The organism is uncultured Cetobacterium sp. (genome assembly GCF_947038635.1).
Taxonomy (GTDB): Bacteria; Fusobacteriota; Fusobacteriia; order Fusobacteriales; family Fusobacteriaceae; genus Cetobacterium_A.
In genome coordinates this window covers 1-57,671 of sequence record NZ_CAMQXC010000002.1, presented here as the reverse complement: position 1 = coordinate 57,671, position 57,671 = coordinate 1, and the positions used below count along the sequence as shown (strand labels likewise).

Sequence of the window (57,671 nt, the reverse complement as noted above, 5' to 3'; positions counted from 1 at the left end):
TGTCGGTGCTGCTGTTGTTGGTGGAATCATTGCTAATAATAATCATAACAATAATTACAATAATAATTATAATAATGACTATTATAGACCTGTTCCACAGCCATACTATGGTTATTAATATATATTAGCCCCCGAGAGTTCGGACTTTATATAAAGTCTGGGCTCTTTTCTTTTTTATATACACTTTTCCTCTTTTAAAATACTAACCTATGGTATTGAAAATAGAATATTTACTTATTTTTTCACAAGGGATATTATAAAAAGAAAAACAACTACTTACTTGGGGGAGATTTTATGAAAAAACCAAATCTTTTATTTATCTTTGCAGATCAATGGAGAAGAGAAGCAGTAGGCTTTATGAAAAAAGAACCTGTTATAACTCCTAACTTTGATGCTTTTTCTAATGAAGCAGCAATATTTGAAAAAGCTTACAGTAGCTGTCCTCTTTGTTCACCGAATAGAGCTACTATTTTAACAGGTAAAAATCCTATATCTCATGGAGTTATTACAAACTGTAAACCTGGTCTCGAGAATATATTTTTAAAGGAAAACGAAGTTACAATTGGGGATATTTTAAAAACTAATAGATATAAAACTGGATATATTGGCAAATGGCATTTAGATGAACCTGAAAAAAAAGATGATACTCTTCCTCTTTCAGGAGCTAAGGATTGGGATGCTTTTACACCACCTGGTCCTAAAAGACATGGTTTTGACTTTTGGTACTCTTATGGTGCTGATGATAACCACCTTTCTCCTCACTACTGGATGGACTCTCCTGAGATGATCAATATTAACAATTGGTCTGTTGAACATGAAACAGATATAGCTTTAGATTTTATCGATAAAAATAAAGAGGATAACTTTGCTCTTTTCCTATCTTGGAATCCACCTCATACACCTCTTGATCTAATTCCACAAAAATATGTGGATATGTATAAAGATGTTAAAGTTGAAAAAAGAGAAAATGTTATTTTAGAAGATATAGTTGATCATCCAAAAACTATAACTCCATTCTCTTTAGATGAAGCTGGTTATTTAGAATCTGTAAAAAAATATTATGCTGCTATAACAGGTATAGATGAACACTTTGGAAAGATAGTTGACTACCTTAAGATGAATAATCTATTTGAAAATACTATAATTATAGTAACTTCAGATCATGGAGAGATGTTATGCTCTCATGGACTTTGGAGTAAACATGTTTGGTTTGAAGAAGCTGTTTCTGTGCCATTTATGCTCTCTCATGGAGATAGATATAAAGATAGAAAAATAACTACACCTCTTTCAGGCTCTGATATAGCTCCTACAATACTATCTCTTTTAGATTTAAGTATTCCTAAAGAGATGGAAGGCGTTGATCTCTCTCCTACTTTAAAAGGTGAAAAAGTAGATAATATTGCTATCTCTGCATGTTATACTGGAAACCCTAAAGTTTTAAACTCTCTTAAAGAAAGAGGATTAGATACTTTAGCTTACGGATGGAGAGCTGCAATTGATGAGAAATATACCTACGTATATTTTAATGATTACTCTGGAAATGGTATTCCTAAAGAGTTTTTATATGATAATACTAAAGATGAGTATCAATTAAATCCCATTCCTTTAAATGATAAAACTAAGTATCTAAAGGAGCACTTAATAACATGGGGAGAAAAACATAACGATCCTTTTATTAAAATAACTGTTTAAATGAAAAAGAAGTATGGCTCATTAAAATGCCATACTTCTTTATTTTATGATATCTTCTTTAATATAATATTTACTACCTCTCCATTTTTAGAGGTAATACTTAATCTTGTAAAATCTCCATCTATTTCAGATTTTACTTTTGAGCTATCTTCAGTAGTATATTTTCCATTTAAAACAACTAAAGTTGTATGCTCTTTTCCTATATTTCCAATCCAAGGTCTTGAGTATATACTTCTCTCAATCATAACTCCATTCTCATCATACTGCTCCTTATCTCTCCCTTCATATAATCTTAAATCTGGGTCAACAAAGCTCATTTGAATTTCTTTATCCCTCTCTTGAAGAAGAATCATTGAAGGAGTATCTACTGATTCAATAAATCCATTGTTTTGTACTTTTCCACTTTCAAATAGTGCATACCCTATCATATTACTTTTTAAATCTTTAACAATATGGCTATTATTATCTTGATTTAAAACCTCATATTTAGGGTTCTTTTTGAATTTTTCTTGTTTCTGTTCATCGCCTTTTATTAAAATACTATAGTGATATTTTCCATTTTTAGGTGCTTTCCCATGATTTATATAAGCTAACTCATAGTTATTCTCTGTTCTTTCACCACTATTTTGATCCCTTGATTCCTGTTTTCCTTTTTTTAGAACTATATCTCCCTCTACAACTTTATACATATTGTTTTGAGAATCTATTATTGTATCTTCATTTTGTGTATAACTATTTTTCATATTCTGTCCTAGATAGTTTTGAAATAGTGTTGTATGAGTTTCATTTTTACTATCACTGTTTTCAATTCCACTTCCAAGTAAAACAGCTCTATTATCAAAGAAAAACAGTGATTTTCTAGCTTTATGGGTTCCATCATATTTTGGATGCTCGTGAAGCTTCATTGCAAACATGCCATTACCATTTAAAGAGTTTCCTCCTGAGTAAGTTTCATCTGAAAGCAACATCTCCTCTACTCCACTTTTAGTATCTACTTGTGAAATATTAGATTTTAATTTTTCAAAAGGTACATCTATCGCTGTAGTTCCTGGAAAGTGTTTCCAGTCCCATCCCTCTTGTACGTATCCACTCTCTTTTAATGAACTCTCTAAAATTTGAAAAGCTCCGTAACTCATATATCTACCATAAAGATTATTTTTTATATACGTCTCATTCCCCACTAAATACCTACTATAGCCCTTTACTCCTGCTAACCACTCATCTCTTCTATGAAGTTGTAGAGATCCCATATTCATTGTCCACGACCCTTTTGGAGCAGTCTCCTCTTTTAACCCCATACCTTTAAATTTTTCTACGCTTTTCCCTTGAGGTGAAAGTCTTAAGTAAGCTTCTGCCAGCTCTTTATCTACACCATTTTCTCCACTTAAAGCCATTAATCTAAAACTTTCTGCATCTATTTTAAATTTTCCATTGGGATGTCTTCCTGTTAAAGATAAAAGATAATTGTACTTGTTAGAATATAACCTTGTTGTTAATACTGCATCTTTTACTATTTTAAACTGTTTCCCTGTAACTGCATAAGGAGTTCCATTTAGATAGTATATTATAGGAACTAAACCTTCAAAAGCTCCCTTTGCATAAGCTGGATAGTTTTGCATATGATGAAAGACTGTACCATCATATTTAAATCCTCCTAAAACTCCTGGAGAATAGTTTATAGAGTTCATTAAATAACTCTGTAATTGATACAACTCTCTTCCCTCTTTCTCTTGGTTTTCATTTAGAAGTATAGCTGTTAACATACCTGGTAACATTGTATTTAATACGTCTATATTTATTCTTAAATTTTCTTTAGGTGTATATATCATTCCCATAGCACTATACCAAGTTACCATCTCTTTAGCTTTATTTACTGTTCCTAACTTAATTAGAGGCTCTTTCATTAAAAAGATTGCTTCATAAATCTCTCTCATTTGATATCCTAAATGATGGATTGTTCCCTGAGAACTTCCCTTTGTCCAACCTTGATCATACATATATTCTAAACTTTCGTTAAACAGTTTAGCTATTGTATCTTTTTCCTGTTTATTATCTGCAGAATTGTACATGTACGCTAACTCTCTTAAGTAGATTCCAAACTCTTTTGTTGCAATATATTTTATTCTATCTTTTTCTTCAGGTCTTAAATCTTTATATATAACTAATCTTTGAATAAACTCTAAGTTTATTTTTTTATATTCTGAAAATTCCTCTGTTTTTTCAGTTATAAGCTCAGGTGTTACTTGAACTTTTTTTAACAGTTTCTCTCTGTATCTTTTTTCAACTTTTTCTATTCCCTCTATATCTTTTTTACTTAAAACTATATTTTTCTGATTTCTATCTATTTGATTATAGTTTTTATATAGTGCCATCCAGTGAGCATTTGCTGCTGTATCTGCCTCTAAATTAATAAAATCTACCTGCTCATCTCTAGCGTTGTGTCTTGGATCTATCAATACTGATGGTATAATTTGATCTATTAATATCTCTCCACCTTCATTAGGAGCTACAAAAGTTATCTCATTCATTCCTTCGATAGGTTCACCTTTCATATCTCTATCATATTGAACCCACATAGTTCTCCAACCTTTAAAATTCATTTTTATTGGAAACCAACATTTTACTACTCCATCTTTTTTAAACTGCACTAGTAGTTCTCCATCAATTGGATTTTCATTATATATCCACATACTATAACTACTTCTAGCCTTCTCTTGTTCTCCTGTTTTAAAAACCGTGTACCCTACATCACCTAAAATATTTAAAGTTTCTCCCTTTTTAAACTTCCATTTTAAAGAACTTTCTCCATCTTTATACTTCTCTTTGGTAATTGATATTGAATCTTTTATATTTGTTTCTACATTTTTAGGTATTTCATTTTCAAATTGATATACTTTTAGATCTTTTGCGTATAAAACTCCTGTTAACATAATCGCTCCTAATACAATTTTTTTCATTTTACTCCCCCTCTTACCAATATATAAACTCTATAAAAAAACTAGGTAATTCTACCTAGTTTCTTTATGTTTTTATTTAACACTATTGTAGTGGTTGTAGCCTTGTTGTACTATCTCTTTTGCTCTTTCTATACCATTTTGTTGAATTCTATTTATATAAGTATCCCAATCAGTATCTATATCTGAAACACCTAAAATCCATTTTTGCATATATTCCTCTGTTGTTTGATTTACAAGTGACATTATTTTATCTAACTCTTTTATATCCTTAGGACTATACTTTAATATAGGTAAAGGTCTCTTTGTATTTCCATCCTTCATATACATCTCAAAACCTTGTTTAGCTATATCATTTGAGTATTGAAACTCATATTCTGCATCTTGCTGAACCCCCGGTCCTGAAACTTGAGCTCCAACCTCTTGTAAAACTTTTAAAGGTCCTTTTCCCTCTGGATTATTTAATACATAATCTGTAAACACTGGTTTTCCATCTACCATAGTATAATGTTTTCCCTCAATACCAAAGTTCCAAGTTCTTCTTCCTTCTTCAGAGAACCACCAATCCATAAATTTAATAGCTTGCTCTGGATTCTTTGAAGCTGCTGAAATTCCCCAACCAATCTCTGGAGTTGTATTTCTTCCCACTGTTACACTTTTTACTCCATCTTTTATCTCTATTGGTTCCATTGGATAAAATTCAAATCCTGGTATCTGTCCTGCTGATAAACTGTTATAACTTGCTGTACTTCCAAACCAATCTAAAGTCATTCCACCCATATTTGTTGGTAATACTGCATCTCTTGCTCCCCAACCCCTAGTGAAAACCTCTTTATCAATAAGTCCTTTTTTATACCAGTCTGCTGCTAATTTCATAGCATCTTTAAAGTTTGGATCTAAAGTTGCAAAAGATACCTGGTCATTTTCTACATAGAATGTTTTGTATGGTCTTGCACCAAAAATACCTGTTAAGTTATTTAGTGCTGCTTGAATATTTCCACGTACAAAGATTCCAATCTCATCTTTTCTTCCATTTCCATTAGCATCCTGCTCTTTAAATATTGTCAAAACATTTTCAGTTTCTTCCAATGTTTTAGGAACTGGCAACCCAAACTTTTTTAACCAATCTGTTCTTATAAAAAGTCCAGATGACACACTTAGTTTATCTAAATCATAGTATGTTGGAATTGCATATATTTTTCCATCTAAAGAATACATATCTTTTTTATATAATGGATTCTCCTCTATAAACTTTTTTATATTTGGTGCGTGTTTATCTATTAAATCGTTTAAAGGAATCATTCCTCCATCGCTACCTAACTTCTCTAAATCTGGAACTCTATAAGCTATAATATCTGAGAAATCATTAGAAGCTAGCATAAGATTGTAAGCTTGCGTAGAATCTGTATTATTTTTAGATGCATATGATTTTACTTTTACTCCTGTTGCCTCTTCAGCTTTTTTATAAACTTCCCAATCACTACTTAAAGGCATCCCATTAAAAACTAGGAACACTGAAAGATTTTTATCTTTTCCTTTTGTTGCTCCCGTATTTTTAGACTCTTCATCTTTTGAGCATCCATTAAACATAAGCGCTGATAAAAGTAACGCTCCCATTGCTATTTTTCTCTTCATTATAACTTTCTCCCCTTATTTATTATCTAACTAACCATCCACCATCTATAGCTAGAATATGTCCATTTACATAATCTGCTGCCTTTGATGATAAGAATATTGCTCCCCCTACAAGGTCTGATGTTTGTCCCCATCTTCCTGCTGGTATTCTTCCTAATATCTCTGCATTTCTCTTTTCATCAGCTCTAATTGGTGCTGTATTTGCTGTTTCTATATATCCTGGTGCTATTGCGTTTACTTGGATATTATCCACTGCTAACTCATTTGCAAAAGCTTTTGTAAGTCCAGCTACTCCATGCTTACTTGCTGTATATGATGGAACAAATTTTCCACCTTGGAATGATAACATTGAAGCTATGTTTATTATCTTTCCTCCACCTTGCTTTTTCATTTCAAATGCTGCAGTCTTACTTAAATAGTATATTGAAGATAGATTTAAGTCAATAACTTGTTGCCAATCAGCGTTACTTCCCTCTAAAATTGGTGATCTTTTTATTGTTCCAGCATTGTTTACTAAAATATCTACTCTTCCAAAAGCCTCTATACATTTGCTAACAGCTTCCATAGCTACTTCCTCTTTTGATAGATCTCCAGTTGCATAAGCTACCTTTCTTCCTAATGCTTCAACCTCTTTTATAACATTTTCCATATTGTCATCATTATATGTGAATATAAATAGATCTGCTCCTGCTTTTGCAAGTCCCATTGCAAGTGCATTTCCTATTCCTACGTTTCCTCCAGTTACCATTGCAACTTTTCCATCTAAATTAAACATGTTTAACATATTTCCTCCCAATTATCTCAACTGATCCATAGCTACATGGTCCATATCAGTAAATGTTTGATTCTCTCCAGCCATTCCCCAAATAAATGTGTAATTTTTAGTTCCTACACCTGAATGAATTGACCAAGATGGTGATATTACCGCTTGCTCATTTGCCATTACAATATGACGAGTCTCTTGAGGTTGCCCCATTAAATGGAATACTCTTGTGTTCTCATCCATATTGAAATAGAAGTAAACTTCCATTCTTCTTTCATGTGTATGTGTTGGCATAGTGTTCCACATATTATTTGGGTCTAATACAGTCATTCCCATTAAAAGTTGACATGATTTACAAACTGCAGGGTGAACATATTGAAATATAGTTCTTTTGTTTGAATTCTCTAAATCTCCTAAATGAACTGCATTAGCATTAGCTATATCTATTTTTACTGTAGGGTAAGCTACATGGGCAGGAGCACTGTTAACATAATATTTTGCTGGATTTTCTGCAGAATCAGATATAAATGTAATCTCTTTTACTCCCATTCCAACATATAATCCATCTTTTGGAGCCATTTTATATTCTACTCCATCAAGAACTATTTTACCTGATCCACCTATATTTATAAGTCCAAGTTCTCTTCTCTCTAAGAAAAACTCAGATCCTAACTCTTTACATCCCTCTAATTTTACTTCTGTTTCAACTGGCATAACTCCTCCAGCTATAACTCTATCTACATGAGAGTACATTAAGTTTACTTCATCAGCAACAAATACTGTTTCCATTAAATAGTGCTTTCTTAACTCCTCTGTTGTGTAGTGCTTTGAATCCTCTGGGTGATTTGCATATCTTGTATCTAATCTCATAGTAAAACTCCTCCTAAATATTATGAACTTTTATTTTTAACTTTCTTTTGTTATCTACTCTTTTACCGCTCCTAAAGTAACTCCTTTTCTAAAGAACTTTTGGATAAACGGATATATAATCATTATTGGAACTATTGATAAAACTATTACAGCATATATTATTGATTGTGGTGATGTTAAACTTTCTGGTGTAATAATCTGTGCTGCTTCTCCAGCCATATTTTTTTCTACAATTAACTTCTTTAAGAAAACTTGTAGTGGTACTTTAGAATCATCAGTTAATAAAACCATTGTCCAGAAATATCCATTCCATCTTGAGATAGCATAGAACAATGATACTGTTGTTAATGCTGAAGTTGATAGAGGTAGATATATTTTTGTCATAATCTGCCACTGAGTTGCTCCATCTATTCTAGCTGATTCCTCTAATGATTTTGGTACAGCTTCAAAGAAACTCTTTAAAATTATTACATTAAATGTATTTACCGCAAATCCTACAATTACAGATGTATAACTATTAATAAGACCTAAGTCTCTAAAGTTTAAATATCTAGGAATCATTCCTGGGTCAAACCACATTGTTACAACAACCATTAACGTTAAAATCTTTCTAAATTTTAACTCTGGTTTTGATAAAACGTAGGCTCCAGTTATTGTGAAGAACATACTTACAGCAGTTCCTACAACTGTTATAAAGATACTATTTGCATAAGCTAACCATATTCCATCTAAATTCATAGCTGCTTTAAATGATGCCATACTAATCCCTTTAGGTAGGAGATACATCTCTCCTATCTCTAAAAGGTATGGTTTTGTTACTGATGCTGAAAATACATATATAATTGGGTATATAAACATTATTCCAAATATTGCCAGTAGGGAATAATTGATAAAATCAAATATTTTTTCATCTTTTGATCTTTTAATTTTACTCATAAATCTCTCCTTTCAAATTTTTTAACAGTCAATACTTTTTACCAAAGTCCTGATGATGTTATCTTTTTACTCCATCTATTTGCTAAGTAAACTAGGATAAATCCAATAACTGCATTAAATAATCCTACTGCAGTTGCTAGACCAAAGTCTTGCATTAACATACCTGTTCTATAAACATAAGTGCTTATAACATCTGATGTTGAGTATGTTGCTGGTTGATAAAGTAATAAAACTGTTTCAAATGCAACGTTTAGCATACTTCCAACTTTTAGTACTAACATTATAACTATCGTTGGAATAATTGATGGGAAAGTTATGAATCTAAGTTGTTGGAATTTTGTAGCTCCATCTATCTTTGCTGCTTCATACAGTGACTCATCAACTGCTGTTAAAGCTGCTAAATAGATAACTGCATTAAATCCTGTACTTTTCCACATATTCATACCTGTAAATATTCCTCTAAAGTACTCTGGCTTTGATAGGAAGTATATCTTCTCAAATCCAAATCTTTCTAAAATATGGTTTATTACACCGCTACTTGGAGAAAGAATATTTATAGTTATTCCTGCTGTTACAACTATTGCTATAAAGTATGGTAAAAACGAAACTGTTTGAACGAAAGATTTAAAAAATCTATTTTTTACCTCATTTAGCATAAGAGCTAAAATTATGGCAAATGGAAACTCAAACACTAAACTATATATATTTAAAAATATTGTATTTTTTAGAGTTGTATAAAAGTATGGGCTTGTTAAAAACTCTGTAAAGTTTGTCAGTCCTACCCATTCACTTCCTGATATTCCCCTAAATAGATTGTAATCTTTAAAAGCGATTATAAGACCATACATTGGTTTATATGCAAATATCATATACCAAAGTATAAATGGAAGAAAAATCAGATATAATGACATTTGATCTTTTACGTTTCCTCTTTTTAATCCAGTCATTATTTTTTTTATGAGACCTACTTTTTCTGATTCTGCTCTTTCATCTAATTCTAAAATATTTTCTTTCATACTAACCCTCCTTACTTATCTGCGTTTTGTAAGGTGATTATAGTTTAAAATTTTTAAAGTGTAAATCATCATTTTAGGATATACCTTTTTCTATATATCATTTTTCTACTTTTAAATCAATAAAAGTACACTTTATTCTTTATTAGTTACTAGAACTGATAAATCTATCATATGCCTTCTGATTTATATCTATTGCCTCTTGTAGCCCAATTTCATTCAATCTTTTTAAAAATTCGTCATATGTTTTATTAAAATCTACAGCTCCTAAAATCCATTTTTGATTCATCTCTTTTACAGCCATATTAAGTTGTGAATTTATTTTTTGTATTTTTCTATTCTCCTCTTTTGTATATTTTAAAGTTGGCATTGGATCCACAATATATCCATTTTGCATATACATCTCTGCCCACTCTGAAGCTTTTGGATTTCCCCAAGCCTTTTCGTACTCATAATCTTGTAATGCTCCTATTCTAAATTGTATACCTTTATCTCTTAAAACTTGTAAAGGTGTCTTCCCATCAGCTTTCATAACTGTATCTGTAAATTTCTTTTTACCATTTTCCTCTTTAACAAAAGTATCATTTTCTATTCCCCAGTTAGATAACTCATATCCTTTTTCAGAGAACCAGTAATCAAAATATTTTATAGCTGCAACAGGATCTTTACACGTCGCACTTATTCCCCAACCACCTAAATAAGTTGTTCTAGCATCTGGAGCATAACTTTTCCCTTTATACTCTGGCGGTGCTATTGCAATAAATTCAAAATCTTTTACTTTATCTTTTAACTCTTTGTCTTCATTATATGAAGCTGTACTAGCAAACCAATCAAAAGTAACTCCTCCTAAATCATTTCTTAACATATAGTCTCTTGCTTGGAAACCTCTTGTGAATATTTCAGGGTCTATTAACCCCTCTTTATACCATTTTATAACTTGAGGCATAGCCTCTTTAAATCTCTCTGTTGTTGGACCAAATTTCACTTTTCCATTTTCATCTACATAAAATCCTATCTCTGCTCCGAACATACCTACTAACTCTTTATCAGCAAATTCCACTGACCTTTCAAAATATGGAATCTCATCAGCTTTTCCATTTCCATTTGGATCTTTTGTTCTAAAAGCTACCATAACTTCATATAGTTCATCCATTGTTTTTGGTGTTTTTAATCCTAACTTATCTAACCAATCCTTTCTTATAAATACCCCTTGAGCAGCTCTCATATTGTACCAATCATAATAATCTGGAATAAAATAGATATTTCCATCTGCTGCTACAGCATCCATCTTATATCTTGGATATTTCTCAAAAAATGCCTTTATATTTGGAGCATGTTTATTTATTAAATCATTTAATGGTACTATTCCTCCATCCATTCCTAAACTCTCTAGTTTTTCAGGGTAAGCTAAAGAGATAATATCTGGAAGATTTCCAGATGAAACAGCTAGATTAAAAGCTTGTATCTCGTCTGTTAAATTTTTAGAACTATAACTTCTTAACTTCACATTTGTATCTTTAAAAGCTTCTTGAAAAACAGTCCAGTTCTCATCATATGTCTTTCCGTTTTGAATAGCTAAAATACTTAATTCCAATGGTTTTTCAGAGATTTTATGCTCATTTGCTAAAACTCCTCTTTGTAAAAGTCCCCCAATTAATAGTAATAACCCGATTTTTTTATTCATAACACCCTCCATTTTATATAATATTTATCCAATCATTTTGCGCTCTTAAAAATAGCAACAACTGATTTTTTAAATTCTCTTTTATATTTTCATACACTTCATCACTAGAGTTATTTTTCATCTCTAAAGGATCTTTTTTCAAATGAAACAACTCATCTAAATCCCTAGGATCATATACATATTTAAACTCTTTGCTCACTATCGATCTTCTTATATCACCAATAGCCACTTGATTTCCTGAGTATTGGCTATATGCATATCTCTCTTTTTTTTGAACTTTACTATTTAAAATATTTTCTCCAACAAAGACCTCTTTACTCTCTATATTTAAACTTTCTAATACTGTGGGAAGTATATCTAAGTGACTTACCACTGTTTCTACTTTTACTCCTTTTTCCTCTGGCATTTTTATTATTAAAGGCACATTTATACTTTGCTCATACATTTCCATCTTCTGAAACATCTTATGTTGACCTAGATGATCTCCATGATCAGCAGTAAATACAAACACTGTATTTTCATACTCACCTTTCTCCTTTAACTTTTGAATTATCTCTCCTATTAGCTCATCTGCATAATTGGTTAATCCTAAATATGCTCTCCAAACATCTTTCCAATGTTCTAAATCTTTTTCTTCAGCTAGTTGTGCTGCTATCCCCTCTCTTCTTTTAGGTGGCTCACCTTCACATATTTCATTTATATTTTCAGGAAGTTCTGGGTCTGGGAATCTATCCATAAGCTCTTTTAGTACTCTAAAAGGTGGATGAGGAGCCCATATATTTATAAACATCCCTATAGGTTTTTCAAAAGTTTCACTTTCTAAATAATTAAGGGCATTATCAATATAAAACCTATCTCTAAATAGATTTTCAGATTTTTCAAAAAGTGAAACTCTAGAACCTGTATACTGTCTATTTTCATATATATCTCCATGTCTTTCACTAACTTTAACTCTATCTTCAACGACTCCAAACAAAGGGATATTCTTCTCTTTACATATTTTTTCATAGTCATCATCTGTTAAAAATCTTTTAAATTTAACTCTATCTTCTAAAGATGGTTTTAAAGTTATATGTTGCATTCCAAAATGACTTACATCATATCCATTTTCAAATAGATACTCGTGAATTGTTTTACTGTTTCTTGTTATTTCTGGTATGTTTTTTAAATCATTTATTACCACACTATTTTTAGTTGGAAACCTTCCTGTTGCTAGTGCAGTTCTAGCAGGAACACATAGTGGACATGTTGTGTAAGCTCTTTTAAAATCAAAACCTTCTGAGGCTAATCTATTTAAATTTGGAGTTACTTCTTTACCATTTTGTATCATCCCAATAGTATCTGCTCTTTGATGATCTGTTGTTATAAAAACTAAATTTTTCTTCACTAAAAACACCTCCTAATTTTATATGAGTATATTTTATGGTGCTACTCTTAGCAATATTCCATTTTCTTTTTTACATATTACAAATAAAAAAACACATTAAAAAAAACGTTCTATTTAAAATTATCTACAAAGAAAAAAGAACACAAAAAACAGAATATTTACACAAAGTATTTTTAAATGTAATATGAAGTTTGAATTGGTTTCACAAGTATATTAAACGGGAGAGTATATTTTATGAGAAAATTTTATTTTACTAACTTTATTTTATTAACACTTTTAGTAGGAACGATTTCACAAGGAAGTGAAAATTTAGGAAAAAGTATTGCACACCTTCCTGAAGTTAACCTTGAAGAAAACTATAATATTAGAAGATTCATTCGTTCATCTTTAGAAAAAGATGTTAATCCATCAGAAAAAAATAGATACTTTAATTCATTAGATTACCTACATCTTTCTGAGAACTATAAAGGAGATTTAGATGGAACTGGAGATTCTAATCTTTATCTAGCTACTTTTGAAAAAAGATTAAAACCTAATGAAAAAATCGCATTTTTTATTGGAGGTGGAGATAATAAAATAAAATTTGATCAACCTATTAGAATTAATAGAGATATATTTTTTGCTGGAGGATATCATTTTTATGAGTTCCAAAACAAAATTGCTATAACATCTATTTTATCTTATAATCATTCTCATGACTCTTTACGTATAGAAAATAATTCATCTACTTCGCCATCTATGAGTCTATCTTTTGGAAGTCATTTAAGCTATCCAATTTCAACTGAATATATAAATCTTTATTTAAATGGTGGAATTGATTGGGCTAAAATATTCCAAGGAACATATAATAATGGAGTATATAATACAAAAAACAATACTGAGTACTATGATTCAGTTAGACCAACAATTGGAATATCTGGTGAAAAATCTTTCCTTTTACAAGATAAGAAAGCAACAATAAAACTTTCTACAAACTATGAAAAAGAGATTGGAAACATTAGAGATAAAAAAGTTTTATGGAATAATGGTGTTAGAACAAAAGTTGACACTTTAGATAGAGATGATATTGTTAATATTGGATTAAACGCTGATATCAACTTAACTGAAAACTTAGATGTTGGAGCAAGTTACAACAAACTTCTTTCAAAAGATTATGATGCTGATCTATACGGAGCTAACTTCACTTACTCTTTAGATAAACCTATGCTTGAAGGATTTGATTATTTCAATACCCTTGATAAAGAAAAGCGTTTTAGAGTTTCTTCTAACTTTATGTTAGAAACAGAGGACTATGATGACAATACTGCTGGAACTGCTGGTTCTACATCTTTTTCACCTAGATTAATTTTAAGTGTTAATGATAAAAAAGGTGACTTTGTTTATTTAATAGATACTTTTTATAAAACAGAGGACTGGTTTGGCGGAAGAAAAGAAAAAGAGGGAAAAGATACAAATAGAAGAATTAATCCTCAAATTAACTGGAAAGGAATTCAAGTTACAGATAATTTAAAAGTTCACGGTTATATTGGATGGAGAAACCAGGTAAGAAAACAAACTGACTCTAAAGGAACTCCTTGGAGAAACGTTACTGATTCTTATAGAATTGCTCCTGCTATTAACTACACAATAAATAAAAATGTGGCTTTCCTTGGTTCTACACTACTTGCAATGGATGAGATTAGCGATTCTAGAAATAACTACCCATTCACTCATAACTACTGGGCTGAAAATATCTATGGATTTAGATTTATTCTTAATAAGAATTGGATTTTAACATCAAATATCTATAGACTAGATAAAAAATATATGGGAAATAATAACAAAACTGCTCACAGTACACAGTTTAGACCTGTAGTTAGATATAACTTTGTAGACGGTTCATTCCTTCAACTACAAGGAAGATTCTCTTTAACTAATGGTGAGAGAGTTGAAAATAGACAAGGTATTGTAGCTCAATACAATGAAGAAACAAGATATACTGCTACTATGGGATATAAAGTTACTGACTACTTCTCTACTTACGCCGAAGTTTCTATGAACAGTTTCAAAAGAACAAAAGATTCAGATAAATCAGTTTCTAGAATTAATAGAATTTTAGGAAAAGTTGGATTTATATATATACTTGATATTTAGGAGGTTTTATGAAAAAAATATTTTTATCTTTTTTACTGATATTTTTAGGTGGTATCTCCTTTGGAAATACCACTTCAACAGATACATACTCAATTATTAGAGAACGATTTTCAGAACTTACTAACAATAGTAGCAATGATGAAAAAGCTCAAAAACTTTTAAATAGTTTAAATACTAATTCAGATAGAACAGCTCTTTGGGATCAATTTCCAGATATGAAAAATGGTCCACATATTCTATCTACATATAGAAATTTAACTGATATTATTAAAGCTTACACTGATAAAAATTCATCTTTATATCAAAATAAGGATGTTAAAAATACAATAATTACCTCTTTAAACTGGTTAAGAGAAAATGCCTATAGAGAAAATCTACCTGAATTAGGAAACTGGTGGCAGTGGGAGATCGGAATCCCAAAAGAATTAAATCGTATAGTTGCTTATATGTATCCTGATCTTTCTAAAGAACAGGTTGAGACCTTCTTAAATGGTAGTAGGTACTTCCAGCCTTATGCTGAGTGGTCTGGATATAGTGATGATGCTAAAACTTCTACATCTCCTAATAAAAGACTATCTACTGGTGGTAATAGAATCGATACTTGTTATATTGTTTTTATGAGAGGTATTTTAACTCAAAATAAGGATGAAGTTATCAATGCTTTAAGTAACCTTGGAGAGGTTGCTGAGTATGTAACAACTGGAGATGGATTTTATAAAGATGGATCTTTTATACAACATGGAACTATCCCTTATGGTGGAACATATGGCGAAGTTTTACTAAGTGGTTTAGGAGCAATTCAAAACTTAGTTGCTAATACAAACTTAGAGATTAAAGACCCTAGATTTAATAATATTTATGAATCTATTATAAATGGTTATAATCATCTTTTCTTTAATGGTAGAGTTTCTGATTCAATAAGTGGTCGTGCTGTTACTAGAAAAAATTCTAACGATTTAACAAGAGGTGTTAGTAATCTTGTAGCTATTGCAATGATCTCCCAAGGAGCTCCTGAAGAGTATAAAATAAAACTGCAAGAGATTGTTAAAAGAAATATTGAAACAGGAGATAAATCTCTTATTTTAAGTAGAATTAAAAATCCTGTAGAAAAAAAAGTTGTTGAAAATATATTAAATGATAAAAATATAAAAATACAATCTCCTTCTGGTGTTAAAATTTTTGGAAATATGGATAGAGTTATCAATAGAACTCCTAACTACTCTTTTGTACTAAGCTTACACTCTTCTAGAGTTGGTAACTTTGAAAGTATCTTAGAAGAAAACACAAAAGGATGGCACGCTGCTGATGGAATGTATTACATCTATACTCCTAATTTAACTGAATATTTTGAATATTGGCCTACAATTGATCCATACCATCTTCCTGGTACAACTGAGAGTGTAACTCAAAGAGAAAATAGTATTGGTGAAAGAAGACACCCTAAAACTATGGTTCAGAAAGATTTTGTTGGCGGAACTACAGATAATACTTACTCTATAATTGGAATGGATTTTTCATCTTGGAACGATTTAACAACTGCTAAGAAATCTTGGTTTATTACTCCTAATTTTATAGTGTCTATAGGATCAAATATTTCAAGTAAAGATGGGGAAGTTCATACAACTATTGAAAATAGAGCTATTAAAAGTGATAGTGAGATCATAAAAAATACTAACGATAAGTTAATATTAAAAAATCCAACTTCTAATTTATATACTGGTTTTGCCTCTTTAGATAATAATACTCTTACAACATCAATAGAGAAAAGAGTTGGAAGTTGGGATAAAGATAACGTTGAAATTTCTAAAAACTTTATTAAATCCTATATTAATCACGGAATTAATCCTAGTGAAAAAGAGTATTTATACATTATTATTCCTGAGACTACTTTAGAAAATATTGAAAACTTCAATAAAAATGATATTAATATCTTAAGTCAAAATAGTTTTGCTCACGGAGTAAACTTTAAAAATATTACCGCTATTAATTTTTGGAAAGAATCCAATGCCAAAGTTGGTATCTTCTCTAGTAAAACTCCTGTATCTATACTAGCTATAGATAATAACAATAGCATCTCTTTATCTGTAAGTGATCCTACACATAAAAACTCTACTGTTATTTTTACTATTAATGGAAAATATAAGTTAGAAACTATAAATACTAATATTAAAACAATTGTATCTCAAAATACAACTACAATTACAGTTTCTAATTTAAACAATGGAGCTACTGAAAACTTCACTTTAATACCTAAGGAGAGTTAAAATGAACAAAATAAAAAATTCTTTAAATAAAAATACAATTACAGATTTAATGGCTACTCTTACTGAAAAAGATTATAACCCCATCTATGCTGAAACTCTTGAAGATGCCAAAGAGATTATACTTAACTTAATCCCTTTTCACTCTTCAATAGCCTTAGGTGGATCTGTTACAATTAATCAACTTGATCTTATAAATACCTTTAGAGATGGTGAATACCATCTCTTTGATAGGTATAACCAACCTGATTGGCCTAGTACTCTTCAATGTATGAGAGATGGACTTTTAGCAGATTACTTCTTAACTAGTACAAATGCAATTAGCAAAAACGGAGAACTTATCCAAACTGATTCTGGTGGTAATAGAGTTGCTAGTTTATTGTGGGGGCCTGAAAATGTTATTGTAGTTTGTGGAATAAATAAATTAGTTGATACTTGGCAAGATGGAATGAATAGAATTAAGGAGTTTGTAGGTCCTTTAAACTCTAAAAGAATTAATCATAAAACACCTTGTAATATCTCTGGAGTTTGTGAAGATTGTCAAACTAAACAAAGAATATGTAACTTTACATCTATAATAAAATCTGGAAAAAGAGTGGGAAATCCAATAACTATTATAATTATAAATGAAGAGGTGGGTTACTAATGGATCCAAATATAAAATGGTTTTTTAATAAAAAGGCTGAAAATATCACAAAAGTATTACTCTCTAAAGAGTATGATACTATTTTAATAGAGGATTTAGATAAAGCAAAAGAATTTATAATTTCTAAGATTCCACCTTATGAGTCTTTAGTTCTTGATGAAACACCTTTTTTAAATTCTCTAGAGCTATCCACTTCAATAACGGAAAAGAGATGTAAAATACTTGATTACAAAAAAGAACGACAAGCTATTTTAGCAGATAACTTTATTACTCAATGTGATTTTATTACAGAAAATGGTGAGTTAATATTTTTAAATGATTTTGCAAGTTGTGCAGCTACTTTTGGACCAAATAAAGTATTTGTTATTGTTAGTGCATATAAAATTATAAAAACTCTTTCTCATATAGATAAAAAATCTACTAATAACTTTAGTGTTGTTCATCACGGAAGAAAATTTCCTAATAAATACACTGTTATTGTAGTTCCAGAAAATATATAAAACAAAAAGCAGAGTTTTATCTCTGCTTTTTTATTCTACCAATATTTTTTCCACTCTGGCTTAAACAATCTTGTTAAAGCTTCTAAATAATAGTAATCTCCCCAGATATTACACTCTTTAACTCCTGATCCATGAGGAATTGAATAAACAGCATCTGTTAAAAGTCCATTAGAATAATCTAAATCTTTTGTACTATAGTTTTTCATAAGTGACTTCATCATTTTATGAGCTGCATTTAAATAGATCTCTCTATCTGGATCATTTTTATCTAAGTATTGATCCATCTCTAAAATTCCACATACTGCTATAGCTGCAGCTGATGTATCTCTTGGTTGTCCAGAACCATCTGTAAATACTAGATCCCAGTAACACACATCATCCTCTGGTAGATTATTTATAAAATAATTTGTAACTCTTTTATAAAGATCTATGTACCTTTTATCTTTTGTATAACCATAAGCTAATGGGAATCCATAAACTCCCCACGCTTGTCCTCTTGCCCAAGCTGAAGTATCTGAATACCCTTGTGCTGTAACTCCTCTTGTAGGCTTTCCTGTCTCATGGTCGAAATAATACGTATGATGAGTTGATGAATCCTCTCTAACAACAACGCTTGAAGCTGTAGCTAGATGTTTTGTTCCAATCTCAGCAAACTTTTTATCTCCAGTCATCTCTGTTGCCCAAAATAGTAGCGGTACATTCATATTACAATCTATTATAAGTCTATAGTCTTCTGGCTTTCCTAAATCTCCCCAAGCTTGAATAAACTGCCCCTTTTCTTGGAATCTTGTTATTAAGTGCTCAGCAGCCTTTATTCCAACCTCTTTAGCCAATTTGCTTCCTGTAACTCTTTCTTGAGCAACTGCTGAAAGAGAGTATAAAAATCCAATATCATGGTGATTCACATGCACTTTATTCTCAATTCTATTCTTATAACCTTTTAACTGATATTCAGCTATTTTTCTATATCTTTCATTTTCAGTCATCTCATATGACAGCCATAACATTCCTGTCCAAAACCCAACTGTCCAATCATCAAAGTCCTCTGCATTTTTAGTTCCAGGGTATATGTTATTTACACTAGCCGCTCTTGGATACGTATCTATAAATACCTTAGAGTTTTCATCCACTTTTTTCATAGCTTCATGCATTGCAAAAAACAGATCCTCTTTTGATAACCTAAACTCTTTTGAATATTTTTCCCTCGTCTTTTTTAATATCTCCATTTTTATCTCCCCTCTTCTCAAGTTTAACTTTAAACTTTCAGTTATGATTTAAATGGATTATACGAGTATTTTTATATGTTGTAAATCTTCTTTTTTGCATCTTCCTTTTTCTATCTCTTTTTTATATTCCGTTTTAGCTTTATTTCTCTAAAATCTCTTCTGGATTAAATTGTGTTGGTGATATTCCTTCATATTTCTTAAAAATTCTTATAAATGTATTAGAACTATTGTACCCTAATTTTTCTGCTAAATCTTTTATTTTTATATCTTTTTTACTCTTTAATATCTCTTTAGCTTTTTCTATTCTATACATATTTATATAATTTTTGAAATTATCTCCCATAACTTTTTTAAATAAAATGCTTGTGTATTTAAAAGATAATCCTAAATAATCAGCTAAATTATCTAAAGAAAAATCTATATGATAATTACTATCAATATACGTTTTTATTTTTTCTCTAATAGCTTCATTCTCATCTTGTTCACTACTTTTTTTCTGCTTACAAATCTCACTTATAAGGTCATTAAAAATAACTCTAATTTTATCTAAATCTCCAGTTTTAGTAATACTTTCAATATCTAGATTTTCACATTGTAATGAACTTTCAAACTCTTTTAATTGAACTACAACTCTATTTAAAGTGTTATAAAGTAGTCCTGTAAACTCTTTTATATCTTTTTTATCCATAGCTTCTGGGTTTATTCTATCTAAAAATATCTCATCTACTATTTTTTTAGCACCTTGTAAGTTTCCATTTAACAGTTTTGAAACTAATTTCGCCTCTGTTTCAATAGGATATGTCAATATTAATTTTCCACTTTTTATGTTTTCAGAAAACAGAACTTTTCTTCCCTTAGCCATAAATTTAGCATCTAAAATCTTTTTACAAGTTATATACTCTTGAGGAAAACTTTCTACAGAAACAAACTCATTTGATACTGCTGCTATTAACTCTACACTATATTTTTGACCTATATTTTCAAGTATAAAGTGAAATGCATCCTCTATTACAGAATCACTTTCTTCTGGAATTATAAAAGCTATACTTTTATAATCTATATCAATATGTTCATATACACCATCTGAAGATAAACTATCTTTTAAATACTCTCTAGCTAAAGTAAAATTCTTAAAATCTAACCCTTCATCATCACTATCAAAAATCTCCACTAAAATAATTTTTAATTTTCTTCCTTGAAGCGCCTTTACTTTTCTTGTTAACTCTCCAACTTCACCTATTCTTCTTATTCCTAAAACAAAATCTCTCAGATTTTTTCGTCTATCTACCACAGATAAACTATTTATCTCTCCTATAAGATCTTTTCTTTCTGCGTATAACCTAACAGAGTAATCTATTAAAATAGCTAGCAATAAAAGAGATACAAATATCGCAAAGGATTTTAAAAATAGCATCTGATAAAAAGAAGCATTATTTGGTGTATATAAAAATTTAAAATTCAATCCGCTACTTCTTAAAATATACCCTTCGCTCCCTCTCCTTTTAACCACACTATCTTTATCCAATGAGTAAATTTTATTATTTTTTAATATCTCCCATTTTCCATCTTCACTATCATAAAGTTCAGAGAAAAACAGTTCCCTATCTAAAGTTACAATCCAAAATATCCCCTCTTCTAAATTAAAAATTTCATTTTTTAAAATAAAGCTTATCTCTTTTTTCTTTGGAATTAAAATAATTTTAGAGTCCTCTTCAATTTTTTTTAATGCTCCTATTTTTTTCAAGTGTTCTTTTTTATTTCTAGTTCCATTTCCAGTTACTACAATATCAGAGGTTTCCTTTCCTAAACTTAAAGCATACCCAATTTTTCCATAAACATTATTTTTCTTTTGAATCTCTTGCAATACCTTTATTAAGTTATAGTAGGAAATCTCCTTTGAATTATAATACTCTTTTATAGGTTCGCTTGTTTCTAAATCCCCAATAGACGACATAACTAACTCTATTTTTAAATTTATTTTATTCAAAACTCTTTCTATTCTTAAATTTTCCTCTTTTTTATACTCTTTATATTCACTTACCCCAAATAAAAATATTATTATTGCAGAAAATATTAGAAAAGCCCATACTTTTTTGCTTATCATAATATTTTTTCGTTCATTTTTTAACATATTGCCCCTTTTATAAAACCTTTTTATTTATTATACTACAATCATAACTTCCCATGCAACAGTATAATTAATCGGATTTACTCCTAAATCTATCCATATCTTTACAAACCTATTTTCATCTTCACCATATATTTCCAAATTTATTTTTTCACTTTTATAAAATTTGTATATTAAATTACCTAAAGATACCTCTTTAAACTCCCCAGTTACTAAAGTACCTTCCATAGGTTTTCCATCAATACATATAGTTTTATTTTTTAAATTAGAGATTCTCATATTAGCTACAGTTGAATAAACCTCTCCCTCTCCCGTTATGTAGTTCTCTAAATAAACCATACCTTTCTTTTTAAAAATATAATTTTTCTTACTACTTAACTTTCCATTCCAATTGGTAAAATCCATATAGGCAACTCCAGAGTCCTTATCTCCATACCCTTCAGCTACACTATTTTTTGGCATATTCCCTATAGAACTTTCTACACCTTTTATATTTTCCATATCCATTTTTATCTCTGTTGTCCCTGGAATATAGTAAAAATCTACATCTTTCCAATAATCTATATACTCATCTCCCTTTGAATATATATATACTGCTCCGTCCCCTGTAAACCATCCTTTCGTATTCTCTCCATTGAATGTTTCAAAGTTTCCAATTTTTTTTGAATGCATTGCAACTCCTATAGCAAACTCTCTATTTCTATAGAAAACTCTATCCATCTCATTAAAACACTTTACTTCACTAAAGTAATTTTTAACTTTAATCTTTGAATCTTTTAAAACCTCTTTAGAAAGATTATAAAATATAGCTTTTTTCTCTTTTTCTTTATATAGATAGTATTTATCTAAAGATAGCTCTCTTTTGGCTATTTCTAAAAGTTTTACTCTGTTTTCTTCATCCACTCCATGAGCTAATAAGAGTAAAGAGTTTATAACCTCATGTCCTATTTGGTGATCATTTCCATCCCTTGTTACAGCTCTACCATTAACTATATCTGTCATAGCTCCTTTAAAAAATAGAGGTTCAAAAGAGTTGTAAACTCTTTCACATATTTTTTTAGTATCTATTTTTTTTCTAAGTTTTTCATCCACTAAATATATTATTTCAGCAATTCCTGACAGCAAAACATTTCCATAAGTTCCTGCATATGGTATAAAACCGTGTTGTATAAAAGATCCATCTGCATAAAATCCATCTCTATTACTTAGTGTTTCTACATTTTTTTCAGATATTATCTCTAAAGTTTCAGATATAGATTCAACAGCTTTTTGACACATCTCTAAACTATTTAAAAGAGCTCCTCTTAAAAACATAATTTTTGAAGTATCAATTAAATTACCTCCAGTTGCTGGTCTTAAAGGAGATCCACTTGGATGCATTGCTACAGGATTATTTCCCAAATATCTCTCATCTGATAAAAAATATCTTGTTACATCTATTATCTTATCTATAAAATCTTTTTCTAACTTCTCATAAAAAAGAATCAATATATCATTTAATAGTAAAGGATACCCAATCTCCCATTGCCACCAGTTTGTATGCTCTACAGACTCTAAATTATAGAAATTTTCATAGTTATTTTCTAATACTTCATGAGCTATTACAAATAGTAGTTCATCTTTATAGTAAACTGAATTTTCTGTATTATAGGCTACTCCTAAAGTTAATATCTTTTTATAACTATCTCTAACTCTTTCTACTAAAACTCTTTTTTCATTCTCTTCAATTAAAGTTTTATTACATTTATATTGCTTTAAAATATCTTCACACTCTTGCTCTAATTTTTTCAAAGTTTCCTCTGGTGCAATTTTCCCTGTTAAATATTCTATACGTTTTTTTAATATATCCCCCATTTTTCTTCTCCCTCTTATAATCTTTTTTCTATATATCTCAAACTCTTTTGTCTTTAATATACTTGCTATGGTATTTTTAGTAAATATACCATTTTCTTTAAATATCATCTTTTTTCTATAAGGAATATATATTACATAAAATAAAAAAATGTATGTCTTTCAACTTTAAGACATACATTTTATTTTTTTCTATAATTCAATGGAGATTCTTTAAATTTCCTTTTAAAAATTAGAGCAAAAGCACTTGGAGATGAAAAAGATAAAATATCAGATATATAACCTATTTTATAATTAGTAGTTTTTAAAAGTATAGCAGCTTTAGTCAATTTTTGATTTAATATATACTCTGATGGAAAGATGCCTAAATATTTTTTAAATTGTTCTTTTAAAATTTTATTGTATATTTTAAACTCTTTTTCTACATCATTAACTGTAATTCTTCTATCAATATTAGAATCAATATATAAAAGTATATCCATAAAATTTTTATCATTTAAATAGTTAAACCCTATATTATTTTTTCTCTCACCTAAGTAAAAGATTATATCTAATAATAATTTAAAAAAAACTAACTCTTTATCCTCTATTTTTAAAGCCTTTTCAATTTCAAATAATACTTTTTTTAAATTATAAATCTTTATTCTTCGATACTCCTTCTTTTTTATTTTATTATTTAGTGTTTCTAACAACGAGCAATCGTTTATTCTGAAAATATCTAATTTAAACTCTTTTGTTAAAACTAAAATACTATTAAAATAAAATTCATTACAAATTATCAAATCTCCTTCCTCAAAAAACACATATTCCTCTGAATTATAATAATATAATCCTTTCCCCTTTGCACAAATTCTAATAACTGTACCACCTAAATTCTCTAAGTCTTTAAAATATCGTCTTCTTCCTTTAACATCCCTATAATTAACTCTAAACAGTTCATAAAAACTATTTTTTATAACCTCTACCTCACTAGACATTAATTTTCTATCCTCCTATTTAAAGCCAATAAATTGGATATCCTCTCACAACACACTATAATTATTAAGTTTATTCTTTTTCTTAAATAAAGGACATCGGGGGACATCTTTATATTTGAAAGTTTTTATAATGTTGTTTTACTTAATTCCTAAAAAATTTGGTTAAGGTTGTGTGAGAGGATATAGACTTTTTGAAATTCCATGATTTTAGTAAAATAGTCTTGCTCTTATAGTACTCTATTTTAATGAAAAAAAATGTCATTTTAAAAAAAATTTTATCACTTTTTTTAAGAAAAACGGCATTCTAATTTTTCTACTCTTTTTTTCGTCATTACAATTTGCCAAAGAGCTAAATCCCTAGCTCTAAATGCTCCCGCACAAGCTAAAATATAGTATTCCCACATTCTTTTAAACCTTTCATCATAGTTTTCTTTTATACTATCCCAGTTTTTTAAAAATCTTTTATGCCATTCCATTAAAGTTTTATCGTAATCTGGACCAAAATCATGCCAATCCTCCATATAAAAGTTATCTTCCATAGCTTCTCCAATAGCCTTTATTCTTGGTATTGCACCATTTGGAAATATATATTTAGCTATCCAAGGGTCTGTTCCTTTTCCTGAATCTAATCCACCTATAGTGTGTAATAAAAACACCCCATCATCCTTCAATAACTCATTCATTTTTTTCATATAAATTTTGTAATTTTCTGGCCCCACATGTTCAAACATTCCAATAGAAACAATTCTATCAAATTGCTCTTCTTTTACCTCTCTATAATCTTTATATAAAAACTTTACAGGTAAACCTTCACAAAGCTTTTCTCCAAGTTTTATCTGCTCTTTAGATAAAGTTACTCCTGTGCAAATAGCTCCATACTTTTCAGCAGCATATTTCATAAAAGATCCCCATCCACACCCTACATCTAAAAGTCTCATCCCTGGTTCTAATCCAATTTTTTTACAGATTAAATCTAACTTTTGTTCTTGTGCTGCCTCTAAACTTTCTACATCTTTCCAATATCCACAACTATAAACCATTCTTTCATCTAACATCTTTTCAAAAAGATCATTTCCTATATCATAATGATGATGTATGTCTTTTTTACAACTATTTATTGTATGAGATGAAAAAACTCCTTTTAATTTTTCTTTCGCTGCTAGTAACATAATCTCTTTATCATATTTACTTTTTAAATCAGCTCTCAAAATATTAAAGATAAACTGATCTAACTGCTTACAATCCCAAAGTTTATTCATATATGCCTCTCCTAAACCTAAAGACCCTTCCTTTAATATTTGACTATAAAAATAACCGTCATTCACTAAAATATCCCAATCTCTCTCTCCATTAATTTTAACATCTGCAAAGTTTAATAAGTTTTCAATTGCCTTTTTAGAATCCATCTCTATCCTCCTATTTTATTATTTTTACGAATCATTATACAAAATGATTTTTTGGTCTCCTTCAAATAAAATAATAATTTTAGAGCAATAAAAAAGGCTAGATAAATTTTTTATCTAGCCCTATCTTTTACTATGCTTTATGAGCATAGAAGTGTTCGCAATCTCCAAACTCTTTTTCTTTTAATTTCATTAACTCTTTAATAACCTCATTAAAGTCAATATTTGAGAACTCTAAATCTTCAATACCTTTCTCAATAACTGTGTATCTATCATCATCTACTTTTGTTAAAGTTATTGTGTGATCTTTAGCTAAAGGCATCTCTTTTTTAGTAAATATTACTTTTTCCCCTGTTTCCATCTCGTTTACACACTCTAAAATAAATGCTTCAAATTTTTCTACTGTTATTTTTTTAGACATAGTAATTCACCTTTCCCTTAAATATATGTTAGTTTTATTTTTTTACTCTCTGTAACTCTTCTTCTACAAAAAATGGATTTTTCTTTTATTTTTTATATATTTTTTTATTTCATAATTCTAAAGGAATTTCTTTCTTAAGTTAGTAAAGTAAAACATACAATCATATAAATAATTTAATTATAGTTTAACTATAGAAGGAGGCTAGAATGGCTCTAAAAGAGGATTTTTATAAGATTTTAGAAGTTAATAAAAATGCCAGTGAGGCTGAGATAAAAAAGGCTTACAGAAAACAAGCTAGAAAATATCACCCTGACAAATTTAGTTCTTCAAGTGAAGCTGAAAAAGCTACAGCTGAAAAAAAGTTTAAAGAGGTTAATGAAGCTTATCAAATACTGTCTGATCCAGAGAAAAGAACACAATATGATAACTTTGGTCATGCTGCTTTTGAGCAGGGCGGACCTAGTAGTTCTCAAAGTTATGGTCAATATGGTGGTGGACAAAACTACCAAGATTTTAACTTTGGTAATTTCAACTTTAACTTCAATGAGTTTGGAGGCGGAGGAAATGATGAAGATTTAGGAGATATCTTCGGATCTTTCTTTGGTGGTAGAGGAGCTAGAAAAAGAGGTCCTCAACCTGGAGGTGATCTCTCTATGGAGATTGAAATCTCTTTAGAAGAATCAGCTAAAGGTGGAGAAAAAACTATTCGATATGCTCGTACTGGAAAAAATGGATCTCCTGAAGAGGTAGAGAAAAAGTTTAAAATCCCTGCTGGTATAGCTGATGGACAAAAGTTAAAGTTAGCTAAATTTGGTAATGCTAGTACAAGTGGCGGTCCTCATGGTGATCTTTATATACATATAAAAATTAAACCTGATGATCTTTTCGTAAGAGATGGATATGATGTTATATGTAAAGTTCCTGTTAGCTACTACACTGCGGCTCTAGGTGGAGAAGTAGAGGTTCCAACATTAAGTGGAAACAAAAAAATTAAAATCCCTGCTGGAACTCAAAGTGGAAAACGTTTTGCATTAAGAGAGTATGGAATTTTCAACCCTAAAACTAAGAAAAAAGGAACTCACTATGCTGAGATAACAATTGAAGTTCCTGTTGATTTAGATGAAGAACAAAAAACTCTACTTAAGCAGTTTGATGAAAAACTAAAAGATAAAAATAGAAAAATTAAAACTAGCTTTATAGAAAAAGTTAAAAAGTTTTTTAAACTATAAAAAAAAGGCTGAAGATTAATCTTCAGCTTTTTAATTTACATATACAATTTTCCTGAAATAAAATAATTTCTTCCTGGAGCTGGTATTGCAGTTTTACTATACTCTTCATAATTATACTTTTGATCAAATACATTATTTATTCCAAAACTTATAGCTAACATATCAGTAACTTTATATGTCATCATAATATCTGTGTAGTTATAGCTACTAACCTTTGTATCAATTGGAGTATTATCTTTTCCATACTCTTTAACTGTATAATTTCCAATAAGATTAAAATTAATATTGGTTTTTATTTTATCTGTTATTTCATACCCAGCTCCTAAAATAATCTTTCCTTTAGGAACCATAGGCAACTCCTCACCACTATACAATCCTTTTGTTATCTTTGTATTTACATAGGAAAAAGATTGATAAGTTGTTAATTTTTCAAAGTATTGCTCTAAATATACCTCTCCTCCAAACTTTCTAACTTCATTTAAATTCTTATATTGCCACTCTTTTATAGCTGGATTATATGAATTTTTTTGTATCAACATTATCTCATCATGAGTAAATGTTAAAAATAATGTCATATTTATAAAAGTATCACCTATAAAATCTCTAGTTCCTATTTCAAAGTTATCTGAAGTTTCAGATTTTAGATTATTACTCAGATATTTCATATCTACTTTATCTGTTATCTGTCCAGGAAGTGGCGATGTAAAACCTCGTTCATACCTTGTATAAAAAGTTCCTGAATCACTATACCTATAGTTTGTCCCTATTTCAAAAGCATAGTTATCACTTTGTTCCTCATCATCAAAACTTCTATATTGATTAATTTTACTCATAGAGATTACTTCTGTTTCACTATCTCTATCTCCTCCAAATCTTGAGTGCTCATATCTAGCTCCTAAAATAAACTCCCATCTCTCTGTTAAGTTATACCTATTAAATCCATAAACAGCATTAGTTTCCTTAAAAATATCATTTTTAAGATCTACCCTAACGTCACCTTTTATTTTTAAAGTTGGTCTAGTTTTAGGAAAAAACTCTCCACTAGCACGAATTTTACTCTCTCTTAAAAGTTTTGTATAACTATAATCATATCCTAAAACAAACTCTCCTTTGTCATATACATACTTTCCCCTTGTTTTAAAGCCTTTCGTTTCCTCTTTAAACTTACCATTCATAGATGCTGGTAGATTTTCTCCTATAATATCAAATGGCATATAATCAAGTTTTGGAAGCTCATAATCCATAAGAGAGTTCTCTGTAAAATCTCTTTTATAATTTTGATAGTAAAAAGTATTTAAAATCGTAAATTTCTCACTAAATTTATACTCATAATCTAAGGAGTAAGCCTCTCTTTTAGAGCTGCTTACAACTGGAAATCCCATGGTTTTTCTATCTATTTCCAATATATTTTTTTCTACTGGTGTAGAGTAATCTCTATTTTCATCAAAATATGACATTTGAAATTTTACTCTATTTTTATCATTAATTAGATAATCTATTCCGCCACTAAAACTATTGCTTTCCTCTGAATCTCCATCTCTATAACCATCTCCTTTTAAATAGTTATAGTTAAAGTTTCCATATATATCCTCTGTAATGTTTTGTCCTACAGATAGACCTGCATTTCTAAAATCATATGACTGCATTCCACTTTCTAAAACTAAAAAATCCTTTCTCAAAGAGGATTTAGTTATAATATTTACAACTCCTCCAGAACTTCCCGATCCATTTAATACAGTTCCTCCTCCTGGAACAATCTCTATCCTCTCAATAGAGTTCAAAGAGATTGTATTAATAGGAGTGGTCCCCATAGAATCGTCTATGGGATTTAAACTTATACCATCTTGTAAAATTTTAACTTTGGATATCGATTTCTCTCCATTACCTCTAATATCAACTTTCGGTCCAAAATATGTATTTTGAATAATTATATTTGGTGCTCCTCTTAAAACATCCTCTACATTCTTATAATTCCCATTATCTATCTGCTCTTTAAATAAAAGTGTTACATTTTTATTCTCTGAAAGAATAGGTGTTTCAAACCCACTAGTTGATAGAATTACTGAATCTTCTAGTTTTATTGCCTTTTCTTGAGAGTAAGTGCAAATAGTAGTAATAATAGATAAAGTTATAACCTTTAATATCTTCATTTTCCCAACCCCTTTTTATAGTCCCTAAAGATATTTACTACTATTTAAAAGATGTTCCTTTGTAACTTTTTATTACTATTTTATTAAAATCTCATCTACTGGTTGAATCGTACTCTTGTCCATAGGAAGAACTTGAGATTGAACCTTTCCAAAATCTATCTTCTTTAAATCTATTAATCTTATATCTTGATTATACATAGTTTTATAGTAAAATAACTTTTCATTTAAATTTATAGCTGTTGTCCATTGAGTTGCACTTGTAATATCCTTAGGTATTTCATTTTTATCTGCATATGTCATTCCAATTGGAATATCAAAGTTGTTTAAAATATGAAATGCTTGAGTTATTCCCTCCTCATTTCCTGCCATTTTTGGAGTATTGTTTGCATAAAAAGCTGCTCTTACAAATCTTGATGGTGGAGTTACATCTCCTGGTAGTCCTAACATTCCTGAACCAGCTCCCATTGGAAATATTTTTTGCTGCCCTAACATCTCTGGTTTATTTCCATTTAAATTTAAATTTACATAGTTATTTAAGTTTGTAAGTTGCCAATCAAATCCTGGTGAGTTTGTTAAAACTCCAACCTTATTATCATATATTTTTAACTCTCCACCATTTATAATCTCTATAACTATATTTCCACCTTTAGCATCTGATACTCTCCAGTGTCCTGTTGGTGATGGTTGTCCATTCTCTATTATTATTGGTACAACATCTATCTTTTTAATAGCTTCCTTTACCTCTTCAACTGTGGAAAAACTCGTTAACATCCATTTTACTAAATCCATATCATTTAATGAGTTTTTTACTTTTTTCTCATTAAAAGGTGCTAACTCTCCATAGTTTAAAAAGAAAAATACCCCTGCATTTAATCCCTTTTCATTAACTCCCTCTCCTATTAAAGATTCATGCTCAACAGATGCTCCTACAAATCCATACTTTCCCTTCCATTTTTTTCCCAATGTTCTATTTGGCATTGGTGACTGATACTCTTTACCTCTTGGCTCTATTATAATTTGACTATTTATTTTATTCTTAGACCACTCTATTGTTCTTGCCTGTATATTATTATTATTTTCTGTCTTTAGAGAAATCCCTGTACAAGCATCTATATCTATTTTACTAAAAGCTATTAAACATGAAAGTAACCCTATCTTTTTTAACATTTCATTTTCCTCCTAAACTTTATTATGAATATTATAACACAATAAAAAAGCTAGGTAAATTAACACCTAGCTTAAGTATCTATTAAAATTTAACTCTTACTCCTCCTGAAACTTTCCAAGAGTTATCCTCTGAGAATATATACTTATACTCTCCATATAAAGATAGTCCATCCCATAGATTTCCAACTTCTGTTCTCACTCCAACCTCTTTAGAAAATCTATTTTTATTTTTCAAATCTATCTCTCCACTCTCACTACCTAAACTATTTACTTTAAATTTAACTGTATCATCTAAACTATTAAGTTCCTGTTTAACTCCTAAATTTAAAGCCATATTTAAAGCACCTTTTCCAATAGTAAATACCTTTCCTATCCCTGTTCCAACGTATCCACTACTTAAAACTCCGTTAAGATTATCTAGCTCTAAACTATAAGTTCCTCCACTTTCACTTATATCTCTTTGAAATATTCCAACACTTTCAACTCTTGCAACTGGTTCTAAATATATGAAATTAAAATCATATTTTTTAGATATTTTTCCTAAAGCTCCTACATAATAGTTTTTAATATCTGAACTTAAACTTTCATTTAAACTTTCAAAACTTATATCTGTGAAATCCTCGTTATAATCTAAATAACCTAACTGAACATTTCTATCTAAGTTCCCTTTAGAATATCCTGCAAAAAAGCTTCCAAAAGCATTTACAGCATCTTTATTGTAGTTTAAATACCCTGTTCCTTGGAACATATTGTCCTCTCTTTTTCCTTTATTATCTTTAAATTTAGAATCCAATCGAGTATAACTTAAAATCCATCCAGAGCTTAAGCTCTCTTTTATTGGATAGTTTTTTCCTATAAAGAAACTATTTAACTCATCTGTATATCCTAATATATTTTCGTATCCATCTTTTTTCATTTTCTCAAAAGAGTAACCAAAAATATAGCTCTCTTTATTTGTTGCTTGAGTCTTTTCGGATATTTGATTTAAAATAGTTTCATTTGTAAATACAATAGCATCATTTGTTTGATACATTAAAGATGGAAAATAACCTCTACCAAAGATTTCATCTAAATACCACTCAAATTGTGCTCCACTTTCTGAAGATGTAAGTATATCAAAAAGTTCATTTTTTGTAGAGTTATTCGAGTCGTAATAAACATCTTCTAAATACTTTGCCAAAACATCATCTGTTAATATCTCAAAACTATTTCTTTTAAACTCATAAACTCCATTATTTTCAATCACTTCATATAGTTTACTTTTGCTTTTTATCTCTTCAAAATTACTTGTAATTGAAGAGTGTAAATTTAAAACTCCTGAATCTACATAGTGATTTCCCACATAACTTCTTCCTATTACAATTGTTTCTAACATTTGAGATTTAGAAGTATTTATACTTCCACCACTTTCCATAACCAACTTTCCATTATAAGATAGGCTTTGAGTATTAGTCTCCTCTTTATTTATAACTCCCCAGTTATATACAGTTCCTCCATAATTAACCATTCCATATTCACCTAAATTTATAACTCCAGTTGGCATATTTTTACCAATAGCTCCTTCAGTTAAAAAATAAGCAAAATCTGTCGTTAATATTGAACCAGGAGTTACAGTATTAGTATACATATTTATTGTTCCACTATTTTCTAAAACTACAGCCCCCTCTCCTGTCATTGCATTAGTTGCCCTCATTAAACTAGTTGGTGTTCCTATATTTATAACTCCTGACTCCGAGTTAATAGCTGTTCCAAATCCATTTATAAACATTGCACCACTAGGTATTTCCATCGTATTGTTACCATTGTTATAACTTGGAGTATTCATTGTTATTGTTCCATTGTTTATAATACTTCCATTTGTTGTCATCATTGCCGAATTTCCATCTAAAACTGTTATTGCTCCATTATTTACTCCACTTCCTCCACCACTTACATAAATTCCTGCAAAAACTCCTAATAGAGATATATTTCCAGTAGATGAATTTTCCACACTTCCACTTCCTAGGGTAGCCATAGCATACCTTGCAGCTCCTAAAATATTACCTTTATTTATAAAACTTCCATTTTCAACTGTTGCTCCAACTGTATATGAATTATACAGATTTATTGTTCCATTATTTATACCATTTCCATTTTTACGAAGTTGAATTGCTACTGTATTATTTGATATTGGTAATATTGCATTTATTGTTCCATTATTCTCTGCATATCCTGAATTTAATATACTCATTCCTATTCCACCATAAGATTCAATATTTATAACTCCACTATTTTGATTTATTATAGTTCCTCCATTTGAACCTTGCATTCCCACTAAAGTTTGAATTTCTGGAAGTCTATTTAAAGATATTGTATTTTCATTTTCTATTGTGTAACCTTCCTTAATACTTCCCATTCCTATTTTATTAGACATATCTACTGTTAAATCACCACCTAATGGTGAACTTCCAGTTTTTAAATCAGTCCCCTCATAAAACACATTATTATAAAAAATATATTTCTCAACTGTTGGTTTTGGTGGATCTGGTACTATTGGATCTGGTATTGGTTGAATCGGTGTAGGAGGCTTCACTGGGGGTTCTACTGGCTTTACAATAGGAGGCACTGCTATTGGTGGTTTTATTGGCGGCTCCACTGGTGGTGTTATGGGTGGATCTATGGGTGGTTTTACTGGGGGTTCTACTGGGGGTTCTACTGGAGGCTCTATCGGGGGACTTATTGGTGGATCTACTGGAGGAACTATTGGTGGTGGTAATTCAATCTCTTTTCTCGAATATAAAGATCCATTTTTTAAATAATAGTCTTCCTCTTGGTTTTTAAAATACATAAAGTCTGACCAAAAAATTAGCCCTTTATCTTGAGAAAAAACTTTTGTTCCATGTAGAGCTAAAAGAAGTAGTAGAAATCTATACTTTTTCATATTCATCACTCCTCTTACAAATTTACATGCTTTATACAAAATAAGTAGAAAACTCCCTTTTATTCTTATTATTTTTTTATTTTTAACTTTTTTGACTAACGATTCAAAAAATCTTTGACTTTTTGTAAAATTTGAATTATAATTCAAGTATAAGAAATTTTTAAACATTTTCCAAAAATCAAATCAAGAAAAGGCTCTTATTCAAGAGCTTTTTTTTGTAAGAAACAAGCGGAGGTACAATTATGTCTTTAGTAACTATTGTTAATACTGGCGAGGTTATAAGTAATCAACTTTATTTAATTAACTTTATCGATGACTTTCACTACAATCTTCTAAATAAAGAGGATAAAATTAACTATATATTAAATTTTGATTTGAATAAATTTCCCACTTTTTTAAGGGAAGATTTAGTTAACATTGAAGCTGAACAGGAATTAGAAAAATATCGTTTAAAATTCTTTCCTGAGCTACCATCTAGATGTGGAGCACAGTTCGCCTTTGAAAAGTTAACAGACCTTTTAACTGCAGCTAAGATGTATGGGTGGAAAGGTACTATTTACAAGGTATCTATTGATACTAGCAAAGATTATACTCTATCTAAGCATAATGCTGATATAATATCTGATATTAGAAACTCTGATTTCAAATCTATCTCAAATACATTAAATGATTATTGGACTGGAGATATTAAATGGGCAAAGTGTCATGATAGAGATATACACTTTTTACCTACAACTGAGTATTTAATCGAAGGAAGTATCAATATTATTGAAACTTTAGACAAAGCTATATAATAACAAAAAGAGGAAGTTTTATAAACTTCCTCTTATCTCTTTTATTTGATTTATAACTATTCTTACTATTCTTACAAAGATAATTGATATAAAGAATACAGCTAATGTTGTTGCTGCTACTCCAAAGTTATACCAGAAAATTCCTCTACTTTCATCTATACTTCTAATGTAGTTTGAATACTTTAAAATTGCTGTAGATCCTATTGCTAAAGGGAATGTAAATGACGCATATACTGGTGTAAATTTAAGTCTTATAATTTTAACCATTGATATATAAAGCAGTGCTGTCATAAATATTCCTAATGGGAATAAAAATCCTACTATTGCTGGATTTGGAGTTTTGAAAGCCACTAAATATCCTGCTAAACAAAGATTAGGTGGAGCAGCTATTATTGCAAAAGTTGGAAGTCTTGCATCATCAATCTTCTCAACAAATATAATTCTATATAACATCATAGGTAGCATTACTATGTAAAAAGCAAAACCTATGTAAAATATTACTTGTGCTAATTGTGGCATCCCCATAACCGCTGAGTCCACTGATGCTACAACTATTCCAATTGGTGGCACAAACCAACTTGGAACCATATGCTCTATATTCCAAGAACGAAATCTATGATATATAAATGATACTCCAAATATTAGATGTAAAAGTATACATAGTAGCCATAATCCTTTTCCTAAAACAGGTGAAAACTCATAAAGTACAACTGAGAAATTCATTAGAGCCATATCTAACGTTGGTATAAAACTTCCAAGTGTTGGATGCTTCAGTTCCTCTTTAAACACATCAAAGTGTAGTACATTCTTTATAATTATAGGCAGAAGTAACATTAATGATATAAAGTTTCCTATGTATAAAGCTTTAGGATTAAGTACTACTGCAACTGCACCGCTGACTCCAGAAACACCTAGAGCTAAACCTGTAAGAGCCACTGGTAAATACTTAAAATAATTTTTTAAATTCTTCATTTTTCTCGCCTCTGGTTTTAATTTTTTTATATTCTAATTATAGCACACTTTTGAATAGTGATTCAACTTTTTTTGTACATATTTAATTTACAAAAATTAAATATACATATATTGCACTATTATACCTATTTTATCTACACTTTCTTTTAATTTTTACTTTTAATTTCCTTCTGCTATAAATTTAAATTTATACTTTTTTTGATTATAGTATATTTTAGAATATTCCAAAACCGTACCTTTTTTTAAATAAGTAATATTTTCTGCTAAAAGAATAGGTTCATTCCTTTTAAGTTTTAAAGCGCTAGCTACATAATCACTTGGTATCTCTGCTGATATCTCTCTTTCACTATTTCCAATCTCTAAACCTAAACTTTTTATATAATCAAATTTTGATTTTAATAAATTTTTTTCTTTTAAATTAGGTAATAACTTTACACTTATATAACTCTCTTCAAATACTGCTGGTACCTCATCTATTTGTCTAACTCTTTCCATTCTCCAAATACTTTCTCCCTCTTTAATACCTAAAATTTTACAGATATTTTTAGGACAAGGCATTTTTTCAAATGCTAAAACTTTGTTTTCTGGAGTTAGTCCCATTTCACAAACTTTTTGAGTAAATCCACGTAATCTATTTATTGGTAGTTCTATTTTCTTTTCTATACTACAAACATATGTTCCTTTACCTTGAGTTCTTTCTACTAACCCTTTTATTGTCAAAGAATCAATAGCTTTCTTAGCTGTCATTCTGCTGATACTATATTTTTTTGAAAGTTCATTCTCTGATGGAATCATATCTCCCGGTTTTAAATCTCCGCTTTCTATCATCTCTAATAGAATATTTTCAAGTTGAGCATATATTGGAATATGAGAATTTTTATCTATCATTGGAACACCTCCTAATCTATATTTTTTTATAATATCTTAACATATTTTCAAAAAAAGAAGCTAGCATTTTATGCTAGCTTCATAATTTTAATACCTATTATACTTTCTTTGCAAAAATATAATCATCAATAAGATTTCTCATTTTAGTAACTCTTCCACCGTAAACTATATGCACATTGTTGTTATCAGGAATGATTATACCATTTGGTTTAGATTTTTTAATTAAATCCTCGTTAATTAAAGATCTATCTTTTATCTCTATTCTTAATCTAGAAATACAATTATCTACATCAACTATATTTTTTATTCCTCCAAGACCCTCTATTAACTCTTCAGCTACTTTATTATTCTCTGTATCTAAAGCCTTACCATCATTTGAAATCTCTTCACTTTCATCAAAATCACTATAACTTCTTCCCATTGTCATAACATTAAACTTTCTAATTACAAAGCTATATGCAACATAATATAGTCCAAAGAAAATTGGTCCTAAGAATAGGTATAAGTACCATTTTGTTTGCATTCCTTGTAAAGTTCCAAACACAAACCAGTCAATTATTCCACCTTGAATATTTCCAATTGTCACATTAAACATCGCTGGTACCATAAATGCTAAACCAGCAAGAATCGAGTTAACAAACCAAAGCATTGGTGAAATAAATATAAATGTAAACTCTATTGGTTCAGTTATCCCTGTTAGTATAACAGCTGTTAATCCTGGAATAAAATATTTAACCAGTTGCTCTCTTTTTTCAGGTAAAGCACACTTATACATTGCAAATATAGCTGCTGGCATTCCAAATACCATGTGTAAGATCTTTCCTTGAGCTAAGTATTGTGTTGCTCTTGGAGAGAATGCTAAATGATTTTCTAATTCAGCAAAGTATATATTTAAAGCTCCAACTTGTGTATGTCCCGCTACACTTTCAATTCCACCAAGAGCTGTAAATCTAAAAGCTTGGTTTAAAATGTGATGAAGTCCTGTTGGGTTTATCGCTTTTTCTAAGAATCCATATAAGAAAACTCCAAATATTTGTAATTTTGATATAACTGTTCCTAAACTCATAATTACGTCATTTATAAGTGGCCATATATAAACTAATCCCATTCCCACTAAAGGCATAAATAGAGCTGCAGCTATAGGCACGAATCTTTTTCCACTGTAAAATGTAAGTGATGGATGTAACTCAATCTGTCTAAATCTATTATGGATAACCACTCCTAAAAGTCCAGCTATCATTCCACCAATAACATTCATATTATATACAAATATTCCTAAAACATTTGTAAACTGTGAGTTGTGAAGAGTAGCTTCTACTGCTGTCATTCCTTCATTATCCATAAGATACTTTATAGCAGTTGTAGATGGATTATAACCCTGTACCCCTAAAAGATAGTTCATACCAACCAACATAGCTATATAACCAACAACTGATGAATAAACTGCTACCTCTTTATCTCTTTTAACAACCCCAAGTGGAATAGCCATAGCAAATAGCAGTGGCAGTTGTCCAAATGGAATTCCAGCTAACTTTCTAATAAATCCTAAAAATGTTTGTACTCCACTTCCTTGAAGAAAAGGTAGGAACTTAACTATATTTGGATTTTGTAATGCTGCGGATAATCCTAAGAATATCGCCATAAATGACAATATTGATATTGGAAACAGCAATGTTTTTCCGAAACTTTGAAGATCTTTTTTAAATTTTTGCATATTAATACCCCTTTTACTATTTTCTCTCAATTAATATATTTAAAATCTCCTGGCTTTTTATTTTATATTCTTTTAATGTATCTAATTTTTCCTCAAACATATTGCTAAAGAAAACTCCCTCGTTAAATACTAATTCAATCTCTTTTTCTGTAGGATTAAACACTCTTATAAATGTCTCACCTGTTTTTTCACTCTCTTTTAATGCGCTTACTATACAACCTTTTAATATTAAATTTAAGTTTGTAGTTATGTTCTTTCTAACATTTGGAATATTTATATTAAATCTATTGAACTCTTTTAATTGATATCCCTCTACTGGTGTTAAAAACTCTTTTGCTTTTTCACTACTATTTTTGTCAGTTTTTACAAAAGTAAATCCTAATTTAAAATTAAAGCTCTCTTTATATAGTTGATTATCAGGAGTTTCTATCTCTATTCCTGACGGTCTTCCTGGTCTATTTATAAGCTCTCTTTTCCCTAAGTGTGAGAAAGTTCTAAATAGAGTTATAAATATTTTTTTATCTACAACCTCATACTCTTTTAGTCCGTATGAGAACATAGTTGCTACTTCTTTTTCATCTTTAAGTGAAACATATGAGTTAAAAGTTTCAATGGATACTGGCTTTTCTGCCCACTTATCCTCTTCCCAAATACTTAACTCTTTTTCAAAATATACTGGTTTTTCAACTACACAAAGATGAGAGTCAGATTCAACTGTATTTGTTAAAATCTCTGTATTTAAAACAGCTCTAAATCTTGTATCTTCTAAATAGTTAGTATGATCTATTGCTAAATTAACTACATCTCCCTCTCCTAAAGAAATAGTTACACCAAATATAGCTTTACCATCTAAAACTTTTTCATCTCTTAATTTCTGGTTTTTAGGCACACTATATATTAAGTCATATTTTAAAACAGACTGATTCTTAGATTTTAAAACTTCACACTTTTCTATTTTTACATCTTTAGAATTTAAAATTAAATCTTTATGAGGAGGTGAATAGTCATAACTATCTCCTGCATCTCCACTAGTTTCTATTGAAAATACATCATCAATAACTCTATCTTCATTTTTTATTAAAAGATTAAGTTTATTATTTTCTACATATATTTTGTATAGACTATTTTCTACAGATGTTTCAACTTTTTTCTCACTTCTTAATGAATAGCTCTCTCCATCTTCATAAGTTAAATATTTAACTGATAATCCATCTATCTCATCTATTACAAAAGCAACTTTACTTTTAAAAACTTTAATATCTAAAAGTCTAGCAGCTACTTGTCTATCTATAAGACCAGCATCTACAATCTCTTGATTTAATAGTAAGTAATCTACCTCTTTATCTCCATTAAAAATTTTGAAATCACTAGTTCTTGTAATAAACTCCATTTCAACTTTTTCATTAGATCTTTTATATGGCAGATAGTTATAAAGGGTTACTATATTTCTATTTTCATTAGTAGAAGCTAAAGAAATAAGTCTCATATATAACTCTATTTGAGTATCTAAAATCTCTTTCACTTGAGTTAACCTTTGTTTTATATCTCTATTTACTAAGTCTGAGTTGCATCCACCGATACTATCATGTGCATGAGCTCCAAATAGTTCTTTTAAACACTTTTCAAATATCTCATGTGGATAATCAATATTTAACTCTTTTCCTAATAAAGCTAATGGCTCTAAAACATTGTATATTTTATATTCTAACTCTGTATTAAGCAGTTTTATATCCATTCTAGTTGATGTTATAGTTTTGTGAATTCTTGCATGTTTACTGTGATTTAATTCACCTTCAACACTTTCTAAAACTAATCCTTTTAAACTATCAACATAACTTTCAAAATCTGATACAGAAACTTTATCACCTTTATAAAAATCTCTTATATTCTCCATAATTGAATGAATATTCTTTTGAATTGGCATCTGATCGTGACCATTCATTACAAGTCTTGCATCCCCTGCAGAATACTTATCTAGAACTTTCATTATCTTATCCATTCTAACTTTTAACTCATCTTTATCACTTTCTAAATACTTAGCCCCTTGATAACCTGTTGCTAAATTAACTCCAAATATCACACTTCCATCTATTCCTTTCCATAGGAAATCTGACTTTTCACCTTTTAATTCACTATATCCTCTCCAGAAGAAAGTACTATCTATTCCAAACTGTGAGTATATTTGAGGCATTTGAGCTGAATGTCCAAAAGTATCAGGAGCATATCCAACTTTCATTACATCTCCATATTCTAAAGCTTTCTCCATTCCATAGTAAAGGTTTCTAATAATTGATTCACCATGTACTAATAGTAAATCTGTTTGTGTATACCAAGGTCCAACTCTAAGAGCACCTTTTTTTACTAGATTTTCTGTTCTCTCTTTCCACTTTGGAGCAAACTCTATAAAGTCATCAAGCATTACACTTTGACCATCTAAAACGTAAATTATATCTTCATTTTTTTCTAAAAATTCTATAACTTCAAACATATGATTTCTAAGAAGTACCTGTGTTTCAGCTTTTGTAAAGTACCACTCTCTATCCCAATGTGTATGCATTAATATTTTTATATCTCTACTCATTTAATTACCTCTTTGTTCTTTTTTTAACATTATTATAATCTAACAGAACAAAATATCGTAATCCTTTTTTATGGATAATTATCCATTTTGAACTCTATTTATTAGTTCATTAACCATAATTATCATATGTAGCTGTTGCTCACGAGATATAGCATCTAATTTATCTATTGAAATATTATGAGTAAATGTGAAATCACAGATTTCATCTAAAGAACTTCCTGATTTTGTTATAGCTACCACAGTTTTTCCACTCTCTTTAAACGTCTTAGCTACATGCTTAACTCTTAACGTTTCTCCTGAACTTGATAAGATAAGCAGTATAAAATCATCAAATTGCTCTATCATTCTCTCTTCACCTACTACAATAGCTTGAAACCCCAGATATAGAAGCTGTCTTTGAAGGTAAGAAGCAGTTATTTGAGAAGCTCCAAGTCCATATATCAATATTTTTCTATTCTCTTTTATTACCTCTGCTATCCCTTGAACATCTTGAAAGTTTATATTCTCTATATAAAAAAATGTATTATTTATACTTAAACTCTTTGAACTTTGCATCTTCTTTAGGTCCTGTTCAATGGAGTATTTTAATTCACTAAACCCTTTAAATCCAAGTTTTTTACAAACTCGATTTATACTTGCTTGAGAGGCATAAGCCTCTTCACACAGTTTAACTACAGAGTATTTTGGAATTTTATCAAAATTTTTCTCAATAAAATCTAAAATGCTCTCCTCACTTTTAGTAAACTTTGCCTTTAACTCTCTTGTTTGTAATAGATTTATAACTTTATACTCCATTGAAACCACCCTTCTAATTTTATATTAATTAGATATTAACATATTATCTTAATGTTGGCCAATACTCCTTATTTACCTCAATTAATGCATCTAAAATTTTTCTAGCTTTTTTAGCATCAACAATTGTTCTATTTAATGTTAAAGCTTGAAGTGCTTTAGCATATGATCCTTCAAACCAAGCCTCTACTGTTAATCTTTCATAAGCAAACTGCTGCTCTATAAGTCCCTTATAGAATGTTCCTATTTTCCCAACTCCAAATGGTCTTGGTCCGTTGATTCCTAAGTTAGCCGCTACCTCTACCATTACATCATCATCTAGGTTACTTATCAGTCCGTTGTTTTGAACTATCACTATATAGATTCTATTTTCATTGAAAGCTATTGATTCAGCAACTTCAACAATCATCTCACCATGAGCATCATTATGAACAACATTAGAATCTCCCATACTTCCTCTTGCTGCAATCTCTCTGCACTCTTCAAAAACTCTTTTTTCTCTTCCATTCATAACTTCGTTAGCTCTAGTGTATTCTGGATCTAACTTTGCTTTTTTATACTCTGGATAGTAATAATATTGTAAATATGTATTTGGCATATAATCAGGGAAATCCACTAACATATCTCTTACCATTGCATATGTGTCTAACCACGATTGATCTCTTTGCTCTGCATCAGCTGGTTTAAATCCAGAGTTTAAAGTTATATCCTTTAATTTAGGAACTAAATCCACTCCATTTTTATCATAGATATTTGTGAACCATCCAAAGTGGTTTAATCCAAAATAAACAGGTTCAAACTCACTTGAATCCATCCCTAAAAGTCTTCCATATGATCTTAAAAGATTTACTGGTTGATCACAGATATTTAGAATTTTTTTATCATTTGGAAAAGCTTTCTTAAGTGCATCTGCCACTATTGCTGCTGGATTTGTATAATTTAAAAACCAAGCTTCAGGAGCGTATTTTCTAACTTCTTCTATAAGTTTTATCATATCCCCAATAGATCTCATACCATAAGCAAATCCACCTGGACCACAAGTTTCCTGACCTATTGCTCCTAGACTTAGTGGTATCTTCTCATCTAACTCTCTCATTTTATATCCACCAGTTCTAATTTGACAAAATACAAAATCTGTCCCTGTAAAAGCTACTTCTGGAGAAGTTGTATACTCAAAATCTACTGTTGGATACTCCTCCTTAAAAAGAACCTTTGCAAACTCCCCTATAACTTCTTGTCTTTCAGGATTATTGTCAAAAAGTACAACTCTTTTTAATGGGAAAGTTCCCTTCCTTTTACACAGAGCCTTTAAAAGCCCTGGTGTCCAAGTACTTCCTCCACCTGCAATAGTTATTGTAAACTCTTTTTTATTCATAAATCTCACCCCTTGAATTTGTATAGTTGTATATACAACTAATATATAATAAAAATTTAGAGTTGTCAATTTTTTTATGTTATAATCAATTTAAAAAGTAACAAAAGGAGTCACATATGTTAAATAGTCGTTCAACTTTAATTTTACAAAACCTAATACTACATAAAAAAGAGAAGAGTCTAAAAGAGCTTTCAGAAGAACTTGGAGTAAGTGAAAGAACTGTTCGTTATGAGTTAGAAAAAATCTCTGAACTCTTAAGTGAAAACTCTCTTGATAACATTGAGATTTCAAAAGGTATTGTTAGAATATCTAACTTTAAATCTTTAGAGGAGTTTTTAAAAGATAACTATGATAAAACTACTTTCTCTTCTGAAGAGAGAGAACTATACATTCTTATGCTAATTCTTTTTAAAAGAGTTATCAATCAAGTGCAACTTTCTGAGGAACTAGATATTAGTAGAAGCACTATTAAGCTTCATTTAAAAGATCTTAAAGAAACTCTTGATAAATATCATCTATCTTTAGAAATATGTCATAAAAAAGGGCTTGAACTAGTTGGAAAAGAGGAGGATATTAGACAATGTCTTTTAAAGTTTCTAACAACTATTAAAAATAGAAAGAATATATTTTTCAAAAATATCTTAAAAGAGTATTTGTCTGTTAACGAAGAGGGAATTAAACTATTTTTAAACTACTGTCAAAAAATTATGGATAGAATAATCTCTGATGAAGCTTACCAGATTATTAAAAACTACCTTAAAATAACTATTCTTATGGTTAGAGCTGGACACCATATAGATAAAATTAAAAATGAAAACTTCTTAGAAAATACAAAAGAGTATGAAGCTGTTAAAAAAGGGAGTACGCTTTTAGAAGCTCATTACGATATTGAACTTTCTAAAGTAGAGTATCTAAAAATCACAGACTACTTTTTAGGAAGTCATACATATAACTTAAACTATTCATATTATGAGAATTGGGTAGAGATGGAGATTCTTGTAAAAAAATTAATAACTGAATTCAATAAAAGAGTAGATGTAGATATCTCTCAAGATGAAACTCTAATAGATGGATTACTAAATCACATAAAACCTACTATATATAGAATTCAAAATGGTATTGAACTTGAAAACTCAATATATCAAGAAGTTTTAGAAAGTTATCCACAACTTTTTGATATTACCTCTGAAGTTTTAGAGGGACTTGAAAAATTTATTGAGAAAAAATTTACAAAAGATGAGATATCTTTTATAACAATACATTTTAAAGCTGCTATTGATAGAAATAGAGTTAAAAGTAAAAATAAAAAGAAGGTTCTTCTTGTATGTGGTCTAGGTTATGGAACTTCAAAACTTCTTGCTCAGCAGATAAAAGAGTTCTATTCACTTGATATTGTTGATATTATTCCAAGTCATCTTTTAACAAAATCTTTAGAAAAAAACTCTATTGATTATATAATTACAACTTTAGATTTAGAAAATAATGATATAACTCAACCTATAATTAAAGTTAATCCTCTACTTTCTAATGAAGATATGGAAATTTTAGAGAGTTTCAATGTTCCTAGGCGTAGTAAGAAAGTTCTTTTTTCTCAAGTTTTAGAAGTCATTGAAAAAAATACCACAATTACTGACAAAGATAATCTTTTATCACAACTAAAAGAGCTCCTTGATTCAACTTTGGTGGACGATATTTCTCCAAAAAAACTTACAATTTTTGACTTGCTAGATAGAGACTATATAAAAGAGGGAGTTTTAGCTAATACTTGGCAAGAAGCTGTTCAATTAGCTGGTGAGGTTTTAGAAAAAAATGGTTGTGTCACTAAAAAATATACTGAAAATATGATTGAGATTATTGAGAAATATGGTGGATATATCATATTAGCACCTAATATGGCTTTCCCTCATGCAAGAAATGAAGATGATGTTTTTAAAACAGCCTTCTCTTTAGTAACCTTAAAGGAACCAGTGCTTTTTCCCAATGATAAATTAGTGCAAACTGTAGTAGCTTTTGCATCAAAAGATAACAAAGAACACCTAGATCCATTTGTTCAACTTGTGGAAATTGCCAATGAAAAAAGATTTAACATAAATAATTTTGTAAAAAAATTTTGAATAAAATAGAGAGTTTATTTTTATTTTCTCTTGAAATATAATTAGAGCATAAAGATAACTGGAGGATATTGAGATGATAAAAGAGCTGTTAGAAAGTAACATTCAAATCCTACCTCAAGTTGACAGTTGGGAGGAAGCTATAAAGATTGCTTCTCGCCCTCTTCTAGAAAAGGGATATATCGAACCTAGATATATTGATACTATGATATCTAAAGTTAATGAACTTGGATTTTACATTGTCCTTTCGGAAGATGTGGCAATGCCCCACTCTCGCCCAGAGGATGGTGTTTTAAAAATGGGAATGTCTTTACTTAAATTAGATACTCCTGCAAAGTTTGGGAATAATAACATTCAAATTATTATAACTTTAGCAGCAAAGGATAATGAGTCCCATATAGATGCTTTAACAAATTTAGTCGAGCTTTTAAATGATGATGAAAAAATTGAAAAAATTAAATTGGCAAAAACAAATCAAGAGATTTTAGAGATAATATAGGAGGTTTTTTTATGAAAATATTAGCAGTTTGTGGATCAGGTTTAGGAAGTAGTTTTATGTTAGAGATGAATATTAAAAAAGTTTTAACTCAACTTGGTGTTGATGCAGAGGTAGATCACACAGATTTAGCATCAGCAACAGAAGGATCAGCTGACATCTTTATTATGTCATCAGATTTAGCTAATAGTACATCACTTAAAAATGTAGTTTCACTTAATAGCATTATCAACCTTGCAGAACTTAAAGAGAAACTTGAAGAAGTTTTAAAAGCTAAAGGGGTTTTATAAAAGAAAAAGGGAGTGGGTAGAGATGTTAAATGTTATTTTAGACATTTTAAAAGTTCCAGCTATCTTAGTTGGTTTAATCTCATTAATCGGTTTACTATTACAGAAAAAAAGTGCTTCAGACACGATTAAGGGAACTATTAAAACTATATTAGGATTTATTATTATTGGTGGTGGAGCTGGTATTTTAGTTGGAGCTTTAGTTCCATTTGGTGAGCTGTTTGAAGTTGGTTTCAATGTTCAAGGAATTGTGCCTAATAACGAAGCTATAGTAGGGATGGCTTTAAAAGAGTATGGTACTGCAACAGCACTTATTATGGCTTTTGGTATGCTAGCAAATATCTTAATTGCTAAATTTACACCTTTAAAATATATCTTTCTAACTGGGCACCATACTTTCTATATGGCTTGTATGATTGCTGTTATTCTTGCAGTTGGTGGATTAACTGGAACTACTTTAATTGGAGTTGGAGCTTTAGTTCTTGGATTTATCATGGCGTTCTTCCCAGCTATTGCACAACCTACTATGAGAAAAATCATAGGTTCTGATGATGTAGCTTTTGGACACTTTGGTACAGTTGGATATGTTTTATCAGCTTGGGTTGGATCTCTTGTGGGAAAAAACTCTAAATCAACTGAAGAGATGACTCTTCCTAAGAACTTAAGTTTCTTAAGAGACAGTTCAATTTCAATCTCTTTAACTATGAGTATTTTATATATTATAGTTGCTGTTGCTGCTGGTCCTGAGTATGTTGAACAAAACTTAAGTGGTGGTCAAAACTATATTGTATTTGCTGTTGTTCAAGCTATAACTTTTGCTGCTGGAGTATACATTATCCTTCAAGGTGTTAGATTACTTCTTGCAGAAATCGTTCCTGCATTTACTGGTATCTCTCAAAAGCTAGTACCTAATGCTAAACCAGCTCTAGATTGTCCAATTGTTTTCCCATATGCACCAAATGCTGTTTTAATCGGATTTTTAAGCAGCTTTGTCGGAGGTATTGTTGGACTTTTAATTCTAGGACAACTTAAGATGATTCTAATTTTACCTGGTGTTGTACCGCACTTCTTCTGTGGAGCTACTGCTGGAGTTTTCGGAAATGCAACTGGTGGTAGAAAAGGAGCAACTATTGGAGCTTTTATTCATGGTCTTTTAATAACATTCCTACCTGTAGCACTACTTCCAATTTTAGGAAGTTTAGGATTTGCTAACACAACTTTCTCTGATGCAGACTTTGGAGTTGTAGGAATTATTTTAGGATATATTGTAGGTTATTTCTAAAATTTATAGAACTATATTATGGATACCTTATAGGTATCCATAAATTTTTACAAGATATTTCAATAGGAGGTTTTTATGAGCGATATTATTCAAATGGAAAAGTTTGCTAAAGATATTCGAAAAGAGACATTAAAAATGCTTTTAAATAGAGGTTTTGGACATATTGGTGGAGCTATGTCTATTGTAGAAACTCTTGCAGTTCTATATTCAAATATGAAGATTAATCCCCAAGATCCTAAAAATTTAGATAGAGATTTCCTAGTTTTATCTAAAGGTCATGCAGGTCCTAGTTTATACTCTACTCTTGCATTAAAAGGATTTTTTCCTTTAGAAACTTTAATGACACTAAATGACAATGGAACTACTCTACCTAGCCACCCTGATAGAAATTTAACTCCAGGAATTGATATGACAACTGGTTCTTTAGGACAGGGTATCTCTGCTGCCGTTGGAATAGCTCTAGGTCTTTTAAGAGATGGTAGTGAAAGACAGGTTTACTGTATTGTTGGAGATGGCGAACTAAACGAGGGACAGTGCTGGGAAGCTATTCAGTTTGCTGCTCACTTTAAACTTACTAACTTCACTCTTTTTGTAGATAACAACAAAAAACAATTAGATGGAACAACTGAAGAGATATGTGAAACTTTTAGTATCTTAGAAAAACTTAGAAGTTTTGGATTCCACTCTATGCAAGTTAAAGGTGATTCTGTTGGTGAGATTCAAACAGCTTTAAAAGGTAATAACTTTGGAAAACCAAAAGCTATTGTTTTAGATACTATTAAAGGTCAAGGTGTTAAATACTTTGAAGATTTAAAAGCAAATCACCATGTTAGATTTAATGATGAAATGAAGGGAGTTCTTCTTTGGGAGATTCAAAACTTTGAAAAAGGTGATAAGGAGGATGACAATGAGTAATCTTATATTAGAAACTACAGAGATGAGAAGAGCATATAGCGAAACACTAAAAGAACTTATTAAAGAGGATAAAAACGTGTATGTTTTAGAAGCTGATCTTTCAGAAGCTATAACTACAACATCTATTGGTGTGGATTATCCCAATAATTTTGTTAACTGTGGGATTATGGAAGCTAATATGGTAGGAGTTGCAAGTGGATTATCTCTTCTTGGAAAAATCCCTTTTATTCATACATTTAGCCCTTTTGCTACTAGAAGATGCTATGATCAGATATTTTTATCTGGAGCTTATGCTAAAACAAATATAAAAATATTAGGTTCAGATACAGGTATTACGTCTCAACATAATGGGGGAACTCACACATCTTTTGAAGATATTGCTCTTATGAGAGAGATTCCTGGAGCTACAGTTATCACAGCAACTGACTCTACTATGTTAAAATATCTAATTCGTGAGATAAAAGATATCTATGGAATCCACTATATTACAACAATTAGAAAAAATGCTTATAAAATATATGATGAAAATGAAAAATTTGAAATTGGAAAAGGAAAAGTCTTAAAAGATGGTAAAGACTTTACGATAATCAGTAGTGGTATAATGGTTGCAGAAGCTTTAAAAGCTGCTGAAGACCTGGAAAAACAAGGGATTAGTGCTGCTGTTATTGATATGTTTACTATAAAACCTATAGATAAGAATCTAATTATTGAATATGCTAAAAAAACTGGAAAGATTATAACAGCTGAAAATCATAATGTAACTGGTGGTCTTGGAAGTGCTGTTGCTGAAGTTCTTGTTGAAAACTATCCTGTACCTATGAGAAAAGTTGGTGTAGAAGATAGATTTGGACAAGTGGGAACACAAGACTTCCTACAAAAAGAGTATGGTTTAACAGCTGAAAAAATTATAGAAAAGGCAAGTGAACTTGCTTTGGGAGGAAAGCTATGAAAATTTTTATCGACACTGCTAATGTTAACGAGATTAGAGAAGCTGCAAAGATGGGGTGTATCTCTGGAGTTACTACAAATCCATCTCTAATTGCTAAAGAGGGAAGAGACTTTAAAGAGGTTGTAACTGAGATTTGTGAAATTGTAGATGGACCTATCAGTGCTGAAGTTATCTCTTTAAAAGCTGATGAGATGATTGCGGAAGCTTTAGAGCTTGCAAAAATTCACAGCAATATAGTTATAAAACTTCCCATTACAAAAGACGGATTAGAAGCTTGTAGACATCTTGTAAATAGAGGTATTAAAACAAATGTAACTCTTATTTTTACAGCTAACCAAGCTCTTTTAGCTGCAAGAGCTGGAGCTACTTATGTTAGTCCTTTCCTTGGAAGACTTGATGATACTGGAGTAAATGGTATTGAATTAATAAAAGAGATTGCTGAAATTTTTAAAATTCATAATATCAGTAGTGAAATTATAGCAGCTAGTATTAGAAACACTTATCATTCTAAAGAAGCTGCTAAAGCTGGAGCACATATTGGAACAATTCCATATCCTGTTCTTTGTAAAATGTTAGAGCACCCTCTTACTGATGCTGGAATCGCTAAGTTTTTAGCTGATTGGAATAGATAACCTACACACACTTTATCAAATAGAGAAGGCTAGATATTTAAAATATCTAGCCTTCTTTCATTATCTTATTTTCTATTTATAGTAGTTAATTAAACACCCATCTACTAAGATTTTTCTCTCTGTATCTGTTAAGGCTTCTAGTCTTAACTCAATCTCTTTTATATCCTCATTTTTAGTTGAGATTACATAACCTTTTATACTATCATCTTTATTTTCAATAGCTGATTTAATATCCTTTATATAGATATAGTCGTCATTTTCAAAGTTAATATCCTGCTTTACTATAAATGGAATCATACCCCAGTTTATTAAGTTTGATCTATAACGCTTCGTTGCATACTCTTTAGCTATATTAGCCCATCCACCTAATACTTTTTGACAAGAAGCAGCCTGCTCTCTAGCTGATCCATCTCCAGGTTTATTAGCGTAAATTGTACTTCCTATTCCAATCTCTAGTGGTTTAGCACCCTTATCTATTCCTTGGATTTTGTTCAATACTTTTTCTAAATCCCCAACAAATGGATTTTCACCATTTTCTCTTAAAATTTCAGCTTTATGTATCTCTTTAGCCTTTTTTGTATAATCAGGAACTCTTCTTGAAAGAGTAAACTCTGCAAGTCTCATAGGGTTTGAACGATATGATGATGTTTCTCCCGATGGAATAAGCTCATCTGTTGTTGTAACAGGATCATTTATAACTGCACAAACTTTTAAAAGCATATCTTTTGTTAGTGCTGGCATTTTTGGCCAATCTATTATGTTTGGTCCATAGATTAAATCTGATGACTTAGGTTCCTCAAATCCATCATACACTTTATTTTTATAAACTTTATCATTAAATTCGTATTTTGGTTTTGTAAACTCTATATTTAACTCAGTTGCTGCTGTTAGTCTTCCACCATTAATAGCTGTTGCTGCAATAGATCTAGCATCCATTAGAGCTACCATAGAGATTTGACCCTCTCCAGGTTTTGATCCTTCTCTACTCGGGAAGTTTCTAGTTGTATGTCTAAGACTTAACTGCCCATTAGCAGGAGTATCTCCAGCACCAAAACATGGTCCACAGAAAGCCGATCTTACAACTGCTCCACTTTCCATTACTTTAGCGATTGTTCCATTTTTATTTAACTCAATATATGTTGGCTGACTTGATGGATACACACTTAAAGTAAAATCTACACCTACAGATTTATCCTTTAAAATATCTGCAGCATCAACTATATTGTCGTAAGTTCCTCCTGCACATCCAGCTATAACTCCTTGCTCTGCAAAAAGTGAACCATCCTTTATTTTACTTTTCAAATCTATTTTCATTCCCTGCTCAAGAGCTTCAGCTTCAACTTTTGTTAGTATCTCATCTAGATTCTCTTGTAACTCTTTTATTGAATAAACATTACTTGGATGGAAAGGTAGAGCTATCATAGACTCTATTTTATCTAAATCTACAACAACCATTCCATCATAGTAAGCCACCTCTTCAGGTGATAACTCTTTATACTCTTCTACTCTTCCATGCTCTTCTAAATACTCTTTAACTTTATCATCTGTTTTCCAGATAGATGTTAAACATGTAGTTTCTGTAGTCATAACATCAATTCCATTTCTAAACTCTACATCTAGATTTGATATTCCCTCTCCTACAAACTCCATTACTTTATTTTTTACATATCCACTTTTAAATACAGCTTTTATTATTGTAAGAGCTATATCTTGAGGTCCAATACCTTTTTTAGGTGCTCCCTTTAAATAGATACCAACAACTCCTGGATATTTAATATCATAAGTTTTACTTAAAATCTGCTTTACTAACTCTCCTCCACCTTCACCAATGGCCATAGTTCCTAAAGCTCCATATCTAGTATGACTATCTGAACCTAGTATCATCTTTCCACATCCAGCCATAGTTTCTCTCATATACTGGTGAATAACTCCTTGATGTGGTGGAACATAGATTCCTCCATATTTTTTAGCTGCTGACAATCCAAACATATGATCATCCTCATTTATTGTTCCTCCAACAGCACAAAGAGTGTTGTGACAATTTGTTAAAACATATGGAATTGGAAACTTTTCAAGTCCACTTGCTCTAGCTGTTTGAATTATTCCAACATAAGTTATATCGTGTGATGCTAAGCAATCAAATTTTAAACTTAAATTTTCCATATTATTTGAAACATTATGATCAGCTAAAATTTTATAAGCAATAGTCCCCTTTTTTAAATCCTCTTTATTATATTTTACACCAGATTCCTCTGATATAATCTCTTTTCCATTAACTAAAACTACTCCATTTTCATATAAAGATATCATAAGTCCTCCCGCAATTTTCTTTTTTGAATAATTGTATACAATTACAATTTATATTTTTTTTTCAATTTTGTCAACTGTTTTTTTATTTTTATTTTTACATAATATGTTAGTTTTTGGAAAGTAATGTTTTTTAAAAAAATATATTGACTTTTTCAAAACAAATATTTATAATTTGCACAACAAGAATTTTTGTATACAATTGTTCAATTCTAAAATGAGATTTTTGGGAGGTTTTATTATGTTACTAGCCCTTGCTGGTTTTATTATGCTTTTTGCTATGATGTATTTTCTTTTTAAATCAAAAACTATACCGTTAGTTGTATTTATTACAATACCTTTTATTGCTGCTATCCTAGCTGGTTTTTCATTTCCAGAAATTGTAACCTTTGTTAAAAAAGGTGTTGGTAAAACTAGTGAAATGGCTGTTTTATTTATTTTCTCTGTTACTTTCTTCGGTCTAATGTCTGATGCCGGGATGTTTGACGTTATTGTTGATAAGTTGGTTAAAAAAGCTGGTACAAATGTTATTGCAGTTGCCGTTGTCACTGCCATCGTTGCCATTTTCTCCCACCTTGACGGTGCCACTGTTACAACTGTTTTAGTTACAGTTCCAGCTTTACTACCGCTTTATAAAAAACTTAATATCCGTCCTCAACTTCTACTTATGATAGTTGGAGCTGGTATGGGAGTTATGAATCTTCTACCTTGGGGAGGTCCTGTGGCTAGAGCAGCTACTGTTTTAGGTATGAACCCTAATGATCTATGGCATATTATGATTCCTATTCAAATTTTAGGAGTTGTAACTACAATAGGACTTGCTATTTTTGGTGCTATGAGAGAAGTAAAATTTAATGGAGCTGGTATTTTAGAAAAAAGCTCTCCAGAGTTTGAAATAGAAGAGGGAACACATATCTCTCAAAAGAAAGAGGATGAGTTAAAAAGACCTAAACTAACTGCATTTAATATGCTTTTAACTCTTGGAGTTTTAGTTTTACTTTTAATTAATACTTTCCCTCCATACTTTGTATTTATGATTGGATGTGCCATTGCACTAGTTGTTAACTACCCTAATCCTAAAGATCAAAAAAATAGATTAAAAGCGCATGCACCTGCTGCCCTTGATGTATCATCTGTTATGTTAGGAGCTGGAGTTATGGTTGGAATTTTAGGTAATAGTGGAATGTTAGAAGCGATGACAATCCCTCTTTTAAAAGTTATCCCAGCATTTATTGCCTCACAACTTCATATTTTAATGGGTGTTCTATCACTACCTCTTGGATTAGTTTTAGGAACTGACTCTTATTTCTATGGACTAATGCCTCTTGCTATTGAAGTTGGAAAGAACTTTGAAATAACACCTTTAAGTATGGCTGTAGCTATGACTATTGGTAAAAATCTTTCTCTTTTCATAAGTCCACTAGTACCTGCAACTTTCTTAGGAATAGGACTTGCTGGTATTGAGTTAAAAGATCATATTAAATACTCTTTTGTAGGTTTATTTAGTGTTTCTTTAATAATGATGGCATTTGCCCTATCTATAAAGATGTTTTAATAAAAAAAAGACCGTCAAAATTTATTTGATGGTCTTTTTTACTATCTCTTTAGCATTTAATAGATGAAGTTTATTAGCTTCTTTTGCCTTCTCTAACTCTCCATCTCTAAGTAAACTTATAATCTCTAAATGCTCATTGTAAGCTTTTAAAACCCTACTCTCACTTTTTAAAGATTTTCTTTTTAATGCTGATATTATAAAATCGTAGTGTCTTAATATTTTTACAGCATATTCCAGTGATGACGCTGAATACACCAATGAATTGTACTCTAAAAATAATCTTCTAGCTTCATCCCAATTTTCAGTATCTATAAGATATTTTGTTAAAATTAGATTTTGGTATATTCTATCTACTCCATTTTTATTTTTTACAATAGAATCAAATAAAATACCTTCAAGACATATTCTAATTTCGAATATCTCATCTATTTTTTGTGGAGTTATATCCATAATTCTAAGTCTACCATTTGGTAATCTCTCAATTATTCCTTCAATCTCTAACTTCTTTATAGCTTCTCTTAAAGGAGTTCTACTAACATTTAATTTATTTGCATAGTCAATCTCTACTACTTTATCACCAAAATCGATATTTCCAACTAACAGATCATTTTTTATTGTTTCATAGATATTATCACTACTACTCTTTCTCATTATTATAATCTCCTAACTCTTTTATATCTAATATGATACTTTTTTTTATAACATTTAGCAAGAAAAAAAGACCGACTTAAAATAAAATTTTAAAATCGATCTCTATTTTTATAAGATACTTACCTTTTTATTTTACAATATAGCTATTTAAAGCCTCTATAGTTTTAAACAACTCTCTTGTATCTAACTTTTCATTTACAGTGTGAACGCCTTCCATTCCCACTCCAATGATTATTGAGTTATAACCTTTTTCTGCAAATATATTACTATCTGAACCCCCACCTATAACTTGAAGTTCAGTAGCTATTCCCATACTCTCATATACCTTTGCAAACTCCTTTGCAAATGCAAGATCATCTGTTGGTTTTAAAGTTGGGAATACACATATTTTTTCAAATACAAACTCTCCACCTAACTTTTCAACACTATTTTCACAAGCCTTCTCATAAGAGTTTAAAGTCTCAAATATAGATTCTAAAGAGTGTCCTCTAACCTCTCCTGTAACAACACAAAGATCAGCTACAACATTACTTGGAAACTCAGAGTGAATTGTTCCTAAATTTGAAGTTGTTAAAGTATCTATCCTTCCTATATTCATATTAGAGATAGCTACTCCTGCTAAAGTTATAGCATTTATTCCCTTTTCAGGTTCAATTCCAGCATGAGCTTTTCTACCTTTAAAAGTGATTTTAAAATCATACTTACTTGGAGCGGTATGAGCTATTAATCCAGCTCTACCTGAGTTATCTATAACAATCATATTCTTTGCTGGAACCATATGAGCTGGAACTAAATTCCAATCTATATTTTTTGCTCCTAGCATTCCATTCTCTTCACATGGAGTTAATAAAACAAATACATCTTCATGCTTTGCTTCCCTCTCTATTAGGTTTTCTAAAACCTCTAATATAGCTGCAATACCAGCCTTGTCATCTCCACCTAAAGTTGTAGTTTCATCAGTTTTTATAAAATCCCCATCTACAATTGGATTTATATTTGCACATGGCTCTACTACATCCATGTGAGCTGCTAATGTAACTCCCTCTCCAGGAACATTTCCCTTTAATTTAGCAAATATTGTAGGAGCATTTCCACCATATTTTTTAAAACCTAAGTCTAAATATACTTCAAGTCCTAATCTCTCTAATTGTTTTACTAGGTACTCACTATACTCCTTTTCATTTAATGATGGAGAGTATATTTTTACCATATCTATAAAACTATTTATTACTCTCTCTTTTTTCATTATCCAACCCTCTTTTCCATAAGTTTTTTAGCAAATAGTATACTTGAGAAAACTGATACTAATGTTATTAAAAACGCTGGTTTTCCAGGAATAAAGTTAACTAACTTTGTCATAGTAAACGATACTGCTAAAGCAAAAACTGCAACTTTTGGTGACTTTATTGCAAACTGTGCAAAAACTCCTCCAAAAAGACCTGGTATAACTAGTGTTAATAGTGCCATAAAGCTTGGTGGTAATTGACTTAATAGAGCTTGTCCAGCTAAAACTGATAGTATTAAGAATACAATACCAATCCAGATAGAAACCCCTATTCCAATAGTTCCCATTATTGAACCCTCTTCAGTTCCTGCAGGACACTCAGAAGCTTCCTGAGCAGATATAGCAGCAGGTATTCTCATGTTTACAAGGTTTCCTGATAAGAATCCCATGTATAGTCCAGCTCTACCAACAATTGGGTAATAACTAATTGGCTCACTAAAGTAGAAAGCTCCAGAAACAGAAGCTTGTGATATAGCTCCAGCAATTATTGCTGCTAATCCTGGATTAAATCCAAAGTAAAAAGTCATAATAAGTGCCGGTAAAAGAGAAGCTAAAAATCCTAAAACCATTGTGCTTCTTCCAATTTTTGTAACATCATCTATATATCTATTATAAATTCCCATTTTTATCCTCCCAATTTATGCTGCTAAAAGCCCAATAGCTGCTCCACCAAACATAGCAAAAGTAAGTGCCCACTCTTTTAACCAAGCCATCTTCTCTCCTATTTTTAAGCAAACTACCATAATTATCATTCCAGATATAGCTGCAATTGTTACATCAGGATTTGTATTAAACTTCATTAAGTTTCCAACGTTAAAGAATGCGAAAGACCCTAACATAGCTCCCAGTCCAACTGCTGGTAAGAGAGCTTTTCTTCCATTTGTTAATAATCCATTAACCTTATCCATCTTATGTGCAAATAGGAAAACGAAAACAATCCATCCCATTGATCCTAATGCCATAGTCCAAAGTGCATTTGTAAATACAACTGGTAACATATTTGTTGAAAGCTCAGATCCCATTGCTTGAGCTCCAAAGTTTGCTGCCATTGCCTCAAAGTTTGAACTTCCTATTAAACTTAATCTTAAAGTTGAAACTGGCGATCCCATTGTAACTAAAAGTGCTAGTAAACTTCCAACAACTCCTAGTGCTGGTCCAATACTTGCCATTGCACTAACTTTAATTCCCTTTGTTATTTTATCGTTAGATATCCCTAACTCTTTAGCTGTTGATATTGATTTTTTAATGATTAGCCCCGATTGAAGTAATACAATAATAATACCAAAAATAGCTGTTCCCCATATAATTGGGTGTGATGCATAAATCATATGCCCGTTCATAATCCCTCCTAGAATGTCTTAAATAAGTCTTTAATTTTTGAAACACTTGATTATATTAGCATTTTACTCAAAAAATATCAATATTATAAACATAAAAATCTCTTTATGATTATTTAATACTATTTGTGTGTATTTTTTCAGGAAATACAATATTAAAAGGACAATACCATCTATAGATGATATTGCCCCTATTATTAACAAAATCTTTTTATTTTAATCTACTTAATTAACCCCATTAATTTTGGTAGTGCTGTTGAAAGTTGAGGTACATAAACTACCAGTAATAATACTGCTATTATAACTGCATAGTACTTTACCATCTCTTTCATAACATCTTCCATTTTAAGTTTAGCAACTTTTACTCCAACAAACAGTGTATTTCCAACTGGTGGTGTAATATTTCCAATACATAAGTTAAATACTATGATGATTCCAAATTGAACTGGAGTCATTCCAAAAGTTTTAACTATTGGTAGGAATATTGGTGTAAATATAAGAATTGCTGGTGTAACATCCATAAATGTTCCAATGAATAGTAAAAGTACGTTCATTAGTAAAAGAATTAGATATTTATTATCAGAGATTCCTAAAATCATATTAGAAATAGCTTGAGGCACACCTGTGAAGGCCATTACCCATGACATAATTGTTGAAACTCCAATTAGGAAAACAATTATTCCCGTCATCTTTGCACTCTCTTCAAATATTTTAACTAACTGCTTTACAGTTATACTTCTATAGAAGAACATAGATAGTAATAAGCTATATACAACTGCAACAACAGACCCCTCTGTTGGCG

Annotated in this window: 45 protein-coding genes (1 of these 45 running past the window's edge); 16 read left to right on the top strand and 29 right to left on the bottom strand. The window is 30.3% G+C overall.

Annotated elements, in window-relative coordinates:
* Positions 1–118: the 3' portion of a hypothetical protein gene (locus tag Q0V08_RS00565; protein ID WP_297431137.1), read on the top strand. It extends 200 nt beyond the left edge of the window; the window shows 118 of its 318 coding nt (coding positions 201–318); its start codon lies beyond the left edge, outside the window; the stop codon is at positions 116–118.
* A gap of 176 nt (positions 119–294) precedes the next feature.
* Positions 295–1,692 (top strand): sulfatase, encoded by a 1,398-nt coding sequence (locus Q0V08_RS00560; protein ID WP_297431136.1) that lies wholly within the window; start codon positions 295–297, stop codon positions 1,690–1,692.
* A gap of 44 nt (positions 1,693–1,736) precedes the next feature.
* On the opposite strand, the gene Q0V08_RS00555 is transcribed toward Q0V08_RS00560, so the two are convergent.
* From Q0V08_RS00555 to Q0V08_RS00520, 8 genes are all read right to left on the bottom strand, one after another.
* Entirely contained in the window at positions 1,737–4,649 is a 2,913-nt protein-coding gene (locus tag Q0V08_RS00555) for a chondroitinase family polysaccharide lyase (RefSeq protein ID WP_297431134.1), read from the bottom strand.
* A 72-nt stretch (positions 4,650–4,721) separates the two neighbouring features.
* Positions 4,722–6,281 carry an extracellular solute-binding protein gene (locus tag Q0V08_RS00550; RefSeq protein WP_297431132.1) on the bottom strand — a complete coding sequence of 520 codons (1,560 nt, stop codon included), beginning with the start codon at positions 6,279–6,281 and terminating at the stop codon, positions 4,722–4,724.
* 22 nt (positions 6,282–6,303) lie between these two features.
* Complete coding sequence (gene kduD, locus Q0V08_RS00545) at positions 6,304–7,065, bottom strand: 2-dehydro-3-deoxy-D-gluconate 5-dehydrogenase KduD (RefSeq protein ID WP_297431130.1); 762 nt, start codon at positions 7,063–7,065, stop codon at positions 6,304–6,306.
* A gap of 12 nt (positions 7,066–7,077) precedes the next feature.
* Complete coding sequence (kduI, locus tag Q0V08_RS00540) at positions 7,078–7,914, bottom strand: 5-dehydro-4-deoxy-D-glucuronate isomerase (protein ID WP_297431128.1); 837 nt, start codon at positions 7,912–7,914, stop codon at positions 7,078–7,080.
* A 54-nt stretch (positions 7,915–7,968) separates the two neighbouring features.
* Positions 7,969–8,850, bottom strand: coding sequence for a carbohydrate ABC transporter permease (locus tag Q0V08_RS00535; protein ID WP_240219332.1), 882 nt, complete (start codon positions 8,848–8,850; stop codon positions 7,969–7,971).
* A 38-nt stretch (positions 8,851–8,888) separates the two neighbouring features.
* Positions 8,889–9,866, bottom strand: coding sequence for an ABC transporter permease subunit (locus Q0V08_RS00530; RefSeq protein WP_297431125.1), 978 nt, complete (start codon positions 9,864–9,866; stop codon positions 8,889–8,891).
* 142 nt (positions 9,867–10,008) lie between these two features.
* Positions 10,009–11,547, bottom strand: a complete 1,539-nt coding sequence (locus tag Q0V08_RS00525; protein ID WP_297431123.1) for a DUF3502 domain-containing protein — start codon at positions 11,545–11,547, stop codon at positions 10,009–10,011.
* 13 nt (positions 11,548–11,560) lie between these two features.
* Positions 11,561–12,934 carry a sulfatase-like hydrolase/transferase gene (locus Q0V08_RS00520; protein WP_297431121.1) on the bottom strand — a complete coding sequence of 458 codons (1,374 nt, stop codon included), beginning with the start codon at positions 12,932–12,934 and terminating at the stop codon, positions 11,561–11,563.
* Between the two features lie 234 nt (positions 12,935–13,168).
* Here Q0V08_RS00520 and Q0V08_RS00515 point away from each other — a divergent pair, with 234 nt between their 5' ends.
* Genes Q0V08_RS00515 through Q0V08_RS00500 form a run of 4 tightly spaced genes read left to right on the top strand, consistent with a single transcriptional unit; the run spans position 13,169 to position 18,474 of the window.
* Positions 13,169–15,067 (top strand): autotransporter outer membrane beta-barrel domain-containing protein, encoded by a 1,899-nt coding sequence (locus tag Q0V08_RS00515; protein ID WP_297431119.1) that lies wholly within the window; start codon positions 13,169–13,171, stop codon positions 15,065–15,067.
* 8 nt (positions 15,068–15,075) lie between these two features.
* Positions 15,076–17,331 (top strand): polysaccharide lyase 8 family protein, encoded by a 2,256-nt coding sequence (locus tag Q0V08_RS00510; protein ID WP_297431117.1) that lies wholly within the window; start codon positions 15,076–15,078, stop codon positions 17,329–17,331.
* Between the two features lies 1 nt (position 17,332).
* The gene (locus tag Q0V08_RS00505; RefSeq protein ID WP_297431115.1) at positions 17,333–17,974 is read left to right on the top strand and encodes a lactate utilization protein; all 642 of its coding nucleotides are present in this window, start codon (positions 17,333–17,335) and stop codon (positions 17,972–17,974) included.
* Complete coding sequence (locus Q0V08_RS00500; RefSeq protein WP_297431113.1) at positions 17,974–18,474, top strand: LUD domain-containing protein; 501 nt, start codon at positions 17,974–17,976, stop codon at positions 18,472–18,474. The genes Q0V08_RS00505 and Q0V08_RS00500 overlap by 1 nt, the downstream gene beginning before the upstream one ends.
* Before the next feature lie 35 nt (positions 18,475–18,509).
* Here Q0V08_RS00500 and Q0V08_RS00495 read toward each other — a convergent pair whose 3' ends face one another.
* The 6 genes from Q0V08_RS00495 to Q0V08_RS00470 all read right to left on the bottom strand — a co-directional run bounded on the left by Q0V08_RS00495 (position 18,510) and on the right by Q0V08_RS00470 (position 26,480).
* Positions 18,510–19,700 carry a glycoside hydrolase family 88 protein gene (locus tag Q0V08_RS00495; RefSeq protein WP_297431111.1) on the bottom strand — a complete coding sequence of 397 codons (1,191 nt, stop codon included), beginning with the start codon at positions 19,698–19,700 and terminating at the stop codon, positions 18,510–18,512.
* A 139-nt stretch (positions 19,701–19,839) separates the two neighbouring features.
* Positions 19,840–21,831: an AraC family transcriptional regulator gene (locus Q0V08_RS00490; protein ID WP_297431108.1), complete on the bottom strand. Its 1,992-nt coding sequence runs from the start codon at positions 21,829–21,831 to the stop codon at positions 19,840–19,842.
* A 30-nt stretch (positions 21,832–21,861) separates the two neighbouring features.
* A complete protein-coding gene (locus tag Q0V08_RS00485; protein WP_297431106.1) occupies positions 21,862–23,682 on the bottom strand; it encodes a polysaccharide lyase family 8 super-sandwich domain-containing protein in 1,821 nt (606 codons plus the stop codon).
* Between the two features lie 179 nt (positions 23,683–23,861).
* Positions 23,862–24,656 carry an AraC family transcriptional regulator gene (locus Q0V08_RS00480; RefSeq protein WP_297431105.1) on the bottom strand — a complete coding sequence of 265 codons (795 nt, stop codon included), beginning with the start codon at positions 24,654–24,656 and terminating at the stop codon, positions 23,862–23,864.
* Between the two features lie 287 nt (positions 24,657–24,943).
* Positions 24,944–26,062 carry a cyclopropane fatty acyl phospholipid synthase gene (gene cfa / locus Q0V08_RS00475; protein ID WP_297431103.1) on the bottom strand — a complete coding sequence of 373 codons (1,119 nt, stop codon included), beginning with the start codon at positions 26,060–26,062 and terminating at the stop codon, positions 24,944–24,946.
* A gap of 130 nt (positions 26,063–26,192) precedes the next feature.
* Entirely contained in the window at positions 26,193–26,480 is a 288-nt protein-coding gene (locus Q0V08_RS00470) for a hypothetical protein (protein WP_297431101.1), read from the bottom strand.
* 206 nt (positions 26,481–26,686) lie between these two features.
* Between Q0V08_RS00470 and Q0V08_RS00465 the strand changes: the two genes are divergently transcribed.
* Entirely contained in the window at positions 26,687–27,709 is a 1,023-nt protein-coding gene (locus Q0V08_RS00465; protein WP_297431098.1) for a DnaJ C-terminal domain-containing protein, read from the top strand.
* A gap of 35 nt (positions 27,710–27,744) precedes the next feature.
* On the opposite strand, the gene Q0V08_RS00460 is transcribed toward Q0V08_RS00465, so the two are convergent.
* The 3 genes from Q0V08_RS00460 to Q0V08_RS00450 all read right to left on the bottom strand — a co-directional run bounded on the left by Q0V08_RS00460 (position 27,745) and on the right by Q0V08_RS00450 (position 33,946).
* A complete protein-coding gene (locus Q0V08_RS00460) occupies positions 27,745–29,859 on the bottom strand; it encodes a TonB-dependent receptor (protein WP_297431096.1) in 2,115 nt (704 codons plus the stop codon).
* A 75-nt stretch (positions 29,860–29,934) separates the two neighbouring features.
* On the bottom strand, positions 29,935–31,026 hold the full coding sequence (locus Q0V08_RS00455) for a choloylglycine hydrolase family protein (protein WP_297431094.1): 1,092 nt from the start codon (positions 31,024–31,026) through the stop codon (positions 29,935–29,937).
* A gap of 82 nt (positions 31,027–31,108) precedes the next feature.
* Positions 31,109–33,946, bottom strand: a complete 2,838-nt coding sequence (locus tag Q0V08_RS00450) for an autotransporter domain-containing protein (protein ID WP_297431092.1) — start codon at positions 33,944–33,946, stop codon at positions 31,109–31,111.
* Between the two features lie 242 nt (positions 33,947–34,188).
* Between Q0V08_RS00450 and Q0V08_RS00445 the strand changes: the two genes are divergently transcribed.
* Positions 34,189–34,740 carry a hypothetical protein gene (locus Q0V08_RS00445; protein WP_297431091.1) on the top strand — a complete coding sequence of 184 codons (552 nt, stop codon included), beginning with the start codon at positions 34,189–34,191 and terminating at the stop codon, positions 34,738–34,740.
* An 18-nt stretch (positions 34,741–34,758) separates the two neighbouring features.
* Here Q0V08_RS00445 and Q0V08_RS00440 read toward each other — a convergent pair whose 3' ends face one another.
* From Q0V08_RS00440 to Q0V08_RS00415, 6 genes are all read right to left on the bottom strand, one after another.
* Entirely contained in the window at positions 34,759–35,712 is a 954-nt protein-coding gene (locus Q0V08_RS00440) for a TDT family transporter (RefSeq protein WP_023050450.1), read from the bottom strand.
* 159 nt (positions 35,713–35,871) lie between these two features.
* The gene (locus tag Q0V08_RS00435) at positions 35,872–36,600 is read right to left on the bottom strand and encodes a GntR family transcriptional regulator (protein ID WP_023050451.1); all 729 of its coding nucleotides are present in this window, start codon (positions 36,598–36,600) and stop codon (positions 35,872–35,874) included.
* 97 nt (positions 36,601–36,697) lie between these two features.
* Positions 36,698–38,314, bottom strand: a complete 1,617-nt coding sequence (locus Q0V08_RS00430) for a PTS transporter subunit EIIC (RefSeq protein ID WP_297431087.1) — start codon at positions 38,312–38,314, stop codon at positions 36,698–36,700.
* Positions 38,315–38,330: 16 nt separating this feature from the next.
* Positions 38,331–40,895 (bottom strand): glycoside hydrolase family 38 C-terminal domain-containing protein, encoded by a 2,565-nt coding sequence (locus Q0V08_RS00425; RefSeq protein WP_297431085.1) that lies wholly within the window; start codon positions 40,893–40,895, stop codon positions 38,331–38,333.
* A gap of 78 nt (positions 40,896–40,973) precedes the next feature.
* A complete protein-coding gene (locus Q0V08_RS00420) occupies positions 40,974–41,690 on the bottom strand; it encodes a MurR/RpiR family transcriptional regulator (protein ID WP_297431084.1) in 717 nt (238 codons plus the stop codon).
* Positions 41,691–41,733: 43 nt separating this feature from the next.
* Positions 41,734–43,062 (bottom strand): 6-phospho-alpha-glucosidase, encoded by a 1,329-nt coding sequence (locus tag Q0V08_RS00415; RefSeq protein WP_297431082.1) that lies wholly within the window; start codon positions 43,060–43,062, stop codon positions 41,734–41,736.
* Positions 43,063–43,178: 116 nt separating this feature from the next.
* Between Q0V08_RS00415 and Q0V08_RS00410 the strand changes: the two genes are divergently transcribed.
* The 7 genes from Q0V08_RS00410 (at position 43,179) to fsa (ending at position 49,734) form a co-directional block, all read left to right on the top strand.
* The gene (locus Q0V08_RS00410) at positions 43,179–45,176 is read left to right on the top strand and encodes a BglG family transcription antiterminator (protein ID WP_297431080.1); all 1,998 of its coding nucleotides are present in this window, start codon (positions 43,179–43,181) and stop codon (positions 45,174–45,176) included.
* Between the two features lie 73 nt (positions 45,177–45,249).
* Complete coding sequence (locus tag Q0V08_RS00405) at positions 45,250–45,672, top strand: PTS sugar transporter subunit IIA (RefSeq protein ID WP_297431078.1); 423 nt, start codon at positions 45,250–45,252, stop codon at positions 45,670–45,672.
* Between the two features lie 11 nt (positions 45,673–45,683).
* A complete protein-coding gene (locus Q0V08_RS00400; RefSeq protein ID WP_240219306.1) occupies positions 45,684–45,959 on the top strand; it encodes a PTS sugar transporter subunit IIB in 276 nt (91 codons plus the stop codon).
* Between the two features lie 22 nt (positions 45,960–45,981).
* Positions 45,982–47,238 carry a PTS ascorbate transporter subunit IIC gene (locus tag Q0V08_RS00395; RefSeq protein WP_297431075.1) on the top strand — a complete coding sequence of 419 codons (1,257 nt, stop codon included), beginning with the start codon at positions 45,982–45,984 and terminating at the stop codon, positions 47,236–47,238.
* A 75-nt stretch (positions 47,239–47,313) separates the two neighbouring features.
* The gene (locus Q0V08_RS00390) at positions 47,314–48,153 is read left to right on the top strand and encodes a transketolase (RefSeq protein WP_297431073.1); all 840 of its coding nucleotides are present in this window, start codon (positions 47,314–47,316) and stop codon (positions 48,151–48,153) included.
* Entirely contained in the window at positions 48,146–49,102 is a 957-nt protein-coding gene (locus tag Q0V08_RS00385; protein WP_257162929.1) for a transketolase family protein, read from the top strand. The genes Q0V08_RS00390 and Q0V08_RS00385 overlap by 8 nt, the downstream gene beginning before the upstream one ends.
* A complete protein-coding gene (gene fsa, locus Q0V08_RS00380) occupies positions 49,099–49,734 on the top strand; it encodes a fructose-6-phosphate aldolase (protein ID WP_240219302.1) in 636 nt (211 codons plus the stop codon). The genes Q0V08_RS00385 and fsa overlap by 4 nt, the downstream gene beginning before the upstream one ends.
* A 72-nt stretch (positions 49,735–49,806) precedes the next feature.
* On the opposite strand, the gene Q0V08_RS00375 is transcribed toward fsa, so the two are convergent.
* Positions 49,807–52,044, bottom strand: coding sequence for a hydratase (locus Q0V08_RS00375; RefSeq protein ID WP_297431068.1), 2,238 nt, complete (start codon positions 52,042–52,044; stop codon positions 49,807–49,809).
* 238 nt (positions 52,045–52,282) lie between these two features.
* Here Q0V08_RS00375 and Q0V08_RS00370 point away from each other — a divergent pair, with 238 nt between their 5' ends.
* A complete protein-coding gene (locus Q0V08_RS00370; protein ID WP_040406966.1) occupies positions 52,283–53,596 on the top strand; it encodes a citrate:proton symporter in 1,314 nt (437 codons plus the stop codon).
* Positions 53,597–53,617: 21 nt separating this feature from the next.
* Here the strand turns inward: Q0V08_RS00370 and Q0V08_RS00365 are convergent, their stop codons facing one another.
* From Q0V08_RS00365 to Q0V08_RS00345, 5 genes are all read right to left on the bottom strand, one after another.
* The gene (locus tag Q0V08_RS00365) at positions 53,618–54,247 is read right to left on the bottom strand and encodes a GntR family transcriptional regulator (protein ID WP_023050461.1); all 630 of its coding nucleotides are present in this window, start codon (positions 54,245–54,247) and stop codon (positions 53,618–53,620) included.
* A gap of 127 nt (positions 54,248–54,374) precedes the next feature.
* Positions 54,375–55,493 carry a M20/M25/M40 family metallo-hydrolase gene (locus tag Q0V08_RS00360; protein WP_297431063.1) on the bottom strand — a complete coding sequence of 373 codons (1,119 nt, stop codon included), beginning with the start codon at positions 55,491–55,493 and terminating at the stop codon, positions 54,375–54,377.
* Positions 55,493–56,155: a hypothetical protein gene (locus Q0V08_RS00355; protein ID WP_023050463.1), complete on the bottom strand. Its 663-nt coding sequence runs from the start codon at positions 56,153–56,155 to the stop codon at positions 55,493–55,495. The genes Q0V08_RS00360 and Q0V08_RS00355 overlap by 1 nt, the downstream gene beginning before the upstream one ends.
* 15 nt (positions 56,156–56,170) lie before the next feature.
* On the bottom strand, positions 56,171–56,872 hold the full coding sequence (locus Q0V08_RS00350) for a DUF5058 family protein (protein WP_023050464.1): 702 nt from the start codon (positions 56,870–56,872) through the stop codon (positions 56,171–56,173).
* A gap of 218 nt (positions 56,873–57,090) precedes the next feature.
* The coding region (locus Q0V08_RS00345) for an SLC13 family permease (protein ID WP_297431059.1) at positions 57,091–57,671 on the bottom strand (581 nt) is incomplete at its 5' end.

Coding starts and splice junctions, on each gene's coding strand:
- Q0V08_RS00560 (WP_297431136.1), top strand. CDS start 295: ATGAAAAAACCAAATCTTTTATTTATCTTTGCAGATCAATGGAGAAGA.
- Q0V08_RS00555 (WP_297431134.1), bottom strand. CDS start 4,649: ATGAAAAAAATTGTATTAGGAGCGATTATGTTAACAGGAGTTTTATAC.
- Q0V08_RS00550 (WP_297431132.1), bottom strand. CDS start 6,281: ATGAAGAGAAAAATAGCAATGGGAGCGTTACTTTTATCAGCGCTTATG.
- kduD (WP_297431130.1), bottom strand. CDS start 7,065: ATGTTAAACATGTTTAATTTAGATGGAAAAGTTGCAATGGTAACTGGA.
- kduI (WP_297431128.1), bottom strand. CDS start 7,914: ATGAGATTAGATACAAGATATGCAAATCACCCAGAGGATTCAAAGCAC.
- Q0V08_RS00535 (WP_240219332.1), bottom strand. CDS start 8,850: ATGAGTAAAATTAAAAGATCAAAAGATGAAAAAATATTTGATTTTATC.
- Q0V08_RS00530 (WP_297431125.1), bottom strand. CDS start 9,866: ATGAAAGAAAATATTTTAGAATTAGATGAAAGAGCAGAATCAGAAAAA.
- Q0V08_RS00525 (WP_297431123.1), bottom strand. CDS start 11,547: ATGAATAAAAAAATCGGGTTATTACTATTAATTGGGGGACTTTTACAA.
- Q0V08_RS00515 (WP_297431119.1), top strand. CDS start 13,169: ATGAGAAAATTTTATTTTACTAACTTTATTTTATTAACACTTTTAGTA.
- Q0V08_RS00510 (WP_297431117.1), top strand. CDS start 15,076: ATGAAAAAAATATTTTTATCTTTTTTACTGATATTTTTAGGTGGTATC.
- Q0V08_RS00505 (WP_297431115.1), top strand. CDS start 17,333: ATGAACAAAATAAAAAATTCTTTAAATAAAAATACAATTACAGATTTA.
- Q0V08_RS00500 (WP_297431113.1), top strand. CDS start 17,974: ATGGATCCAAATATAAAATGGTTTTTTAATAAAAAGGCTGAAAATATC.
- Q0V08_RS00495 (WP_297431111.1), bottom strand. CDS start 19,700: ATGGAGATATTAAAAAAGACGAGGGAAAAATATTCAAAAGAGTTTAGG.
- Q0V08_RS00490 (WP_297431108.1), bottom strand. CDS start 21,831: ATGTTAAAAAATGAACGAAAAAATATTATGATAAGCAAAAAAGTATGG.
- Q0V08_RS00485 (WP_297431106.1), bottom strand. CDS start 23,682: ATGGGGGATATATTAAAAAAACGTATAGAATATTTAACAGGGAAAATT.
- Q0V08_RS00480 (WP_297431105.1), bottom strand. CDS start 24,656: ATGTCTAGTGAGGTAGAGGTTATAAAAAATAGTTTTTATGAACTGTTT.
- cfa (WP_297431103.1), bottom strand. CDS start 26,062: ATGGATTCTAAAAAGGCAATTGAAAACTTATTAAACTTTGCAGATGTT.
- Q0V08_RS00470 (WP_297431101.1), bottom strand. CDS start 26,480: ATGTCTAAAAAAATAACAGTAGAAAAATTTGAAGCATTTATTTTAGAG.
- Q0V08_RS00465 (WP_297431098.1), top strand. CDS start 26,687: ATGGCTCTAAAAGAGGATTTTTATAAGATTTTAGAAGTTAATAAAAAT.
- Q0V08_RS00460 (WP_297431096.1), bottom strand. CDS start 29,859: ATGAAGATATTAAAGGTTATAACTTTATCTATTATTACTACTATTTGC.
- Q0V08_RS00455 (WP_297431094.1), bottom strand. CDS start 31,026: ATGTTAAAAAAGATAGGGTTACTTTCATGTTTAATAGCTTTTAGTAAA.
- Q0V08_RS00450 (WP_297431092.1), bottom strand. CDS start 33,946: ATGAAAAAGTATAGATTTCTACTACTTCTTTTAGCTCTACATGGAACA.
- Q0V08_RS00445 (WP_297431091.1), top strand. CDS start 34,189: ATGTCTTTAGTAACTATTGTTAATACTGGCGAGGTTATAAGTAATCAA.
- Q0V08_RS00440 (WP_023050450.1), bottom strand. CDS start 35,712: ATGAAGAATTTAAAAAATTATTTTAAGTATTTACCAGTGGCTCTTACA.
- Q0V08_RS00435 (WP_023050451.1), bottom strand. CDS start 36,600: ATGATAGATAAAAATTCTCATATTCCAATATATGCTCAACTTGAAAAT.
- Q0V08_RS00430 (WP_297431087.1), bottom strand. CDS start 38,314: ATGCAAAAATTTAAAAAAGATCTTCAAAGTTTCGGAAAAACATTGCTG.
- Q0V08_RS00425 (WP_297431085.1), bottom strand. CDS start 40,895: ATGAGTAGAGATATAAAAATATTAATGCATACACATTGGGATAGAGAG.
- Q0V08_RS00420 (WP_297431084.1), bottom strand. CDS start 41,690: ATGGAGTATAAAGTTATAAATCTATTACAAACAAGAGAGTTAAAGGCA.
- Q0V08_RS00415 (WP_297431082.1), bottom strand. CDS start 43,062: ATGAATAAAAAAGAGTTTACAATAACTATTGCAGGTGGAGGAAGTACT.
- Q0V08_RS00410 (WP_297431080.1), top strand. CDS start 43,179: ATGTTAAATAGTCGTTCAACTTTAATTTTACAAAACCTAATACTACAT.
- Q0V08_RS00405 (WP_297431078.1), top strand. CDS start 45,250: ATGATAAAAGAGCTGTTAGAAAGTAACATTCAAATCCTACCTCAAGTT.
- Q0V08_RS00400 (WP_240219306.1), top strand. CDS start 45,684: ATGAAAATATTAGCAGTTTGTGGATCAGGTTTAGGAAGTAGTTTTATG.
- Q0V08_RS00395 (WP_297431075.1), top strand. CDS start 45,982: ATGTTAAATGTTATTTTAGACATTTTAAAAGTTCCAGCTATCTTAGTT.
- Q0V08_RS00390 (WP_297431073.1), top strand. CDS start 47,314: ATGAGCGATATTATTCAAATGGAAAAGTTTGCTAAAGATATTCGAAAA.
- Q0V08_RS00385 (WP_257162929.1), top strand. CDS start 48,146: ATGAGTAATCTTATATTAGAAACTACAGAGATGAGAAGAGCATATAGC.
- fsa (WP_240219302.1), top strand. CDS start 49,099: ATGAAAATTTTTATCGACACTGCTAATGTTAACGAGATTAGAGAAGCT.
- Q0V08_RS00375 (WP_297431068.1), bottom strand. CDS start 52,044: ATGATATCTTTATATGAAAATGGAGTAGTTTTAGTTAATGGAAAAGAG.
- Q0V08_RS00370 (WP_040406966.1), top strand. CDS start 52,283: ATGTTACTAGCCCTTGCTGGTTTTATTATGCTTTTTGCTATGATGTAT.
- Q0V08_RS00365 (WP_023050461.1), bottom strand. CDS start 54,247: ATGAGAAAGAGTAGTAGTGATAATATCTATGAAACAATAAAAAATGAT.
- Q0V08_RS00360 (WP_297431063.1), bottom strand. CDS start 55,493: ATGAAAAAAGAGAGAGTAATAAATAGTTTTATAGATATGGTAAAAATA.
- Q0V08_RS00355 (WP_023050463.1), bottom strand. CDS start 56,155: ATGGGAATTTATAATAGATATATAGATGATGTTACAAAAATTGGAAGA.
- Q0V08_RS00350 (WP_023050464.1), bottom strand. CDS start 56,872: ATGAACGGGCATATGATTTATGCATCACACCCAATTATATGGGGAACA.